The organism is Dyella flagellata, assembly GCF_030160275.1.
GTDB lineage: Bacteria > Pseudomonadota > Gammaproteobacteria > Xanthomonadales > Rhodanobacteraceae > Dyella_B > Dyella_B flagellata.
This window is the reverse complement of the sequence record NZ_BSOA01000020.1, coordinates 56,706-114,376: the sequence shown is the minus strand read 5'-3', so window position 1 is coordinate 114,376 and position 57,671 is coordinate 56,706. Positions and strand designations below refer to the sequence as shown.

The 57,671-nt window shown below is 59.7% G+C and carries 39 protein-coding genes (2 of these 39 cut by a window edge); 16 read left to right on the top strand and 23 right to left on the bottom strand.

Features of this window, described 5'->3' with window-relative positions; genetic code table 11:
- The 6 genes from QQJ96_RS11855 to QQJ96_RS11830 form a co-directional block, all read right to left on the bottom strand.
- On the bottom strand, window positions 1–2,307 hold the 5' portion of the coding sequence (locus QQJ96_RS11855) for a glycoside hydrolase family 2 protein (RefSeq protein ID WP_284332212.1). 396 nt of this gene lie to the left of the window's left edge; the window shows 2,307 of its 2,703 coding nt (coding positions 1–2,307); its start codon is at window positions 2,305–2,307; the stop codon falls past the left edge of the window.
- Between the two features lie 4 nt (window positions 2,308–2,311).
- Entirely contained in the window at window positions 2,312–3,700 is a 1,389-nt protein-coding gene (locus QQJ96_RS11850) for an APC family permease (RefSeq protein ID WP_284332211.1), read from the bottom strand.
- Window positions 3,701–3,816: 116 nt separating this feature from the next.
- Window positions 3,817–7,032 carry a TonB-dependent receptor gene (locus tag QQJ96_RS11845; protein WP_284332210.1) on the bottom strand — a complete coding sequence of 1,072 codons (3,216 nt, stop codon included), beginning with the start codon at window positions 7,030–7,032 and terminating at the stop codon, window positions 3,817–3,819.
- Window positions 7,033–7,214: 182 nt separating this feature from the next.
- Window positions 7,215–9,548 (bottom strand): beta-N-acetylhexosaminidase, encoded by a 2,334-nt coding sequence (locus QQJ96_RS11840; protein ID WP_284332209.1) that lies wholly within the window; start codon window positions 9,546–9,548, stop codon window positions 7,215–7,217.
- Entirely contained in the window at window positions 9,545–10,612 is a 1,068-nt protein-coding gene (locus tag QQJ96_RS11835; RefSeq protein WP_284332208.1) for a glucokinase, read from the bottom strand. Before QQJ96_RS11835 ends, QQJ96_RS11840 begins: the two co-directional genes overlap by 4 nt.
- 137 nt (window positions 10,613–10,749) lie before the next feature.
- Window positions 10,750–12,072, bottom strand: coding sequence for a sensor histidine kinase (locus QQJ96_RS11830; protein WP_284332254.1), 1,323 nt, complete (start codon window positions 12,070–12,072; stop codon window positions 10,750–10,752).
- Window positions 12,073–13,313: 1,241 nt separating this feature from the next.
- Between QQJ96_RS11830 and QQJ96_RS11825 the strand changes: the two genes are divergently transcribed.
- From QQJ96_RS11825 to QQJ96_RS11810, 4 genes are all read left to right on the top strand, one after another.
- Window positions 13,314–13,871, top strand: a complete 558-nt coding sequence (locus QQJ96_RS11825; RefSeq protein ID WP_284332207.1) for a YybH family protein — start codon at window positions 13,314–13,316, stop codon at window positions 13,869–13,871.
- Window positions 13,872–14,061: 190 nt separating this feature from the next.
- Window positions 14,062–14,748: a DUF4386 domain-containing protein gene (locus QQJ96_RS11820; protein ID WP_284332206.1), complete on the top strand. Its 687-nt coding sequence runs from the start codon at window positions 14,062–14,064 to the stop codon at window positions 14,746–14,748.
- Between the two features lie 534 nt (window positions 14,749–15,282).
- Window positions 15,283–15,537 carry a hypothetical protein gene (locus QQJ96_RS11815; protein ID WP_284332205.1) on the top strand — a complete coding sequence of 85 codons (255 nt, stop codon included), beginning with the start codon at window positions 15,283–15,285 and terminating at the stop codon, window positions 15,535–15,537.
- 59 nt (window positions 15,538–15,596) lie between these two features.
- Window positions 15,597–15,824: a hypothetical protein gene (locus QQJ96_RS11810; protein ID WP_284332204.1), complete on the top strand. Its 228-nt coding sequence runs from the start codon at window positions 15,597–15,599 to the stop codon at window positions 15,822–15,824.
- 67 nt (window positions 15,825–15,891) lie between these two features.
- On the opposite strand, the gene QQJ96_RS11805 is transcribed toward QQJ96_RS11810, so the two are convergent.
- The 8 genes from QQJ96_RS11805 to QQJ96_RS11770 all read right to left on the bottom strand — a co-directional run bounded on the left by QQJ96_RS11805 (window position 15,892) and on the right by QQJ96_RS11770 (window position 25,746).
- Window positions 15,892–17,124 (bottom strand): ABC transporter permease, encoded by a 1,233-nt coding sequence (locus QQJ96_RS11805; RefSeq protein WP_284332203.1) that lies wholly within the window; start codon window positions 17,122–17,124, stop codon window positions 15,892–15,894.
- A gap of 10 nt (window positions 17,125–17,134) precedes the next feature.
- Complete coding sequence (locus QQJ96_RS11800; RefSeq protein WP_284332202.1) at window positions 17,135–18,442, bottom strand: ABC transporter permease; 1,308 nt, start codon at window positions 18,440–18,442, stop codon at window positions 17,135–17,137.
- Window positions 18,443–18,629: 187 nt separating this feature from the next.
- Window positions 18,630–19,358: a LytR/AlgR family response regulator transcription factor gene (locus tag QQJ96_RS11795; protein WP_284332201.1), complete on the bottom strand. Its 729-nt coding sequence runs from the start codon at window positions 19,356–19,358 to the stop codon at window positions 18,630–18,632.
- 8 nt (window positions 19,359–19,366) lie between these two features.
- Window positions 19,367–20,482 (bottom strand): sensor histidine kinase, encoded by a 1,116-nt coding sequence (locus QQJ96_RS11790; RefSeq protein ID WP_284332200.1) that lies wholly within the window; start codon window positions 20,480–20,482, stop codon window positions 19,367–19,369.
- 294 nt (window positions 20,483–20,776) lie between these two features.
- On the bottom strand, window positions 20,777–21,172 hold the full coding sequence (locus QQJ96_RS11785) for a carboxypeptidase-like regulatory domain-containing protein (protein ID WP_284332199.1): 396 nt from the start codon (window positions 21,170–21,172) through the stop codon (window positions 20,777–20,779).
- A 425-nt stretch (window positions 21,173–21,597) separates the two neighbouring features.
- A complete protein-coding gene (locus QQJ96_RS11780) occupies window positions 21,598–21,849 on the bottom strand; it encodes a hypothetical protein (RefSeq protein WP_284332198.1) in 252 nt (83 codons plus the stop codon).
- A gap of 89 nt (window positions 21,850–21,938) precedes the next feature.
- Window positions 21,939–23,894, bottom strand: coding sequence for a S9 family peptidase (locus QQJ96_RS11775; protein ID WP_284332197.1), 1,956 nt, complete (start codon window positions 23,892–23,894; stop codon window positions 21,939–21,941).
- 280 nt (window positions 23,895–24,174) lie between these two features.
- On the bottom strand, window positions 24,175–25,746 hold the full coding sequence (locus QQJ96_RS11770; protein WP_284332196.1) for a tyrosinase family protein: 1,572 nt from the start codon (window positions 25,744–25,746) through the stop codon (window positions 24,175–24,177).
- Window positions 25,747–26,330: 584 nt separating this feature from the next.
- Here QQJ96_RS11770 and QQJ96_RS11765 point away from each other — a divergent pair.
- From QQJ96_RS11765 to QQJ96_RS11755, 3 genes are read left to right on the top strand one after another with little or no spacing between them, the layout of a single operon-like run.
- Complete coding sequence (locus tag QQJ96_RS11765; RefSeq protein ID WP_284332195.1) at window positions 26,331–26,699, top strand: PadR family transcriptional regulator; 369 nt, start codon at window positions 26,331–26,333, stop codon at window positions 26,697–26,699.
- Window positions 26,696–27,637: a sensor domain-containing protein gene (locus QQJ96_RS11760; protein ID WP_284332194.1), complete on the top strand. Its 942-nt coding sequence runs from the start codon at window positions 26,696–26,698 to the stop codon at window positions 27,635–27,637. The genes QQJ96_RS11765 and QQJ96_RS11760 overlap by 4 nt, the downstream gene beginning before the upstream one ends.
- 6 nt (window positions 27,638–27,643) lie before the next feature.
- Entirely contained in the window at window positions 27,644–28,114 is a 471-nt protein-coding gene (locus tag QQJ96_RS11755; protein ID WP_284332193.1) for a DUF1579 domain-containing protein, read from the top strand.
- A gap of 94 nt (window positions 28,115–28,208) precedes the next feature.
- On the opposite strand, the gene QQJ96_RS11750 is transcribed toward QQJ96_RS11755, so the two are convergent.
- The 3 genes from QQJ96_RS11750 to QQJ96_RS11740 form a co-directional block, all read right to left on the bottom strand.
- Window positions 28,209–29,723 carry a DUF1800 domain-containing protein gene (locus tag QQJ96_RS11750; RefSeq protein ID WP_284332192.1) on the bottom strand — a complete coding sequence of 505 codons (1,515 nt, stop codon included), beginning with the start codon at window positions 29,721–29,723 and terminating at the stop codon, window positions 28,209–28,211.
- 103 nt (window positions 29,724–29,826) lie between these two features.
- A complete protein-coding gene (locus tag QQJ96_RS11745) occupies window positions 29,827–31,026 on the bottom strand; it encodes a DUF1501 domain-containing protein (protein ID WP_284332191.1) in 1,200 nt (399 codons plus the stop codon).
- Between the two features lie 17 nt (window positions 31,027–31,043).
- A complete protein-coding gene (locus QQJ96_RS11740; RefSeq protein ID WP_284332190.1) occupies window positions 31,044–32,597 on the bottom strand; it encodes a DUF1800 domain-containing protein in 1,554 nt (517 codons plus the stop codon).
- Between the two features lie 162 nt (window positions 32,598–32,759).
- Here QQJ96_RS11740 and QQJ96_RS11735 point away from each other — a divergent pair, with 162 nt between their 5' ends.
- On the top strand, window positions 32,760–33,359 hold the full coding sequence (locus QQJ96_RS11735; protein ID WP_284332189.1) for a methyltransferase: 600 nt from the start codon (window positions 32,760–32,762) through the stop codon (window positions 33,357–33,359).
- Between the two features lie 24 nt (window positions 33,360–33,383).
- Here QQJ96_RS11735 and agaR read toward each other — a convergent pair whose 3' ends face one another.
- From agaR to QQJ96_RS11720, 3 genes are all read right to left on the bottom strand, one after another.
- Window positions 33,384–34,190 (bottom strand): transcriptional repressor AgaR, encoded by an 807-nt coding sequence (gene agaR, locus QQJ96_RS11730; protein WP_284332188.1) that lies wholly within the window; start codon window positions 34,188–34,190, stop codon window positions 33,384–33,386.
- On the bottom strand, window positions 34,187–35,443 hold the full coding sequence (locus QQJ96_RS11725) for an amidohydrolase family protein (RefSeq protein WP_284332187.1): 1,257 nt from the start codon (window positions 35,441–35,443) through the stop codon (window positions 34,187–34,189). The genes agaR and QQJ96_RS11725 overlap by 4 nt, the downstream gene beginning before the upstream one ends.
- Before the next feature lie 87 nt (window positions 35,444–35,530).
- On the bottom strand, window positions 35,531–36,448 hold the full coding sequence (locus tag QQJ96_RS11720; protein ID WP_284332186.1) for a class I fructose-bisphosphate aldolase: 918 nt from the start codon (window positions 36,446–36,448) through the stop codon (window positions 35,531–35,533).
- 942 nt (window positions 36,449–37,390) lie between these two features.
- Between QQJ96_RS11720 and QQJ96_RS11715 the strand changes: the two genes are divergently transcribed.
- The 8 genes from QQJ96_RS11715 to QQJ96_RS11680 all read left to right on the top strand — a co-directional run bounded on the left by QQJ96_RS11715 (window position 37,391) and on the right by QQJ96_RS11680 (window position 53,637).
- A complete protein-coding gene (locus QQJ96_RS11715) occupies window positions 37,391–40,141 on the top strand; it encodes a TonB-dependent receptor (protein ID WP_284332185.1) in 2,751 nt (916 codons plus the stop codon).
- A gap of 110 nt (window positions 40,142–40,251) precedes the next feature.
- Entirely contained in the window at window positions 40,252–42,627 is a 2,376-nt protein-coding gene (locus tag QQJ96_RS11710; protein ID WP_284332184.1) for an RICIN domain-containing protein, read from the top strand.
- A 729-nt stretch (window positions 42,628–43,356) separates the two neighbouring features.
- Window positions 43,357–44,547, top strand: a complete 1,191-nt coding sequence (locus tag QQJ96_RS11705) for an SIS domain-containing protein (RefSeq protein WP_284332183.1) — start codon at window positions 43,357–43,359, stop codon at window positions 44,545–44,547.
- On the top strand, window positions 44,547–45,479 hold the full coding sequence (locus QQJ96_RS11700) for a carbohydrate kinase family protein (protein ID WP_284332182.1): 933 nt from the start codon (window positions 44,547–44,549) through the stop codon (window positions 45,477–45,479). The genes QQJ96_RS11705 and QQJ96_RS11700 overlap by 1 nt, the downstream gene beginning before the upstream one ends.
- Window positions 45,476–46,402 carry a 1-phosphofructokinase family hexose kinase gene (locus tag QQJ96_RS11695; protein WP_284332181.1) on the top strand — a complete coding sequence of 309 codons (927 nt, stop codon included), beginning with the start codon at window positions 45,476–45,478 and terminating at the stop codon, window positions 46,400–46,402. Before QQJ96_RS11700 ends, QQJ96_RS11695 begins: the two co-directional genes overlap by 4 nt.
- Window positions 46,403–46,560: 158 nt before the next feature.
- Entirely contained in the window at window positions 46,561–49,578 is a 3,018-nt protein-coding gene (locus tag QQJ96_RS11690) for a TonB-dependent receptor plug domain-containing protein (protein WP_284332180.1), read from the top strand.
- Window positions 49,579–49,647: 69 nt separating this feature from the next.
- Window positions 49,648–51,654, top strand: coding sequence for an enterotoxin (locus tag QQJ96_RS11685; RefSeq protein WP_284332179.1), 2,007 nt, complete (start codon window positions 49,648–49,650; stop codon window positions 51,652–51,654).
- A gap of 105 nt (window positions 51,655–51,759) precedes the next feature.
- A complete protein-coding gene (locus QQJ96_RS11680; RefSeq protein WP_284332178.1) occupies window positions 51,760–53,637 on the top strand; it encodes a beta-galactosidase in 1,878 nt (625 codons plus the stop codon).
- On the opposite strand, the gene QQJ96_RS11675 is transcribed toward QQJ96_RS11680, so the two are convergent.
- The 3 genes from QQJ96_RS11675 to typA form a co-directional block, all read right to left on the bottom strand.
- Window positions 53,548–55,872: a hypothetical protein gene (locus QQJ96_RS11675; protein WP_284332177.1), complete on the bottom strand. Its 2,325-nt coding sequence runs from the start codon at window positions 55,870–55,872 to the stop codon at window positions 53,548–53,550. The genes QQJ96_RS11680 and QQJ96_RS11675 overlap by 90 nt on opposite strands.
- Before the next feature lie 86 nt (window positions 55,873–55,958).
- The gene (locus tag QQJ96_RS11670; RefSeq protein ID WP_284332176.1) at window positions 55,959–57,269 is read right to left on the bottom strand and encodes a carbohydrate porin; all 1,311 of its coding nucleotides are present in this window, start codon (window positions 57,267–57,269) and stop codon (window positions 55,959–55,961) included.
- 236 nt (window positions 57,270–57,505) lie between these two features.
- Window positions 57,506–57,671: the final stretch of a translational GTPase TypA gene (gene typA / locus QQJ96_RS11665; protein ID WP_284332175.1), read on the bottom strand. 1,667 nt of this gene lie beyond the right edge of the window; only the last 166 of its 1,833 coding nucleotides appear in the window; its start codon lies off the right edge, out of view — the gene reads right to left on this strand; its stop codon occupies window positions 57,506–57,508.

Below are 57,671 nucleotides of genomic sequence, written 5' to 3'. Positions count from 1 at the left end.
CGTATCCGGTCGAGTGGACAGCCAGTAGACGTTCCGGCTGATCGGCGTACCGTCGGCGGAAGCGAGGTCGAGTTCGATGAAGTACGCAGCTGACAGGCCGGCGATGGTCGGCAGTGTTGCCAACGACCGGGTGTGGTTTCCAGCTAGGTCGATGCCCCGCAGGTGTTTCTCGTACCGCACGCTGCCGTCCAGATTGCGTACGCGAATGCTTGCTTGTACGCCATGGATGTCGTCAAGCGCGTGGTTAACCAACACTATGCTCTTGGAGTCGTACGAATACTGGATGTGCACCAGCTCGTTGGCTTTCTTGGCACCGAAATAGGCCCCGGCGGGATTCATGAAGTAGTCGTAGAGATGCCAGTGCAACGAAGGCCAGGCGTTATTGAGCATCCAGTAGATGACGCCTGTCGCGGGCTTGGCCGCATCCATGCGTGCGTTGAAAGCCTCGAACTGAGCGCGCACGTTGTCGTAGTTGTCGAGCTGGGCCTTGGCGACATAATCGGCAAGACTCACGGGTGCGCCATAGCGATGGGCCAGTGCCTTGTCGAAGGGAGTCAGTACGGCGAATGGCGACCAGTCCGCGGATGCGTGGTATTGCCGCGCATTCGGATATTTCCACAGCGCCTCCTGCTCCTGCGGTGACAGCATGCGCACCAGGTCTTCCACTCGCGGGATGTCGGCGCCCGCGCTGACCTCGGAGTCAAAGCCGAATGCACCACCCAGCTTGTCGGCGTACCAATAAGCTGGCGGTATCCAGTCGTACGGCCCGGCCATCTTCATGCCGGAAGAGCCGGTTTCCGCGGTCGCCTGGTCGCTGGCCGCAGAGATGACGGGTAGGGACCAATCCGCAGCGCGTAGCGCATCGACATACAGCTTCGCGATGGGCGGCGGTGGCGCATTGTCGCTACCGATCAGGAAGCCGATCACCGATGGATGGTTGCGAAGCAGGCGTGCTTCGCTGGCCATGGAGTTTTCCGCCACCTTTTCGTCGGCGGCACTCCAAGGTTCGCCGCCGGTCTTGGCGGCCGACTCCCATTTGTCGCAGCATTCCCAGCCCGCCAGTACCAAAATGCCGTTGCGGTCGGCAAGATCGTAGAAGTGCTGGTTCTCCAGCTTGCCTTCGCTGCGGATGGTGTTGAGGCCAAGGTTGACGACGTAGTTGAACTCGGCTTCCATGCGAGCGGGGTTGTTACGCAGGAACATGTCCGGTGCCCAGCCCGCGCCGCGAATCAGCAATGGTTTCCCATTGATGACGAACTGGCGGTAGCCCTGCTTGGTCAGGCTCGAACTGACGCTGCGTATGCCGAACGTCGCCGTGGCCCGGTCGGATGTTGCGCCATCGACCGCAGCGGTGATCTCCACTTGATACAGCGGATGCTCGCCCATACCGATCGGCCACCAGATCTTCGGGTGATCCAGCGCGAGGCCGGACGTAGTCTTGGGCGAGAACGAAACGACTTGAGTTTGTCCGGGCGCGAGGTGGATGGTCTGCTGCAAAGAAACGCCGGCCACGGTACCGTTGATCGTCGCGTCATGCGCCACCGTGTCCAGATTCTTTGCGCTCACCTTTACGGTCAACGAGGCGCGCGAGAGGTCGGGCAGCGAAAGTGCTGAGAGCACCTGGGGAAAGCTCAGTTCGACAGGGCCGGTCTGCACGATGTCGACGCCGCGCCATGGGCCCATATTGTTGTCCGGCGGGGTAGGGTTCCAGTCCACCCAGCCTATCGACAGGCTCTTTCTTGGATCGGCCGGGTGCACTTGCATGGCGAGGATGTTGGCGCCGGTTTGAACCCAGTTCGTGACGTCGAGCTCGTGCACGGGATAGGCGCCAGCGACAGTGGCATGGTCGGCGACCCGATGCCCGTTTACCCACACGTCGGCGCTCGCGATCATGCCGTTGGTGCGCAGCAGTGTATGCTTCCCCGCCCGGTTCTTCGGTAGCGTGAATTCGCTGCGGTACCACCAAGGCGTCACAAACAGGTTGCCGCTGGCGTCCGGCACCTGCACCGCACGCAGGTTGTCGCTGTAGAACACGTCGTTCTTGTAGGCGCCGTTTTCCATCAGCCCGGCCATGACGGTCGCTCGGCCGCTCACCGGGTACCAGCCCTCGGTGGAGTAGCCGAAAGAAGCGATTTCAGCGCCGCTTTGTTGCGCCTTCGCGCTGTCTTGAATTTGCCAATGCGCAATGGCAGTGGTGGAGCCGGCGTCGGCGCTTACCTGAGTAGGGGCGTAGCTTGTTTGGGCGTGTGCGGCGGATGCCAGCATCGCGGCCATCATCCAAAGCGCATGCTTGACTGGAGTTTGCATGGCGTCACGGTTCCCCAACATAGATTTCGCGTATTTCAACAGGCGCGAACGGCCACGACTGGTTGATCTTGGCCCAGGCCGCGAACACCACGAGGCCGGCGACGATCCAGATGCCGGACAGGATCAGCGACAACGTGGAGGCAGACACGTATACGTAGACCCACCCCGCTAGCGCAATCGCGCATGGCACCGGGTAAAGCCATTGCTTGTACGGGCGCGCTAGATTCGGCTGGCGTTTGCGCAGCACGACCAGCGCGGCAATTTGCGCGATGGACTGCACGATGATGGTTGTGGCCAGCAGCATGTTGATCACTTCGGTGAGGTCAAAGAATGTGCCGATGGCCGTCACCACACCCATCGTGAGCAGCGCCACATGCGGAAAGCCGTGCTTGGCGTGCAGGCGCGCGAACACCGATAAAAATACCTTGTCCTGCGCTGCCTGGAATGGCACGCGCGAGCCGCCCAGCAGACCGGTGAACACCGAGGCGAACGCCGTCACAATGATGAGGACAGTCATGACCGCGGCGGCCGGGTGCCCCCAACTACGTTCCACCACCAGCGAAGCCACCGACTTGGATTGGGCGATGTCTTGCCAAGGCGCCACGCCGAGCACGCTGATGTTGAGCAACAGGTAGACAACCATCATTGCGATCACCGAGACGATGATGGAGCCGGGCATGGTTCGGCCTGGGTTGCGCAACTCGTCGCCGATGTAAGCCGTGGTGTTGTAGCCGAGATAGTCGTAAATGCCGATGATCAGCCCGGCACCAAGCCCTACGAAGAAGTGGCTGCTAAAAGTGCCGGCTGGGTAGCTAAAGGCGAAACCCGGATGGAAGTGCGAGAAGCCAGCCGACGCCACGCCGACTACGGAGACCAGCATGATGACCCACAGCCCGATGGTGATCGAGCGAACCGATTCGATACGGCGATACAGCAGCCAGGTGACGATGGCAATCGCCGCAAGGCCGATCAGATGCAACGGCCACCAGCCAAGTTTCGGGAAAAAGAATTCCAGGTATTCCACCATGCCGATGATGCCGGTGGACATCAGCAGAGGAATGGCCAGCAGCATTGTCCAGATGAACAGGAACGGCATTAGCTTGCCGGTGCGGTATTGGAATGCTTCGCGCAGGTAGACATAGGTGCCGCCGGACCCTGGCATGGCCGCCCCGAGTTCGGCCCACACCAGGCCATCGGCCATGGCCAGGATGGCGCCGGCGATCCAGCCAATGACCGCCTGTGGACCGCCCATCGCGGCGACCATGATGGGGATGGTGATGAACGGCCCAATGCCGCACATCTGGGTCATGTTGATCGCCGTTCCCGAGAACAGGCCGATGGAACGATGGAAGGCGTTGTCGCGAACGGGCGGGGGCGCGCTGGAATCGAGCATGCTTGCCTTGTGGTGGTGGGTTGCGATTGGCCTTTCTCGCTCGTCATTCCGGCCTTCGCCGGAATGACGAGCGAGACATCAGGCATAGGTTTAACAAGCGATCTTTTCTACTCCGGTTACCACTGGCCGCGGATGCCCAACATGAACATGCGCTCGGAAAAAGTCGAGTGCGCAGGCTGGTCGGGCCACACCAGATAGTAATGCTGGTACTCGTTGGTAAGATTGGTACCGTCCAGGAACACCTCGGCATATTTGTTGAACTTGTAGGAAATCGACGCATCGAGGTACTTCTGCGGCGCTTCGTACATCTCCATGCCGGTGATGCCGCCCACGCTATCCATCACCGCTCGCCGCGAACGGTAGTTGTAGGCGAGGCGAGCCTGGAAGTGGCCGTCCTGATACCACAGGATAAAGTTGCCGGACTTGGTGGAGTTGTCCTGAAAGGGAATCTTTTGGCCGGAGAGGTCTCTTTCGCCCGAGTTGCTCGGTGCATAGGTGGCGTTCACTTCCATGCCCGTCTTGGACAAAATGCCCGGCAGGAAGGTGAAGCCCTGGCGGTAATCGAACTCAGCACCCTGGATGCTGTTGCCGGTGCCTTGCACCGGTTCGGTAATCACGATGCAATGATTGCGGACCACGCCGTCTTCGTCCGGCAGGGTGCAGTTGGTGACGCTACCGTTCTTGATGAAACTTTCCACGTTGATGCGGAACAGGGCGAGGCTGAGCATGCTGGTGGGATTGATGTAGTACTCCAGCGATGCGCCATAGTTGGTGGAGCGCCACGGGTTGAGGTTCGGGTTGCCGGTCGATGTGCCATTGGAGACGCGGAAGATCGGCCCCTGCGGCGTCTCTGCGAGCGAGTAGTTCAACTGCAGACCGCCCGCCCAGGTGCTCAGATCCAGCGGCATCATGTTCTTGGAATAGGCCAGTCGGAACTTCAGACTGTCGGTCAGGTCCAGCGAGAAATTGAGCGACGGCAGCACGTCGTTGTAACTGCGCTTGGTGACCGAGGTGCCCGCGTCGGCAGGTTCGTCGCCATACGAACCCGGTGCGCCGCTCAGGTGCTGGCTAACGTCCAGATTGGTGTGGATCATGCGCACGCCGACGTTGCCGCTGTACGACATGTCGCCGAGGTTGCCATTGAAATCGGCCTGCAGATAACCCGATAGCTCCTTCAGCCCCACGCCCCAGGTCGTTCCCGGCTCACCCACCTCGACGGTGTTGGGGTAGAGCGACTTCCAGTACGAAACGGGATTGACCAAGGCGTTGGGATCGACCGCCCAGAAATTGATGCCCGAGCCAAGCAGGTTGGTGTACTGTTTGAAATTGCCCGCCAGCGGCGCGGCGGTATTGGGCATCGATATCGCAGACAGCGGTCCTGCGCGGTAATAGCCCAGCGCGTTGCCCGCCGTGCAGGCGCCGCTATCCATCACCACGTCGGCACCGACATAGCGCACCAGGCATCCGTTTGGATCGGTTGCGCCGATGCCGGCGTAGACGGGTGTTTCCAGCGTCCAGCCGACGTTGTCGGCGCTGCGGTTGCTGTTGCGCAGGCCGAATTCGAGCTTGATGCCATCCTGGAAATCGTATTGCCCGTCGAAGCGCAATGCGTTCAGCGCTACCTTGCGGTTGTAGTCGCCGGAGGACTCCAGCGTCTTCATGGTCCAGCCGTTGGGGTTGGCGAAATCAGCCGCCAGCGACGCTGGCATGCTGACCTTGATATAGCGGCCACCGAAGTCCGCGATGATCGGAATCGTGTTTTGGGGAACACCATTGGCGTTGAACACGCGGTTGCCGCCCAATTGCGCTGGGTAGACGAAGGTACCCGGCGGCACGGCGTTGGCAGGCACGCCAGGCATCAGCACGTTGGGCCATAGGGCGCCGTCGGAATCGGAAATGTTGATGTCGGTTTCGACGTTCGACTGTGACGCCGTGTCATGGATGCCACGCACGCTTGCCGTGAAAGGTCCGCCGTCGTCGTAATCCAGCTGGAGGTTGAGGTTCTTCGCTACCGAACTCTTCTGGATGATCTGCGAGTACGACTCCACGTCGCCCGGCCACTTCTCGTACACCTGCGTGGTGAAGATCTGTGAGCCTTCCCAGCCCGGCTGTGGCGTGCCATAGGAGCCGAGGGCGGGGCTGCCGGTATCGCGCGATTGCAGCGGCACGTAGGTCGCGCCCTGCCAGTTGGTGGAGTTGAACTGGATGCCGAAATTGCGATCGAATTCGCGCTGTTGCGAGTAGAAGTAGTCGCTGGTCAAGCTCAAGCCGTGGCCAAGATCCATCTGGAACGAGGCATTGCCGGACTTGCGCTTGCGTTGGGTGGTGATGTGATTGAGGCCGATGTCCTGGCTGCCCATGAAGACGCCATTGGACTTGCCGTCGCCATTGACGTCCACGCTGCCATCAGCGTTTTGAACGATCTGCGACGGGATCGGCGCGCCGTTCCACGGGGTCAGGAAGCCGTTGTAGCCACCCGCGCTGACGGCATTCTCGCCATTGAACACTACACCGTACTGATCCAGGCCCTCGGTCGAGTTCATCCGCGTGGTGTTGGAGAAATCGGCGGAAACCAGCAGGCCCCAATGACCACTGTCGTTGTACGAAATCAGGCCGTTGCCCTCAGGCCCCCAATGGCTGGTACTGCTACCGCGCTCACCATTAGCCGAATAGCTGTAGGTGAATCCGCTGGGGAGATCCCAGGGGCGCAGGGTATGCAGGTCGATGGCGCCGCTGATGCCGCCGTCGGTCTCGTTGGCGGTGGATGATTTGACCACGTCCACGCCGTGGAACAGCGTGGAAGGCAACATGGTGAAGTCGGGCTGCTGCGAGTCGATCTGGTCTGCAGTGATGAACACTTCGCCGTTCAACATGGTGCCGACTTGGGGCAGGCCGCGCACGTCCACCGAAGTACCTACGCCGGCATCGCGGTTGATCTGTACGCCAGTGACGCGCTGCAGCGAGTCGGTGATGGTGGTGTCGGGCAGCGCGCCGATATTTTCCGCCGTGATGCTGTCCTGAATGTTCGGAGCCTCGCGCTTGAGGTCGATTGCGCGCATCTGCGAAGCACGCACACCGGAGACAGCCACAGTAGCCAACGTGATCGCATTCTTGTCCTCGGTGTTGCCGTCGGACTTGGGGCCAGCTTTCTTTGTGTCGGCTTTCTTGGCTTCGGGCGACGTCGGCGCGCTTTGCGCCGCGGTGGCCTGCGTTGCTTGCCCGCCTGCCTGGGCATCGGCGGATGTCGATGCGGCAGCCGACGTCGACACGACGGCGAACAGCGACAAGGTGATGGCAAATGACAATGGACGTTGGCGAAGTGCGGTGGACATGGGCTCTAACCTCGTTGGTGTTGCCTGTCGAATTTCAGATGCTCCGTGGTATTGCAAAAAACGCGTGTAGCCCGGCGCTGCCTGCGGATTCGCACGCCGAAGGTGATGCTATTTCTCGGTTGTTCCCGACCGAGGCCTGGTGAGCCAAGGTCACTACGCGGAGCGAATGCCCCACGTTTCCCTTATTTCGAAAATGTCATCCGCGCCAACGCCCACTGGCCATCGCGTGGATCGCCGGTAGCGAAGACGCACAGATCGCGAACGCCGGCCCCCACCGGCATGGCAAACTTTGCATCAAGATGCGATGGCCCCTCTACTTGCGCCGCGCTCTCTAGCGGCAAGCGGGCAAGCAGTGGTCCCGTGCAGGAATCGACATGGATCTCGAACTCGCCGGTCGGGCTGGCGCTACGGCGCACTACAGCGTCCTTGGCCTCATCGCCAAAGCGCCATGTAATGCGCTCGACCGTCATGGCGACATGCTTGATGCCATCCAACTGCACCTGTGGCCACAGCCAGCACGCGTTGCCGATGTCCACCGAATAGACTGGCCTTGGCCCCTTCGCTGGCCTGCTGCCTTGCAAGCGCGAAGCCGGCTGTTTGGAGCATGCCGTCAGTGCGCTGCTGTCCCTGCTCAGCAGGGTCGTTTCATCCAGCACCTGCGTGCGCGGCGCGGCAAGTTCGAAGCCATCCTGTGCAAAGGTCGCGGCGCGCAAGGTCGTGTTGACCGCTAGCATGAGCGGCTGGGCATACGGGGTAGATTGCTTGGTCGGGTTGGAGCCATCCGTCGTGTAACGGATCGTCCCGAATCCCGCCTGGTTGGATAGCTCGATCCGGAATGCGCGATCGGCTGTTGCAGTTGCGCGAAAGCTTGGTGCGAATGCGGTATCTGAATAGCCGATACCGAGTGCTCGATAACGCGCCAGTTCTGCCGGCATGCGTTGCAGGAAGCCGTTCCAGTCGTGTGCGCTCGAAGGTGACCAGCCAAGCTCCGATAGCGCGGCGACGCGCGGGAACACCGCATGCTGGTCATGCGCAAAGCTGGGCATCTGCTCGGTCCACAGGCCGGCCTGCACGCCGATGATGCGGCGAGCTTCGGCGGCACTCGCACCGTTCGGGATGACGATCGTGTCGTAGGCTTGCCGTAACGTCGCTGCGGGTGGTGGTCCCGGCCATTCGTCGGGCAGGTCGGACTGATAGTGATCGAAGTACAGCGATTCCTGCGGTGTCATGACCACGTCGTGGCCTTGCTTGATGGCCGTCAGCGCCACGCGCTCGTTGTCGTCGCCGTGCCACGACATCACCACTTCCGAAGCCGGCAGTTGCGCACCGGCAACCAGCTCGTCATCCCAGCCCACCGGGGTGCGCCCGTGCTCGATGAGATGCTTGGCGACCTGAAGCGTGAACCAGCCCTGCAGCTGATCCATGCTCGCCAGGCCAAGCTTGTGCATCTGCGCCTGCACTTCCGGCGAGGCATTCCACTGCTGCTTGTCCGCCTCGTCGCCGCCGATCGAAATGTAGCGTGAAGGGAACAGACGCAGCACTTCATCGAGTACGTCGTCGACGAAATGCAAGGTCCTTTCATCGGGCTTGAGCAGCCACGGGCTGACGCCCCAGTCGGTCCATACGTCGGGACGCTTGCCGGTGACGCCGAGCCACGGATAGGCGGCGATGGCTGCTTGAGAATGGCCGGGCAGATCGATTTCCGGCACCACGTCCACATAGCGCTCAGCGGCATAACGCACGATGTCGCGCGCCTGGGCCTCGGTATAAAAGCCGCAATAGGGTAGGCCGGCAGAGCCGGTCAGTTCGCTATCGAAGCCCGCCGCCTTGCGGCATGCGCCGACCTTCGTGAGCTGGGGATATTGGGGGATTTCCAGGCGCCAGCCTTGGTCTTCGGTCAGATGCCAGAGCAGCACGTTCAACTTGTTGAGCGACATCCAGTCGATCAGCTGTTTGATCTCGGCCACGCTCTGGTAGTGCCGCCCGGAATCAAGCAGCAACGCGCGCCACGCGAAGCGCGGATGATCGTCGATGACACCATGGGCAACCTCGATCGGCGCACCACGAACCCACCCGGGTGGTGTCAGCAATTGCCATAGCGTGACGCCTCCGTAGAACGCGCCGCGCGGCGTACGTGCCGTGACCAGGATGCCACTGTCGTCCACCGTGATGCGATAACCTGCCTCGTCCGCGACAGGGGCAGCGGGGTTCACGTTGAACGTGATCGCAGTACGCGCAGTGCTCGTGGTTGCCACACGCAGGTGCAGGTCGTTCGTATCGGACACATGTTGCACGAACCGCTCTGCTATGGAGCGCACTTGCTGACGATCCACGCCCTGCACCGAGACTACTGCGCCATTGGCGATTTCGGTCGCGCCCGTTGTGGTGCTGGCGTTTGCTGGCCGCGGCAGCAACGACCACTGGGGCATGACGGGCTCTGCAACGACAGCGCTCGTAGCCGCCAGCCACGCGATGGCCAGGCCATGGAAAAATCGGGAGAGAGCGATGTGGCTCATGCGCTCAGGCCACCTGCCACGGCATGCCGCAACGCCCTAGCTTCGGGCACGCCATGCCTGAGGTACCACTGGGCCGCACCCTGTACGCCGTGATGGCCGTGCTCGGTTACCCACACCGGAACTTGCGACAGCAGCGCGCGTGCGCTGCGTCCGTGCAGGAATCTTTCCTCAAAGGCGCTGTGCTTGAGCTGCTCGAAGAGGGAAGAGAGAAAACCGCCGGCCAGATACACACCGCCTGTGGCCATGAAGGCCATCGCGAGATTGCCGGTAAAGCTTCCCAGCGAGGCACAGAAAATTTCAACGGCTTCCACGGCTTGCACGTCGCTGTAGGCAGCGGCTGCTGCGCTGACGGCCTCGGGTGTTGCCAGCTTCGGTGTTTGCTCGTTGAGCGTGCACAGGATCGCGTAGATGGTCAGCAGACCGGGACCCGACACGAGGTGTTCAAACGCCACATAGCCGCCGTTCGGAGCGAGGTGCGCGAGAATTTCGCGCTCGCGCACCGAGTTCGGCGCGAAATCCATCTGGCCGGCCTCCGTCGGCAGCACGAAGCCGCCGGCAGGGGCGGGAACGTACACCGCCGCGCCAAGGCCAGTACCTGGTCCGATCACCAAGGTCGGGCCGGCGGAGCCCGAGTCGGGTCCGCACAGGTGGCGACCGCCGTCAGCGAGAGGGCCATTGAGTGCGTAGGCCAGCGCCTCGAAATCGTTGAGTACGGCGACCTCGTCCAAGCCCAGCGCGTGACGCAACTGCGTCAGCTGGATGGGCCAGGCGAGATTATCGTTCACGACCTCCTCGCCCATGATCTGGCCTGCGCAAGCGAGCACGCAGCGCTTCACCGGGGTTTGCACGTGGTCGTCGACAAAGGCTTGCAACAGATCCGACAGCGCAGGGAATTGCGCGCATGGGAATACGCGATAGGCGAGCGTTTCGACCCCGCGGTCCCCCTCGTGCGAGGCGCGCATTAGCGCAACACGCCCGTGCGTGCCGCCAATATCGGCCGCCAGAAACGGCGTCGCCGATATCCCCGACAGTCGGTCCGTATGGTCGATAGCCACGCCCAGCATGCCCCCCGGCATTGGAACTGTATATCAGCCTGCGGCCGAATTGACACCGGTGTCAAGCCGTGGCGCAACATGCCCGAAATGGCTCCGGGGAAGCCAGCCTGGGCAAGCCCCAGATGGTGCAAAGCCAGCGTGTGTCGCTACACGATCAGGTTCTGTGGAGGCACGGAGACCCGCTCAAATATGAGCCTGGCGATCGCTCCATTGGTGTCAGTACGTGGATGCATGGACACAGTCCAGCCATAGAGATCACACAATCGACGCACGATGGCGAGACCTAGGCCGGCTCCACTACCACCAACACCTTCACCCCGCACGCCGCGTTGAAATAGACGTTGAGCATCTTCAGGTTTAATTCCCGGCCCCGTGTCGATTACCTCTACGCTCCTATCACCCACATCTATTTGAACCGTTCCTGCAAGGGTGTACTTAATTGCGTTGCCGATCAAATTGGTCAATGCAACCGAAACGACCACCGCTGGTGCGTTGACAGTGAGCACTTTTCTACCAGTGATCCGCAACTCGACTTCAATTGGCTTGCCACGCAACTGGGGGCGTTGACTTTCGATGACGTCCGCCGCCACTTTGGCGACTTCAGAAATTTCGCCTCTAGTCGGGCCTCGACGTTCAGCACGCACAAGAAGAAGGAGTGCTTCAATCAACTCAGTGGCTTGACGCGACGCCCTTTCGATACGCTTGACCCGCTCCCGAATCTTTTCCGTCATATCGGGTGAGTCAAGGAGCAGTTCTGTGGTACTGGCTATCACGGCCAAAGGTGTACGTAACTCGTGGCTCACATCCGAATTGAATTCGCGCTCGCGTTCCGCCATGACGCCGAGCTGCGCAGCATACTCATCCAGAGCCATTGCCAATGCGCCAACTTCATCATCTGAATAATGCGTTGCCAGTGGCTCGCTTTTGCCATTTTTACGGGAATCGCTAAGGCGTACGGCCAATTGACTCAATGGCTTTAGAACCTTGCGCGATAGCCATACTCCAAGCGCCAACGAAAGCAATGTAAAAAGAACGACGGTAACGATTAACGCAAAGGTCAATTGCTGATCGCCTAGGTCCTCACGCGACACATCGTAGCGAAGGAAGCCTATGACATTCTTCTTGCGTTGAACTGCCAGTTTGTAGTGTCGTAATTTACCGTCATCCCCAATTTCGGTAATGTCGTGAATGCCGGGTTCCAAGTTTTGCCATGCCATCGGCATCTTATAGAGGGTTTGATTACTCTTAATCCACGCCTCCATTAGCTGCGAGTGCGCTGGCTCGTCCGGATGATCGATGGCGTGTTCTACGGCCTGGTTTACATCCTGTTGCAACGAAGACGAGACCAATTGGTCTTCCACCCGAGAACGAATATCAAACGACGCTATGGCAAAAAGCGTCGTCAGGCCAAAACCAAATAGAGCAAAGCTTAGAACGAGGCGAAAACGTAACTTACGTCGGGGATGGATTGGCTTCATGCCACACTGCCACCTATAAATACTGCCTGTCGAAGATGCATTAAAATGACAATGCCTTAGTGCATGTAGGCTCCGAATGCCGGGATAATGTCATTGGGCACAAATTTAACCCGGGCGATACTGTTTTGCTTTCTATCGATGCTTTCAACTAAATGGAAGACTTTCACGTTGCGACGGCTCATTAAGTTCTCCAAGGTCATTATCGATGGTTTGTCGAGTAGGCTTGAAAATTCACTGGGCACGTTGCCCTTGTTGAGGACAGAAGCGATCCGCTCAATCACCAGGAAAGGCGGCATAGGAGTAGGGATGTCGAGTTCTGACTAAGGGCGCCCGACGTTTCGAACTTTAGGTGGTCGCGCGCGACGTTGCTATCGGCGTAGGCCGACAGGAAAGTAGGAAGGAGTGCTGATTTCCATGTGGCTTTATGCTGACACACCGGTCCTAAGGTCCGCCCTTGAGTTGTCGTTGCTTGACGCTATTGGGTGCCAGAACATACGGAAGAATACGTTCTCTATGGACATTTGAAGTTGTGATGGCCTACGCTGAAGGCTGCTAGTGCGTAAGAAAAGTCCGCTAAGCGTTGCATCTCGCGAAAAGATTTCGCTGATGAAAACGACTCGAATCGACCAATCAGGACGGCTTTCTCATCCACTATCTGCGGGAGGCTTACCTGGACCGGTATCCGCTGGTACCCGAGGGGACTTGTTCGCCTAATGTGCATGCGAGGAATTGTCAGCGCGGGCGGAGAGTTTTCAGACGAAGAGTTCTTGCGAATACTGTCAACTCCTTCAACGCGGATAAAAAGGGGAATTGACCGTTTTGGTAAGAAGTGGCGCGGTCCCGTTCGATTTGAACCGTCTGATGACAACGCTTAGGTCGGAAGCGGCTACATCAATCACCAGGGGCCAATTGAGGGGGGCTCCGTGAGCTGAATCACTGGGATCAGATCGCTATGGTTCTCAGTATTCATCCACGGGAGCAACTCGAGCTTCTTTGGTTCGTAACGGTTTTGGGCGACTGGGTTGCTGACAGCAATCGCTATTCCCCACTAGGGCCAGCACGTCGGTCCAGTCTTCTAGAGCTACTGGAACGGCGCCGCAGCGAAATGGATGATGCGGCCTATCGCGAAATTGAGCGGGCGATAGTCCGGCATTGATGGATGCAGGTATCAACGTTTCTAAGGTACCTTTCGTTCGGGTAGCTTGGTTCTTGTTCACAGGTGTCGGAGGATCATGATGGCATTGCAACTGAAGTGGATGGGTGGAATTGCGCTTGTCTTTGTCGCTGGCATGCTTGCCGGGCATTTGCTCGACAGCTTCACGCACGCGATGTTGCCGACGGCGTCGTCGATGGATAACACGGACGCCAATGGCAATGCAGATCTTTCCGGGATCGATGAACTGCACAAGTTGGACGTGCGCGTTACGCTCATGAACAGCGCGAAGGCACTCCAGCAAGAGTGGGCGGACGGCGCCGTTCGAATCCTGCAGGATGCCCGGGTCGATGTGGGAAAGCCGGCGATCTATGCAAGCGATGTCCAATCCATTGCCGCGGAGCCTGGATCGGCCATCGTGAGCTATGAACCGGATATCCGTGACGTTCGTGTCGCCGGGGACTGGGCGTTCGAGTGGGGCTACTTTGATGCTGGCTTCCGGCAGGGAAAAGACAAGCCGATTTCATCGATGCATGGCAAGCTGCTTCGTGTGCTGCGACGAGAGAATGGCCAGTGGAAATTCTTTCGGGTGATGGTTATGTGGAAAGAGGACGGTAAGGCCGAGGCGCCGCAGTGATGAGTGCCTCAAGCCTATTTCTGCTGGAGTCAATAGCGTATCCATGGCTTAGGTCTGCACACATGGCCTTGACAGAAAAAGCGCTTACCAACCCATGTGCCAAAAGTAACTAGGCAGATGTTCACTTTTAACCCAAGCAGGCATAATTGATCCTATTTTCCACAAGTGCTGCGGGGAAGGGGGCGATCCAATGAACGGGAAACAGGCGCGCCGTCTTGCCGCAATCGCTGGGGTACTGATTACGATTTCGATTTTTGCTGGCGGCTTTGCTGAGGTCTACGTTCCTGGCAAATTGCTGGTCGCTTCCGATCCGATGGCAACCGCCAGGAATGTTGCCGCTTCAGCCCAACTTTTTCGGCTCAGCTTCCTGGTTTACTTGATCGAGGCCTTGTGTGATGTAACGCTGACCTTGATTTTCTATATGCTTTTGCGTCCGGTGAGCCAGGCGCTGTCCCTGCTGGCGGCATTCTTTGGCCTGGTTTCTACCGCTACATTCGCCACCAGCGAACTTTTTTACTTCATGGCCTCGGTCCCCGTCCTCGACCAGGCGGTTCAAAGGCAGCTTAGCTCCGACGAAAGCGCTCTGTTCATTTATTCCGCGCTGACTTTGTACGGCTATGGCGGAACCATTTTCATGGTGTTCTACGGCGTCGCGATGGCTATCAAAGGACATCTGTTCTACCGGTCGGCATACTTCCCAAAGTGGCTTGGAGCTTTGCTCCTGCTGGCGGGAGCAAGTTTTATCGTCAAAAACGTTATTGCCGTAGCGTTGCCACAATACGATTCCGATTTGTTACTCGCACCCACGTTCGTGACGATGATTGCCCTTGCTGTTGTTCTGTTGTTCAAGAGCGACTATTCGCGGTGGAACCAGTGACCTGGTAATGGACATGCTTACTTTGCTCGTTGCTGAAGTTGGTGCCATTCACGAACTTGCACGGCCGCTCCATGGACGGTTCAAAACCTTTTGCAAAGGATTCTTCTGACAGCCGTTGGGGTGCATGTGCACGTAAGGAAAACATGGGGACGCCTCAGTCTAGGGTTCAGGTTCATGTTTTTTATAAATCAACATGGTTCCGTTTTTTTAGATATGTAAGAGACACCTCTTAAGCACATATTGACGTATGATTTACATCGAAATTGATATTCTTTAACGACTTGGGTATGTCGCTAGCTCTATTTGAACCGGCCATGCTTTTGTGGCGGCTGCTAGCATCGCCACCTTGTGGCTGACGCAATTCGTGCGTCCTCCTAATTAGCGTCACAGCTTCGACTTTAGATTTTGCGTTGCAAAACGTAGGTCGGCTTCACCGTAGCATCAGCACTGTCGCTCGAAAACGAGCGCAGCGGATCATGGGCGTGTTCGTGAATTGGACGCGGTTTCCGCGTAGCCAAGAGGGAGGTATTTGACATGTCATCCATCACGCTTGGAAACATTTTCATCGCAAACGGCCAGTCACAGGGCTGGATCACCACGTGGAATAACTCCGGCTGGCAAGGGGACACGTTTATTCAGCCCCAGCCACTGAATACCGGGGCTTCTTTGCTGTATGCCGGATCAGAGTCGGTAAGCCTGAACAATCATGGCCAGTATTCGTTTGGCTACACGGTCAAGAATAACGGCCCCAATTCCACCTTTTACAACCTGCAAATTGGGAGCAATTAGCCGCCGGATGTTAGTGCAGGCGGCAAGAAACTACCCTCCAACGACACAAGGGGCAGATCATGAAGCTCGCAGTCAGCTATGACACGGACGGAACCATTCTCACCATGTTCGACCCGGAAAAATTGCGTGGTGCTGATTTTACGGTGCATTACGTCCCCTCGAAAGGTGAGAAGCATGAAGTCCTTGAGGTGCCAAAGGACCTTGCGTCTGTGCCGTTTACAGACCTCCACAAGGTGGCACGGGTGAATGCCCAGAATGGAAGCGCAAGGTTGGAGCGCCATCAGTAGGGATTGTAAGACCGGGTTATCGAGAGTTTCTTCAGCGACCTGACACCTGACGGTGTCAGGTTTCGCTTCATGCGCTTCGCGTCGCCACCACGGGTGGCACGTGCGAAGCGCGTAGCGCGGGGCCTAGCACGGCGAGTTGGCCGATGGCCCATAGCGCTAGTGCGCCTGCCGGAAGATAGAGGCCAGGTAACCGCGGTAGTTCGTAATGCGCCATCAGGAACACGTTGATGCCGTAAGCCAGCATCATGCCCAGCACGATGCCCAAGCTCACGAGCAGGAAGTTTTCGGTCTGGAAGTAGCGAAGGATATCGCCACGGGTAGCGCCCAGCGCGCGGCGCACGCCGATGGTGCGACGGCGTTGCGCTACCCAGAAGCTGGCCAGGCCAACGATGCCCAGCGCGGTCACGGTGAGTAGCGCCGCGATCACGCCGGCCAGGATGCCGGCCATGGCACGGTCGTCGGCGAAAAATTTCTCGCGCAGCTCGTCGTAGGTCTGCTGCTTGGTCACCACTCGCTTCGGGTCGGCCTTCTTCAGCGCCGCCACCGCAGCCTTGAGCACGATTTCCCGTTCCTGCGGACGGGTGCGGATGACGTAGCTCCAATCCTTGCCCGCGCCCATGAAGATCGGCAGGATGAACGAGTAATGCGCAGTCGCGTCGTCGTAGGGGGTGCCGCGCGCCAGGTCAGCCAGCACGCCGACTACCCGCACACCCAACTGGTCGGTGACGTAGATCGTCTTGCCCAGCGGGTTCTGCCCCGGCCACAAGCGATCGGCCAGCGCCTGCGTGATCACCGTAACCGCGGGCAAGCCCTTCGTATCGCCGTTGGCCAATCCCTTGACCACCACGTCTGCATTCATGAATTCTTCCGGGGCCAGATAGCGCCCGGCCACCAGCCGCGCGCCCATGGTTTGCGGAAGGTCCTCGCCGAAGTAGCTGGTGGCGGTGAGCGTGCGCTCGTGCTGCGCCGGATCGAGCTTGAGGTTGGAATTTGCCGAGCGGCCTTCCATTGGCAATTGGTTGGTCAGCGCTACGGCTTGCACGCCTGGTACCTGCCGTAACACGGCAAGGTCTTCGCGCGCCCGCGCGTAGATGTCGGGCGTGGGCGCGATCTCGGCCAGCTGGATCTGCACCAGCGAGTGCTCGTCGATACCGCTGGTCATGTGCATGTGTTGCAGCCGGTGGCCGATCATGAACACCGCGTTGCATACGATCGCGCAGGTCAGCGCGATCTCAAGGATCAGTAGCCATGAGGTGGTTTTGTGGCGTCGCAGCGTGGATAGTATCGGTCGCACTTCCATCGTCGTACCTTCAATGGCTCTTGAGCTGGAGCGCGGGTGCCACCTGGCAGGCACGCCAGGCCGGTAGTAGGCCGGCGAGCAGGCTTGCTCCCAGGGCCAGCAGGAAGGTTGTCATTAGCATGGCGGGATCGAGATGCGCCAGCGACGCATAGTCGGAAGGACGATGCCGCACTATCCACAAACCAGTCAGAGCCAGCAGCAATCCACCCACACCGCCCGCCAGGCCCACCACGCCCGATTCGATCAGCAACTGCGCAAACAGTGCTCGCCGCGAGGCCCCCAGCGCGCGCCGCACGCTGAATTCGGTGCCGCGACGCAAGAATTTCGCCAGCATCAGGCCCACCGTATTGACCAGGCAGACCAGCAGAAAGCCGAACGCCAGCCCGGTCTGCAGGCGTACGTCATCGGGCACCACTTGCTGGTAGGCCAGCCATTGCATCACGTTGCGCAGGCGCACGTTCGGCGCCTTCACGAAACGACCCAATGCCTGCTGCTGCGCTGAGTAGTGGATCAGGAACTCCTGGTAATCGGCTGCCTTGGCCGGCGTGTCCAAGCGCACCCAGAACTGCAGCCACACGCAACTCGGCGAGGGATAGATGCGTCCCACGCCGCCGGTTCCATTGCCCCAGCAGTCGCTGGAACCCTCGTGCTGCAGATGCAGGTCCAGCGCCGACTGCAACGGGATGAACACCTGCTCGGCATGGCCGTAGTAGCCGGTGTCGAGATCGTAGAAATGCGGATTGGGCGCCCAGTTGCCGAGTACGCCCACCACGCGAAACAGACTATCGGCCATGCGCAGGGTGCGCCCCACGCTGTTGGCCCCGCCGAACAGTCGAGCGTTAAGATCGCTGCTGATCACCACATCGCGCGCTTTCGCTTCGTCGTCGGCCGCATCCCAGCCACGGCCGTAACGGAACGACGCCGCGAACATCGGGAAGAAATCCGCCGTGGTATAGCGCGCTTCCACGTAGAACGGATCGATGGCGGCGAAGTCTGGTTGCACCGGTACCGTGCCGCCGGTCATCAATGCCTGGCGGTCTGCCCGCTTGGCATGCAGCAGATTGAAACCGTCGATCAGGGTAAGCTGTTCCGGCGGCTCCTTGCCCGGCATGGCGCCGCTGTTGTCTCGCGGATCGATCTGCGGGTAATACAGTGTGCCACTGCGTCCAGGCAGCGGATCGCGCGTCAGTACGTGCAATACGGTAAGCGTGGTCATCGATGTGCCAATGCCTAGCGCGATCGCCAGCACCATCAGCGCGGTGAGCGCCTTGTTGCGCCGGAGCATGCGCAAAGCAAGCTCGAAGTAGTAGCCAAACATTCCGTTTCTCCCCATGCACTTTCGCTTCTGCAAGGAGCTTGATCCAGCGGCGATCTGCCGACAGCAGATTTGGGGTGAACGGAGACGCGGCGTGGCGAGAGGGGCGTTAGCGGTAATTAAAGCTCGCCGTAATGACGACTCGCTTTGATATGACCTCGACGCGGATTTTCAGTTCGCGGCATTTGCCTTACAGGCCCATGCGGGCAAATAAGGCCTCACGATACCGCCGGCTGAGTCGGAGAATGCGACCATTGTGCAGGTGGATTTCGTAGTCGCCCTTGAAGAGGGGTGTGAGCGATCCGATAGAACCGAGGTTTACCGCTGTCGACTTATGGATACGCACGAAGCGCTGATCGCCCAGTTGGGACAGCAGATCCTGCAGCGTCCTGCGCAAAAGGTAGGTACGTGCAATGGTGTGCACGTGAACATAGTTATCGTCGGCTTCGAGCCATTCGATGGATGCTGCGTCGATCAGTTGTAGCCGCTCGCGATCCGGCACGAGCAAGCGCTCGCAAGAAGGTGTCCGTGCTCGCCCCATCGCTACTGCTGTAGCGCCGGACTCATGGGCGTGCAGCCGTTCCCGAACGCGTTGCACCGTGCGCGCGAATCGTTCCTGGTCATAAGGCTTGAGCAAATAGTCGATTGCATTGAGATCGAATGCCTTCACCGCATGCTCGTCAAAAGCAGTTACGAAGACGATCAGCGGTGCGCTGGATGGCTCAAGCTGCGCGGCCACCTGGAGTCCTGACAAGGCCGGCATCTGGACATCGAGAAAGGCCACTTGCGGACGAAGCAGTTCGATGCACTGCGCCGCTGACAATCCATCCTCGGCCGACCCGACCACAGCCATATCCGCTTGCTCGGCTATCCAGCGTTCGAGTTTCTCGCGGGCCGGTGCCTCGTCGTCGGCGATCACGGCGCGGATCATTGTAGGGTGCCAGTGAGTGGTATCAAAACACGCGCGGCAACGCCGTCGCCCTCGTTGCGGACCAACAGGGATGCCGCATTGCCGTAGATGATGCTCAGCCGCTCCCGGCAGTTGCGAAATCCCACACCATTGCCACGTTCCTGTGCCAGCTTGGAACCCGAGTTGCTTATGCAGATTTCCAGCGAACTCTTTTCGCGCTGGACACGGATGTGGATGCGTACAGGCGTCACCGCAGGCTCGACACCGTGTTTAAACACATTCTCCAGCAAGGGCTGAAGCAATAGTGCAGGAACGGGGGTATCCAGGAGCGTCCGGTCGGTCTGCCAGTTCAGCGTCACGCGATCCCGGAACCGCTCGCGCATGATATCCGCGTATAGCTCAAGCGTGCGGAGTTCTTCGGCAAGCGTGGTCATCTCGCTCTCAGCGGATCGCAGACTGATGCGCAGCAGGTCTCCGAGCGCGGTAACCAAACGGTCGGCTCGCGCCACGTCTGTATGCATCAGGGCGGATACGGTGTTGAGTGCGTTGAACAGGAAATGCGGCCTAAGTTGACCCTGAAGTTGCGCAAGCTGTGCCTCGGCCAGCGCCTTCTGCGTTTGCAATAAACGGTGCCGCTGGACTTGCCACTGCCCATAGGAATCGATACCAAACAGGACCCCGAGCCACAGTCCCGTAAATATCGTCAATTTGGCGCTCTCGTACACAAAGACGAAGCTCCAGCTTGAGTGCTCATAGGTGCGGCCAATTGCGGCGTAGACGCCAATTCGTATCGCGTATACGGCTGCAATGAAGGTGACGGCGACCAACGGCAACCATCGCAGGTAGCCACCAAACCAGACCAAGGGCCTTTCCAGATACGGCGCATAGCGTCCGCGAACCCGGACGGCTAGCAACATCCACACCGTCAAGACCAGTGTGGAACTTCCCTCCCACAGGACCGGTTCCCACCAGCGGGTGAGCGGATTACGAAGCGCGTCCTCGATGGCAACGCTGATCATGAGCAACCAGAATACCGCCCATAGCGCCCAGAACGTGGACAAGGTCTTCGGAGGAAGCGCCACTCCGTAGTCGGTGTGGATGCCAGCCGGCGATTGGCGAGATAACACGTTCATGGTGACTCAGTGTAGCCGCACCTGCAGCGACGGGAGTCGTCCATGTGGCAAGCGGGACCTGTGCGGGGTAAAGCGGATGTTTGCCAGGCATCAAAAGCCGCCTTGCCAGCGTTTTGATGGCGCTGCCTCGTTTCGCCCTTTCCAGCCTCGGTGTGCGTCCGGCCCTGATTCCCATGGCGGGTAAGAGCGAGATCGGGCGCTTAACTAAACTGCCGATTCGCTGTAAATGGCCCGTGGCCGGGTGCCCAAATGTCGGGTGTCATGCCCAAGGGCATGACACCCAGGCCCACGCGATCAGCGACCAAACGTTCCCGTGCACTGGTCGTTGTCGCAAACAAAATCCACTTGGGATGCTCGGCTAGCAAAGAGCGGGACACCCTGTACCTTGGCGAGCGTCTGGCCATTCCTTTCCAGCGAGACGATGTAGGTTCCGGGTATCAGCGAAGAGAAACTGTAGCGGCCTTTGTTGTTTGGGCTCCCGTGCCGGGTCGCGCCGTTGTCGCTGTGCACCGTGATGGTGCTGTCAGCGGGCGCCCTGCCAAAAATGCTGGAGCTGGTTGACTGTGCGTGGGCAGCGTTGAGAGCGATGGCGCCCACGGCGCTCAGGGCTATGGCCGTGATGAGCTTGAGCGGGCGACGGCGAATTTGATCCTGTTGCCCCAAGGCTAGGGGTTTTTGACTGGCTTTCATGTGGGGACTCCTGGGTTTGGCGCGCGACAAACCGTTCAACCGCTTGCGCAGTAGCCGGCTTGCGATCGATGTCGATGGCATCGCGGCAGTGGGGTGGCTGCCGAGGTACTTAGCTTCCTTGTTTGATTCACTCCTGATCGTCTGAATCGGTCTGTTGGATGATCCAGGGCGAGGGTGGGTTTAAATTAACCGAAAGAGCGTACGTGGGGCATGTGAAGGTCGTAATGCATTTTTTTTCACCACGGGCTCAATCCCCGTGGTTTCCTTGGGGGCCGCACTGTATGCGCGTCTGGCGGAGCGTAGGCTGGGATGACAATCCCAGCATCGGGATGCCGTGTGGAAAGCTGGGATTGGCATCCCAGCCTACTCGCTGCGAGGCGCGCATGCGGTGCGGTGACGGGCGCGTGGAATAGATCAGAGCATGCCTAGATCTGGTTGTCCCGGGTGGCTTTACGGTAGCGGTGTTCCTGCACGAGCCACGTCACTACACCATAGAGCGCGCCAGCAGAAAGCCATACGGCTGCCGACTGCGCAATAGACAATCTTGAGTGATGGAAAAGAAAGGTCATCACCACGAACATCGGCAGGCCGTATGCGACCACGCCAGTAAGAAGGACATAGGACAGCATGCCTTTCTCCCGGGCCTTTGACCAGCGATCTTTCTCTTTCGGATCCATTAAAACTCATTCTTGTCTGTACGCAATCAACCGATAGCTTTCCGTTGCGGGCGCGTGGCTTCGCCACTGAACATGGTAGCGAAGCAAGTCTAGTTCGTTCGCACGCCAGGCCCGATATTCTTTTCGAGAAAGCTCTGCACGTGGTTGTACATGTCCACGAGATCTTTTTCCTTGTAAAAACCATGTCCTTCGTCTGATTTTGTCAGCCATTCGTAGGGCTTGTGCGCGGCATCCAACGCGGCGCGCATCGCCTTGGCTTGTGCAAAGGGTGCGCGTTCGTCAGCCTCGCCGTGAATCAACAGCACCGGCACGTCGATCTTGTCGGCGAGTTTGTCGGGTGAGTTGGCCGCCAGTTGGGCAGGGTCCTTGCCGATGGCTTGCTCCAGGTAATTTTTCCCGAACTCGCCTTCCTTGATATCGCCCTTGGTGAACATCATGGCAAGATCGTAGATGCCGGCATAGCCGATCGCGCATTTGAACAGGCCGGGCGCGCGAATGACCGTCATCATTGCCGAATAGCCCCCAAAGCTGCCGCCAAAGACGCATACCCGCTTGGGGTCGCCATAGTGTCTCGCTTCGGCCCACTTCACGCCGTCGATCAGATCCTGCTGGATGCGCGTTCCCCAATTACCGTAGCCGGCATCGACGAAGCCAGGGCCGCGACCACCCGATCCGCGGTAATTGATTTGCAGGACAAGATAGCCACGACTTGCAAGAAACTGCGCGTCGGTGTCGAAAAACCAGGTGTCGCTGATGCCGAACGGGCCACCGTGCGGCAACAGCACCATGGGCAGGTTGTTCATGCTGGCACCCTTGGGCACCGTAAGAATCGCTTCCAGTGGCGTGCCGTCGCTGGCTGTGAAACGCATGGGCACGCGCGAACTCATCTTGTCGGGATCGATACTTGCGTTTTCCGAGAACAACTTATCAACTTTCCCGGCTTTCAAGTCCAATAAGTAGTACGTGCCTGGCTCGCGATCGCTACTGACCTTGAAAACAAGTTTGGTTCCGTCTTCGCTGAAACTGGAGAAACTGACAAACTCGTTTGGAAATTTGCTGAGCAACACCTGATAAATCTGGGCCAACGGTCTATCACCGTTGATAACGGTCGATGTGGGTATGCCGGTGGACGGAGCCGCGGCGATGGGTTCGTCTTGCGGTGTCCACTGCACATAGCCGATGCTGCCGAAGTCGTCCTTGGCCAGCAGTTGCGATTGGGTGCCGTCCGCATCCGTTTGCACCAGCGAAAACGGGCCGCCTTTGACGCTAGTTTGTGCATACAGATGCTGTTTGTCTTGCGAGAAGCCGATTGGCTCGAAGCGCGGGTTGTGTTCGTCGTCGGCGAGGCGCTGCCATTGGCCGTTACGCATGCGATAGACGACATACTTGTTGGATACGTTCAAACCTTGTGCGTAACGCGCATTGCCATCCGGGTCCATGGTGAAATCCATGTCGCCTACGTTGATCTCTCCGATCTGGTGGCGAACGCCGGTGCTGGCATCGACGTCATACAGCCTGCTATAGGTTTCGTCATCCGACATGTACGTCTGCATGTAGAAGTGACCGTTGGCTTTCGATGGGAGGCTCGCAATGGTGGCAAAGCCGTGGTCGGCGATGTACTGCTTCCCGCCGCGACCGCTCTGGCCCTGTTCGCGGATGAACATGGGCTGGGCCCGCTCGTCGCCCAAGTCGGTGGCGATAATTTCACCCATACGTTCCGGAAAATCGAGCGAGCCGAGGAATTTCGCCAGTTCGACTACGAGGCGACCGGAGTCCGTCCATGCGATATTGTATGGAACTTGACGACGGGGTAACCGCTTGGTTTTTGGATGGCGCATGTCATCCAGAGGAAAAATCAGCACGGAATGGTCTTCGCCCTGCTCAAGGGCTGCCGCCAGATACTTTCCGTCCGGTGACAGCCTCGGCATCGAAAAACCGCCGCTATGCACAAAGGCCCCTACCGGCACTTGGTCGCCGGCTGCTGCAAAGACAGGCATCAACATACACAGCACGGCCACGAAGGCGTGCGCACGTCCCTTTCTCATGTTTGTCCCCAGTTTGCTAACGATATGTCACACGGCCCGGCCCGCCTGTTCCCCCGGGGCTGCGCTCGTGGATTCCAGTGTAGCCAAATTATGGGAGATTGACATGTCGCCTCCGCCGTTGTCCTAGCGGCGGAGCTGGCGTTGGAAGCGTGTGCGGCGGGCGTAAATCGCTAGCACCGCGGTTATCCCAGAATCTCAGGGAGCGGCTTTGCTCAAGCGCTGGGCGACATGCAGGTTATCGCCGCTGGCCAGAACGTATCCCGCCCCGGTCAAGGAGCAACTACTGCCGAAGTTCGACAGCACCGATGGTCAATTCCGCATCGGGCCGAAGAGTGGCCTGAGGCGTTATGATCGGTTCGCTTGATGCGGCCTGGCTCTTGCCAGTAGGTACTAGTCCTGAGCTCGCCTCGAATTGAATTGTCAGATCTTTTGTGTTTGGAAACCCAAGCGTTTGCAGCTGCTGGGTTACATCGTATTCGAATGTGCGGGCTATTGGCCCGGTACGTTCCATGTGGCCCATGCTGGCCATATGATCGAAGACGCCGAACCAATTGATGGTAGCAACGTAAATTCTTCTTGGTGATCCACCTTTTCCAGCGACATATACATCCACAAGTGCGCCTGGTGCGAAGCGTGAGCTCACATCGCGTAGCACGAGTTCCGTGCGATAGAGCTGGGTATTCGGGTAGATCGTCACATTGACGGAAGTAATGGTCGAGTTTAGAGGGAACGGTGTGCTCGAAAACAAAATGTTCGGGAAGGCTTGTTCGACGTTGGATGGTGGTGAGATCTGCATTGCCGCCACCGTGGGCGTTGATACGCGCGTGCATTGGCTATCGTTGTCGTAAACATAGCCTAGCGCTTTCGTGTCAAGAAAGTCCTTGACGGGTCGAGTCACCTCGGCGCCGGTTTCATCCACGAAGGTGAAGCTCTGGTTTTCCCACGTGCCGGGTTGCTCGTTGGGGTGAAGATACTGCCAGCAGGCCCACATGCGGTCGATGTTCGTGTGGTGCATATAAAAGATTGGATCGTTGGCTGCCACGCCTACCAATCCCATCAGCGCTACCGGGCAGGTGTGCACCATGGCGCAATGCACGTTGCCATGCACACCGGATTCAATGTCCTTTTCATACTGGAGAAAGGTCGTGTCCGTGGTCAAAGGGCCGTCGATATTGGTTATGTTCGGGTTCAACGCGAGTAGCCCTTGGTTCACTGCTGGGGATCGACGCCAATCGTAGAGTGGAGAGGTAGTGTCCCGGAACTCAGCCGGAAGCGCCGTTTCGGCAGGATTGGTGTAATCCCAATATGGAAGAGTTAATGTGGGATCGCCCGCAGCCCAGCGCATCACACGTTCCAAATAGTAAAGATACATGCGATGCCAACCGAAGAAGTTCACCTCGGTCCCCGGCGGTGAATGCTGGCACGTTGCCCAGATGGCCTTCGCAATCGCATCTGGCGGTGTCTGGTCTACAATTCCTGGCTTGCCCGTGGTACCGACCAGATATGGCAGGTACTGCGCCAGGCCATCATTTGTCAATTGTTGGCTCCGTTCGGCAAGCGTCCCGAACGAGCTGTTAGGCCCAAGGTAGCCGTGAATATTCGCCCAATATTTCCAGCTCCGCCGGAAGTCGGCTGAACCTGGCGGGCTGTTATCGAGCGATCTCATCTTAGCGACAGCTCTCTGGAAGCTGGCAAGCCGCTTTGCGCCATCAACACCACTGACAAAATCCTGCCACTTCATGCGAACTTGCGGAGGGGGTGAGGTGGTCTGCGCGGCCGCAGCGTGGAAATTCAGGCTCGCGACCGCAAAGCAAAGTACCGTCACAAACAACGAAGGGCGCAGGGATTTCATGGCTCCTCCCTTTTCAACAGACATGTACAGGAAAAAATTTAGAAGCGTGACACTGTCTGCGATGCGCGAAAAAAGACCTAATGAAAAGTCCCTGTCGCATTTCTCGGCGAGGACATAAATAGGCCTGCACGGCGAAGTTTGTGCTGAGAAACGCTCGGCGAAAAAAATTTGTCGCCGATAGCACTCAGATTGAGGAACGAGTTCCTGTATCTCCCTACGGAAGTAGGCGAAAGATGCCAGGATGCACAATTAGTACGAGTGATAAGAGCGTGATAGCCTTTCCATTCGACGTTCACACTCGGCCCTGGCTGCCGTTCTCAATGCGATCCGTTGCCGTGAGAACCATTAGTTGCTTGGGAAAGGAAGGACTGCATACCGTGCGGGCAAAGTACAAATCGTAGCGGCTGGCTGCTGCGCGCCCGTCGCTATTGATCAACACAGGCACGGTGTTCAGGCCGGCCGGTATCGAGCGCTGGTGGTGTCAGCAAGGGTCGGGCTCTTCGTCGCCATGACTTCATACCCATGTACTAGTACGAAGTTCATACTACTGTTCTCTCCAGCATAAGCGGAAGGGCAGGGCAGCCGTGGACGACATTGCGGCCCAAATCAAGAAGTTTCAGAAAGAGCTGTCGGCGGGCACGGTTTCGCTGGTGTTGTTGGCCGTGCTAGGGCAGTCGCGGCAGCCGTTGTATGGCTATCAGATTGCCAAGCGCCTGGAGGAATTGGGGGAAGAAGGCGTGTTGGCGGGCAAGCAGAGCGCCCTTTACCCGGTGCTGCGCAATCTGGAAGGGAGCGGACTGCTGGCCAGCGAGGTGGAGCCCTCGGTGAGTGGACCGCCCAGGCGTTATTACCGCATCACCAAATTCGGACGTGAAGTGCTGCGAGAGTGGGTCGCGGCGTGGGGGGCCACGCGTGATTCCGTCGACAAGGTTTTGCAAGGAGACTGGCGATGAATGCGGATGCACCCAAGATGCCAAGGACGATAGCCCAATACCTGGAGCAACTGCGGGCCGCGCTGCGTGGCGCGGACCCGGCCTTGATCCAGGATGCGTTGTATGACGCCGAGGAACATCTGCGCGCCGAACTGGCCGAACAGCCGGGACGTAGTGAGGTGGAGATGTTGGCGAAAGTGGTGAGCAGCTACGGCGCACCGGAAGAAGTCGCGGAAATTTATCGCGATCAGGAAATCAAGATCCAGCGAGCGCTGCGGCCACCACGGCCAGCGAAGCAGGCTTCACTGGTAGGACGGTTCTTCGGTGTGGCAGCGGACCCGCACACCTACGGTGCACTGTTTTATATGGTGTTGTCATTGGCCACAGGCATCTTCTATTTCACTTGGGCGACCACGGGCATTTCGTTGTCATTCGGCCTGATGGTGCTGATTGTTGGCATTCCCTTTGCGTTGTTGTTTCTGGGGTCCGTACGAGTGCTGTCGCTGGTGGAGGGACGCATCGTGGAAAGTATGCTCGGCGTGCGCATGCCGCGGCGGCCCGCGTTTTCTACCAGCGGCATGACGTTCTGGCAGCGCATTGGCGTGATGTTCAAGGATCCGCGCACCTGGAGCACGGTGTTCTATATGTTCCTGATGCTGCCGCTTGGCATTGCGTATTTCACGCTTGCGGTGACCCTGCTTGCCACTTCATTGGCGCTGGCGCTGGCGCCGATCGCCAAAGTGGTGCTGGAGTCGATGGGGATTCCTTATTCCACCTGCGACGGGCCGTCCTGGCTGTGCGATTGGGTGTCTTGGTGGGGAGGTTGGCCGGGTACGATCTTCGCGTCCCTGATCGGCATCGTCATGTTGTTCACCACGCTGCATATCGTGCGCGCATTGGGTCACCTGCATGGCCAGATTGCGAAGCATCTGTTGGTGGCTGGTAACGCAAAGGAGTAATTCGGCATGGACGTTCTGGCAGCTAATGTGCTGGTCGCGCTAGCAGGGGAGTGGGTTGGCGATGAAACGATTGCGACAACCCGATGGGGACAAGGTGGTCCCGCGGTTGGGCGGGTGAGCGCGTGTTTCGATCTCGGCGGCAAGGTTCTGTTGTTGGATTACCGCGAGGAGCGCGATGGCAAGCCGGCCTTGCAGGCGCATGCTGTGTTCGTGGCAGGGCAGGAGCCTGGCGAGTACGCCTTGTACTGGTTCGACAGTTATGGGTTTACGCCTACGCAACCGGCAATGGGACATTGGGATGGCAAGCGGTTAGTGTTTCTGCGCAGCTCACAGCGGGGGCAGACGCGGCACATCTACGAGTGGCCGGTGGACGGGGTCTATCGGCTGGTGCTGGAGAGTTCGTTTGATGGTGGGGTGAATTGGGAGAGGGTGATGGACGGGGAGTATCGGCGCATGGATGACGTTTCACCCCTGTAGCCCTGTAGGCTGGGATGACAATCCCGGCATCGGGATGCCCAAAAGCAGCTGGGATTATCATCCCAGCCTGCGATTGTCCCCGCCTGCGTAATCGCTAGCGGTAATTGAGGTCGGGCGAGGAGAGCAGGAAGGTGTTCCACTCCTGCTGCGAAGTTGCCTTGGCCAGCGCATCGCGGGTGGCCTGCGATAGATACGGATCGATGGCGTCGTAATACAGGCGCGTGGTGAGCATCGGAAAACCCGCTATGCGTGCGGTGCTGCCGGCGGGCGTGAAGAGCTGGTTGTTGCCGGTGCCAATGGCATGGGCGATGTCGAAGCGCTTGGCCATCTGGCCGGAGCTGGACCAGGCTTCTCCGTCGAGTGGCCAGCCATCCGGGGTGATTCGGCCGAACAGCGGCTGATCCAGTTGGTTGAGCCAGCTCACCAGCGGTTGTGCATTGACGATGGGAGATCCGTCGTAGGCCAAGCGCACGGATGAGACAACGAATTGCGCGGGATCTTTGAATTTCTTGCCGGCGCCGGAAAGCAGCTCGGGCGATTGGAACATCACGCGCAGCACCTGAGCGATATCGCCATCGCTGCGCTGGAAGGTATGCGCCATCTTGGCGACCAGTGCGGGCGAAGGATTGTCGGCGATGAAGTATTGCGCCAGTTTGCGCGAAATGAACTGGGCGCAGGCCGGTTGCTTTACGATCAGGTCGACGGCTTGCTGCACTTCGGCGTAGCCGCTGCCCTTGATGGTTTTGCCCAATAGCCGCTTGTCGCTGAAGTCATGCCGCTGCGGGTTGAACTCGAACATGCCGTTGCGTACCACCAGCGGCACCATTTTCGGGTTGAGGTTTTCCGGCTTGCCATCCGCCGGTGCGATGCCGACACCGGTCAGTATCAAAGCCAGTTGCTGCACGTCCTGCTGGGTGTAGCCGGAGTTGACGCCCAGCGTATGCAGCTCCATCAGCTCGCGGGCGTAGTTTTCGTTGACGTGGCCTTTGGCGTTCTGCGCGTTGTCGAGAAACTCAAGCATGGCCGGACTTTGCAGCGTGGCCATCACCAGGTCGCGGAATTTGCCAAGGGAGTGGGTACGGACAGCGTCTTCGTAATCGGCTAGTTCCCAGCGCACGCGGCCCTTGGCGGCATAGATGCTGAAGTGATTGAGCCAGAACCAGGCCACCTGTTCCTTGAGCTGGTTGGGGCCGTAGATGGCGTGCAACACCTCGGCTTGCTGCGCCTGCAGGCCGACCTGATTGCCGTGTTCCTGGATGGCTTTGTTGGCGGCTTGTTTTTCCGGGCCGTCAGGCAGGTAGCGGAGCTGCTGCTGCTCTTGTTGTAGCGAAACCAACAGCTGATCGAGCGGGGTGTGGAAGGCTTCGTAGGATTCGATTTGCGCGGCGATGGGCGCGGGTAAGGTATCGCCGAGCTGGTCATTGAGCTGCTTGTTCAATAGAGCGTTGCGCCCGAGCGATCGATATTGCGCCACGGTGGCGGAGTTCAGCCCGAAGCTGTCGCGGTGCAGCCAGGCGATGTCGTTGGGGCTGAGGCCGGTGGCGGCCTGGGTGAGAGTGGGGGCGAGTAGCAGGCTTAGCGATAGAGTGGCTAGGGCGATAGGGCGCATGCGGCAGATCTCGGGGAATGTCCTTGTTGCCGTAGGCTGGGATGGCAATCCCAGCATCCGTGTGTGCGGGAAAGCTGGGATTGCCATCCCAGCCTACAAAAGGCTACACCAGTTGCAGATCGCGGGGCTTGGCCTGGGGGAAGATGTCCTGCAATTGATTCCCACGTAGGCCCCAGATCCTGGCCAACAATCCGCTGTACACATCGCGATAATTGTTGAGCACCTGGTAATCGCGGTTCTGCAACAGATTCTGCTGCGCCACCGCCACCTGCTCGCCGGCGATACGGCCGCCGTTGACCTTGCCGCCCAGCACCCAATGCACGGTGCCATGGCCGTGATCGGTGCCGCGATCGCCGTTTTCGCGGAACGTGCGGCCGAATTCGGATACTACTACGACCACGGTATTGTTCCACTCGTTGCCGAGCGCTGCGGCATAGGCTGCCAGGCCCTGGCCAAGGTTGCGCAGGTTGTTGGCCAGGCCACCGGTGATGCTGCCCTGGTTCACGTGCGTATCCCAGCCGCCGACGTCAACGAAGCCGAGGCGGTATTGATCGCGCATCAGGGTGGCAATGCGCTGGGTTTCCTGTGCGAAACCGGATGCATTGGGGGCGCCGCGGCTGGCGGCGACCATTTCGTTTTGCAGATCCATCGATACCGTGGTGCGCAGGCTCAGGCCATCGGCCGCGGCGGAGGCGAGCGGGGTGTTCTTGTACATGCCGGCCAGGATGGACGACTGGCGCTGGTCGAAATTCGCCTTGGTGTTGCCGCGCAGCGAGATATTGGGAATGTCCTTGCCCGCGCCCTGGAAGCTCAGCGGCAGGCTGTTGGTGAAGGCGATGGCCGGCACGCCGCTGAGCTGGCTGGACAAGCGCGCCAGGAAGCCGGAGCGGTAATTGCCGCTGGCATTCATGGGCTCGCCACGCTCGATGTTGTCCTGCGTTTCGAAGTGGCTGCGGGACAGGTCATCGGTGCCGGCGAACGGAATGAAGGCAACCTGCTTCTTCTGCCACAGCGGGTAGATCGAATCGCGCAGCACCGGGTTCATGCCCCAGTTTGCATCGAGCGGCAGCGCGGAGTTCGGGTTGTTGCGGTCAGGCTTGGCGATGGCGATGGTCGGGCGCGATTCGTAGTAGAAGTCGCTGCTATACGGCACCAGGAAGTTGTTGCAGTCGTAGCCGCCGCGCAGGAACACGAACAGGAAGCGCGGCGAGTTGGCGGGTGCTGCGAACAGGCGGCCGGAGAAAGACAGCGCGGGAAGTGCGGCGGCGCTGGCCGCGGCGAGCAGGAATTCACGGCGGTTCATGAGGTTGCCTCGTTGGCTCAGCGGTAATTGAATTCGGGTGAGGACAGCAGGAAGGTGTTCCATTCCACGGCGGAGTTCGCTTTGGCGAGCGCGTCGCGCGTGGCTGTGGATAGTGTGGACGCCAGTGTCTGTTGAAACAGTGGGGAGTTCAGTACCGGTGGATCGGCGCGGGTCGCTTCGCCATCGGCATTGGCATTGGCAAACAGGCGGTTGTGACCGCTGCCGATGGCGCGCGCCACGTCGAAGCGCTTCGCCATCTGGCCGGAACTGGACCAGCTGGCGCTGTCGCTGGCGAAACCATCCGGCGTGATGTGGCCATACATCGGCTCTGCCAGCTGGTTCAGCCAGTTCACCAGCGGGTCGGCGTTGCTGATCGGCTTGCCGTCATAGCTCAGGCGCATCGCGGAGACCACGAATTGGGTGGGGTCCTTGAACTTCTTGCCGGAGCCGGTGGTGACGTAAGGGGACAGGAACATGGTGCGCAACACAGCCGCGATATCGCCGTCGGTACGTTGAAAGGTTTCCGCCATGGCATTCACCAGCGCCGGCGGCGGATCGTCGGCGACGAAATAGGCCGCGAGTTTGCGTGAGATGAACTGGGCGCAGGCCGGCTGGTGCACGATCAGATCCACTGCCTGCTCGATCTCGTCGAAGCCGCTGCCTTTGATGGTGTGCCCAAGGAATTGCTTGGTGGAGTAGTCGTGCCGGCCGGGCAGGAACACGAACAAGCCGTTGCGTATCACGCCGGGACGCGGATTGAGGAAACTGCTGTCGACACCATCGATCACGTCACGACCGCGCTGCGGAACGATGCCGGCGCCGGTGAGGATCAAGGATAACTGCTGCACATCCTGCTGGGTGTAGCCGGAGTTGACGCCCAGCGTGTGCAGTTCCATCAACTCGCGCGCATAGTTCTCGTTGGTTTTGCCGCGTACGTTGCGCGCGTTGTCCAGGTACAGCTGCATGGCCGGGCTTTCCAGCGTGGCCATCACCAGGTCCTTGAACTTGCCCAGCGCGTGCGGCCGAATGGTGTTTTCTTCGTAGTCGGTGGCAAACAGGCCGACGGCGGCCTTGGGTGCATAGATGTTGAAGTGGTTGAGCCAGAACCACACCATTTGCTCCTTCAGCTGGTTGCGGCCGTAGATCGCGCGCAGCAGCTCCACCTCCGCGCTCTGCTTGTAGAGATCGCGGCGGTACATCCGGAAATCTTTCTTGGCCATCTCCTTGGCGTTGGCATCGGCCGCATCGACGTCTTTCGCTTTTTTGGCTTCGTCGCGGTAGTCGGCGACCAGTTTCGCAGGCGAGGTGTTGTAGACCTCGAAGCTGTTGATCAGTGGCGCGACGGCGGGCGGCAGCGGGTCGTCGCCACCGGCGAGTTGTTCGTCGAGGAAGCGCGTGCGGCCCAATTCCTGGTAACGCTCGACGGTGGCACTGTCCAGGCCAAAGCTGGCGCGGCGCAGCCAGGAGATGTCGTCTGCGCTAAGTGGCGGATTGCCGGCTGCCTGCAGCGCACCCAGCGGCGCGACCGCAAGCAACAGCAGGGCCAGGTATTTCAGGCATGGCTTGGACATGGTTGGTGGCTCCCCCTGTGGCACTTAGGCTCTCAACGCCCGGCAGCCGCTTGCGCTGACCGGGCCAGTCTCGGGCCAAAGGAAATATTCGGCTGTGATTCACGAATTTGCGCCAGGCTCGTTAAAGCGCGGTTACCATGCGCCCTCCCAGGGAGCCCATGCATGCGCAAGACTTACGACCAGGCCTATTTCGACAAGTGGTATCGCGACCCGCAGCACGCCGTGCGGTCGACGGCGGCGTTGAAGCGCAAGGCGGCGATGGTGGTGGCGCAGGCGGAGTACTACCTGGGCCGTCCGATCCGCAATGTCCTGGACGTGGGTTGCGGGGAGGGAGTCTGGCGCGCGCCTTTGCTGGCTTTGCGGCCTGGGCTGGCGTATCGCGGGCTGGATGCCAGCGAATATGTGGTGCGCCGCTATGGGCGCAGCCGGAACATCGGCCTGGCGCGTTTTGGCCAGCTGGCACAGCTGCGTTTCGATACGCGTTTCGACGTGATTGTTTGTACGGATGTGCTGCACTACCTCAAGCCGGCGGAAATCCGGGCGGGCCTGGTCGGTATTGGCGAAATGCTGGAGGGGATCGCGTTCCTGGAGGCGTTCACCAATCGCGACGATCTGGAGGGCGACCGGCACGAGCTGCGGCTGCGCTCACCAGCGTGGTATTTGCGGGAGTTTGGCGAGGTGGGGCTGTTGCCATGCGGCTCGCATTGTTACCTGGGACCGCGGTTGGAGCGTCAGGTGGCGGCGTTGGAACGGGCTTGGTGACGTAGACTGGGATGACATTCCAGCCTACACCAGCATCACGTTTACCCCGGCCTCCCGCAGCGCCTCCACCATCTCCTCCGGTGCGCTGTTGTCGGTAATCACGGTATTCAAGGTCTGCACCGGGGTGATTACGGAGAGGCTGCGTTGGCCCAGCTTGCTGGCATCGAACACTGCGACGGTTTCGCGGGAGACGCGGATCATCAAGGCATTGAGTGAAGCTTCCAGCGGGTCGGGCGTGGTGACGCCCACCAGGGGATCGATGCCGTCCACGCCCAGGAACAGCTTGTCGGCCGAGATGCGCGACAGCGCCTGCTCCGCATCCGGCCCCACCAGCGAATAGGCGGTGGGGCGCAACAGGCCGCCTAGCATCATCACGCGGATGTTGGGCAGGCCGGAAAGCTCCAGGGCGATGTTGAGGGCGTTGGTGACCACGGTCAGCGAGTCGAACTTGATCTGCCGGATCTGGCGCGCGATTTCCGCGGTGGTGGAGCCGGAGTCGAGGATGACGGTGTCGCCGTCCTTGATCAGCTTGGCGGCCGCCAGGCCGATGCGTTGTTTTTGCGGATGCGAGCGCGTTTCCTTGATGTTCAAGGGCACGTCGTTGGTGAAGGTTTGCGTGGCGGGGAGCGCGCCGCCGTGCGAGCGGGCAATGGCGCCGACGCGGGCGAGGGACTCCAGGTCGTTGCGGATGGTGACGGTGGAGGTGCCGAAGCGGGCGGCAAGTTCCTCGACGGTGGCGCGGCCGTTGGCTTCGATGTATTCGACGATCAGGCGTCGGCGCTCCTCGACCAGCAGGCGTTGCGTGGGGGCGGCGGCGCGAGATTCGTTCATGACGGCGGGAGCTTCAAAAGTCGGGCAACGTTGTCATGGTATATCTTGCGCAGCACGCTGTCTTTGAGGGCCAGTCCATAGATGGACCAACGGCCTTGCGGCGGGGTCTCGGCGGGGGCGTAGTCGAAGTACTCATCGTCGGTTTCGAGGAAGCGGTAGTAGATTTCGTAGAGTTCGTCGCAGAACAGCTGCTGTGGCACGTCGTCGCCATAGGGGGAAGGCACCGCGTCGGTGCCGAACAGGATGCGGTCCTGGTATCGGTCGAAAAAGCGCTGGGCGGTACGCGGCTGGCGCCCCAGTTCGCCGATGCGCGCGCTGATGTCCACCAGGGTGTTGGGAAAGCGGTCCAGGCAGTCCGCTACGGCCTGTAGGTTCTCGGCCCAATTACCTACGTGCATCAGAGCAAAGGTGGTCTTGGGGTGACGCGCGATCACGCGGTCGCGGGCAGCGAGCAATTCCTCATTGCTGGGAAATTCGGGGCCGTAGAACGACCAGTCCGGATGCTTGCTCAGTTCTTCGTAGCGCTCGTTGCATTCGTCGGTAGGCAGGAAAAACGCTTCCGGGTCTGAAACATGCAGGAACACCGGCATGTCGTACGCGGCACAGGCCTCCCACATCGGGTCGAAGCGGCGATCGTCGACGGCCACCAGCGGGCCGCTATCGAGTTGCTCGCGTAGATACAGTCCCAGCGTTTTCAGCAGCTTCAAGCCGCGGGCACCGACGCGCTGGGCGTGCTCGATCGCATCGGCCTGCAACTGCGGGTAATCCGCCTGCGGAAAATGTTCGAACGAGGGCTCCGTGAGCGTGATGAAACGCCCCGGTGCAGCCTGGTCGAACAGCGCGATGCTTTGCTCCAGTCCCTTGCCGACGCCGCCGGTGAGATTGACCAGGGTACGCACGCCTTTGCGATCCATCACCGGCAGCAGGTCTTCCGGTTTGGCGAACACGGTAATGGCTTCACCCACCGATACGCCGTTGCGTACCTGGCTGGACCAGGTCAGATGCGTGTGCGCGTCGATCACCGGAAAGCGTGGCTGCTCGATGCGGGTTTTTGGCACCCGCAGCATGCTGCGCGGCTTGAAATCCTTCAGGCGCAGCTCGCTCTTGCTGTGATCGGGTGCGGTTTGCAGCGGATTCTTGCCGCCGGCCTGGATGGTGCCGGCGCCGCGGGGTGGGGCGCAGCAGAAGCAGCCGGCGCGGGTTTGGCTGCGGAACGACCAGGATGAAGCTGGTTTGCGCTGGCTGTTTGACATGGCTGGTCGGGAATGGGGCTGGGTGACGGTCGTAGGCTGGCATTGGCATTCCAGCCTACGCGGTTGCGCCGGGGGAGGGAGGGGTGCTCAGCGCGGATGTTTCGCCATGATCTGGTGAACCTGCCGCACCAGGGCGATCGCCTGGTCCAGCGGACGCAGCCACATGTTCCGGCCGAACATCACGCCAGTGGCGCCGGAGGCCATATAGAACTCCACCTTGCGCAGCACGGCAGCATCGTCGTCGTTCTTTTCGCCGCCGGAGAACAGCACCATGGTGCGGCCGGCCGAACGCACGACCCGCTGTGTGCGTGTGGAAGCATCTTCCTGCAGCGTGTCGTAGGGCTTGGGCACGTTGGTTCTGTTGTCATCGGGCTCGTGCAGCTTCACGATGTCCGCGCCCAGTTCCAGCGCCACGCGCGCGGCGTAGTCCTGCGCATACAGGCTGCCCTTGCCGCCCTTCGCGTCGATCGCGGCGCCACGCGGGTAGGACCACAGCACCAGCGGCATGCCGAAGCGCTCGCAATCCTGGCGCACTTTTTCGAACTGGCGGAACTCATCGTGCTGGCGCGGCGAACCTACATACATGGTGTAGCCGACCGCATCCGCGCCCAGGCGCACAGCATCTTCCACTGAGGCAAACAGCGGAGAGGTGGCATCGGCGTCGCTGGGGATGTTGGTCTTGCCGTTGAGCTTGAGGATCAGCGGGATCCGCCCGCACCACTCGCCCATGTACTTTTCCGCCAGGCCCACGCCCAGGGCGATGGCGGAGAAATTGCCCTCCACCGCAAGGCGGAACTGGTAATCCGGATCGATCGCCGGCGGGTTGGGAAAGAAATCGGTGGGGCCGTGTTCCAGGCCCTGGTCCAGCGGCAGCACCAGCAGGCTGCCATTGCCCGGGCCGTGGCCGTACATCAGGCGCCACAGGCGGGTACGTTTGCCGTGGGAAAGAGCAAGCCGAGAGAATTTTTCGGAAGCTATTGAAGCATATGGCAAAGTTGAATTCATTTCGGGTAGGCCCTGGCGGCGATGAGCGGCTTCACATTCTAGCGATTTCCAGAAAAAGTCAAGTATTCAAAAGAAAACGAAAGCAAATAACATGAAATGACCGGGGCCATCCTGCGGCCGCCTTTCATCATCGTTTGAAACCGGCTCACTCTGAGCCTGCTGCAAGGCCTGAGTCTACGGGTTGGCTCTTGGCTTCTGTCCCAGGCCTTACAACGGCTTCCCGCCGTGACGGCGGCATTTCCCCGAGCAGCAGGAGGCCCGCGCAGAGGGGCTGGTCGCCTGCGAGCCGATGGTTTTGCCTCTCCCCCGTTGCAACGCCTGACGCGAGGCCGCGTTCGGTACCCCGCTCGGAGGGGTGTGCGAAACCTTTCGAAGGCACTTGAAAGTTTCATTTATCGTATTTTACGATTATTCCGCCAAGATGGGGGCGGCGAGTGCATGTTTATTTTCAAATGCAAGCATCTTCTTTCGGTTTCGCGCCGCCGACGAGGAGCGTCGGCCCGCCGTGGTGACGGCTGGGGACTCCCGCTTTGGCGGTTTGCAAGGACGCATTGCACGGGATGTTGCCGCCGCCAAAGGCAGAGCCCGACGGGGCAGGGCTGTCCCGCAGCCTGGCCTGCTTTTTCTCACATCGCTTCCGGTTGGAAAGCGATGCGTACGCCGACGTGCGGCGGAACAAAAACGATGACGCATTCCCAATGCGGCACATGAAGCGGAGGACATGAGGGCACACCAAGCGACATGCCGGCTGACGGGGAGGAAGGGTCAAGCAGGCAAGTCTTAAGCGCAATAAATCAATAGATCCGGCTGAAGGGGAGTAAGGTCATGCAAGCAGGTCTGAACTTTCGTGCAGGTCGAAAGGATGTCCTTCCATGTCTCTACGGAAAGGGCTCCGCATTACCGCGTACAGCATTGTGGATCGCGTTGGGCATAAGCCTTTGGATGCCGTTCGAAGCCGTCTTGGCGCAAACGAGCCAGGCTACGGACAACAAGCCCGAAACATCCCAGGCGCCCGCCACGGGCAAGAAAAAAACGGCAGATGGCAAAGCCAAGCCCACCGAACTGAGCGTGGTGACCGTTACGGGCATTCTCGGCAGCATCGACCGAACCATCGATGCCAAGCGTTATGAAACCGCGGTCGTCGACACGATCTCGGCCGAAGACGTCGGCAAGTTTCCCGACACCAATCTCGCCGATTCCTTGCAGCATGTAACGAGTGTCGAAATTACGCGCGACAACAACGGCGAAGGGCAGTACGTTACCGTGCGTGGTCTGCCTACGGATTTCACCTTGGCAACCTTCAATGGCTTGTCCGCGACCAGCGTCGATCTGGGCGTGCGCACGTTTGACTATAACCTCGTGTCGCCGGACTTTGTTTCGACGCTCAAGGTTTACAAGACATCTCGTGCCGATCTCGATGAAGGCGGCATCGGCGCCAATGTTGACATGGAAACCATCACGCCGTTCGGCATCGGAAAGGAACGCACCGTTATCACCGCCAAGGGGCAAGGGTCGCCGGGCGAAGCGGATACTCGCTATTACCCCGATCTCACCGGGCTTTTCAGCGATGTGTTCGATGACGGCAAGTTCGGGGCAACGATCGGTTTTGACTGGAACAAGCGCGCCTTTTTGAATCAATCGTCGGACCCGTCGCCTTTTTATGGAGTCACCATCAATGGCAAGGGCCCTTACTACGCGTATTCCGAAACCGGCTACAGCAACATGGAGTCGAAAGTCGATACGAGGACGGTATACACCGCGCTGCAGTGGAGGCCGCTCAAATCCACCACCGCGACGTTGACCGGCTTCTACGCGCATAGAGACAGCTTCTACGTAACGGCGGACAACGGTGTGGTTCCGCTGGAACCGTTCGGCGCGCCGTCCTACAACGGCCCTGGCGCCGATTATTCGGTCGATCAGAACGGAGTGTTCAACCGACTATCCGTGCCCGTCGTTGCCTACACGTTCTACAACACGTATTCCGACGACCGCGCAACCATGAAGAATCTCAGGTTGAACGTGGACACCAATGTAGGGAATTGGGAATTCAGCGAAACGGCGCAATACAGCAAATCTTCCGACACGCTGGAATGGATGCGCCCGCTGTTGATCAACTCCTCGGTTGGCGGCCAGACCCCGACCCCCAACACTCCGGTCTATGGGGGTTACCAGATCTATCCCGGGGCGCCGATCCAGGGTTACATCTTGGATCCATCGTTCAACATTTCCGATCCTTCCCAGTGGGCCGATCAGCAATTCAAGAATGTGACTGAAACCGGCAACGACACGATCAAATCGCTGCAACTGGATGTAACTCGCTACTTCGATGACGGCATTCTCGAATCGGTCAAGTTCGGAGCCAAGGCTTATGACCGCCCAAGGGTCTATGACTACCACTACTGGACGTTCGCCTTTCAGCCGGGCCAGACGACCTATCCGTTCGCTTCTGCCGTGCAGTATCCATCCTGGGCCACGAGTGTCCTGAACGGCTACGGCGGGCCGGGTGCAAGGCCGTCCGGGCTGTTTTTCATCAACCCGAACCTCTGGCTCAATCAATATTTTGGCGGTTCGCTAAGCAACTTCAGAAGTAACCCGCAGACGGTTTATTACAGCAATCCCGGCAACAACTGGAACATGATCGAGCGCGGCCGTGACGCCTATGTCATGGCAAATTTCAAGTTCGACGGCAAAGTTCCCATTTCGGGAAATATAGGCTTGCGCTACGTCAACACCTTCGAGGAGTTTCTCTACGACTCTTACAATATTGCCGACATCACTTTCCCGCCTTGTCATATCGGAACAGCCGGTTGCGAGGGGGCCATCTTTCCGCCTATCAGCCGGCAAGACACGCGTGGTGCAAGCCATGTACTGCTGCCGAGCCTGAATGCAGCCGCCAACCTGACCGACAACATGGTCCTGCGTTTGGGCGCCAGCAAGACGATTTCCCTCCCCACCATCGACAGCATGGTTCCTGTGCCTGCCATTTCCGTCGATTCTTTCCAGATCGCCGAGGGCAATGCCAATCTCAAGCCGTTCTCGTCGATCAATTACGACTTGTCGTGGGAGTGGTATTTCCGGCCGTCTTCGGTGCTCTCCGTGGCCGGCTATGACAAGCAAATTCACGGTTTCATCCAGCAAGGTTCGACAACCCAGAACATCGGCGGTTACACGTTCCATGTCACCTATCCGGTGAATGCCAGCAACGGGTTCGTGCGCGGGCTGGAAGCCGACTACAAGCAGTCGCTGGATTTCTTGCCGTCGTTCTGGTCCGGGTTCGGGTTTGAAATCAACGGAACCTTTTCCGACGGCCAAACGGATGCTGCCCCCCAGTACAACGTCGTCAGGACGCAGTTTCCTGGCTTGAGCAAAAAAATATTCAACGCCACGCTGTTCTACGAAAAATACGGATTCAGCGGAATGATGACCTTGAATCACCGCGGCCGGTACGTATTCGATCCCAATGTATGGGGCTACAACACCACCGAGCAGGTCGCCAACGGGCGCAATCAGGTGGATATGCACCTGCAATACGGCTTTACCCCGAACCTGACGGTATTTGCCGATTGTAAGAATTTGTTCAATACCCCGATTGTGTACAGCGAAAAACTCAGAAACGGACCTTCTACCGAGTATCCAGGGGAGTGGCTGCTCAACGGCCGCACCGTGATGTTGGGAGCCACGCTGAAGTTCTGACCTTGTGTTCCGAGGTCGTTGGCCGACCAGGGCCAAGGGTGCCGGTTGAAGCGATTTGCAGCTCCGGCATCCGGCCACGGTCGATTCATCAACGTAACTGGAGTACGCAAATGAAGACGCATTGCAGGCATGTCATGGCGTCGCTCTATTGGCGAACGCTGCTGGTTTTTCTCGTCGTACTGCTTGTCGGCAACGGGTGGGTGGACGCGAAGGGCACCTCCGTGTCAGTACCCCAAGCCGTCGCGCCAAGTTGTACGGCTCAGCCCATCACACCCTATATCTGGACCTCAGCGGGCGGGTGGCAAAACCTATCCATGATCGTGGTATCGGCGGGTACGGCTGTCGATCTTGGTCCGCAACCCATGGGAGGGACGTGGAGCTGGACAGGTCCTAGCGGTTATACATCCTCGGCCAGGGAAATCGACAATATTCCGCTGGGCAATGGGGCCAATTACTACTACGCCACGTACACCGACTCCAACGGCTGCAGCAGCACGCAAACCTTCGAGATAGCGGCTACCAAAAATTGTACCGCCCCGATTACCCCGTACGTCTGGACGCAAGCCCACGGCTGGCAGAACATCTCAAGTGTGGTCGTATCCTCAGGTGCAGTCGTCGATCTTGGCCCACAGCCCCATGGCGGCACCTGGATCTGGAGTGGCCCCAATGGCTTTTCGTCGAACGCGCGCGAAATCGACAATATTCCGCTGACGATCGGGCCGAATGTCTATACGGCGACCTACATTGATGCGTCGGGGTGCGCTGGCACGCAAGAATTCGTGGCCACCATAAACACGCCTACGTCGGCAAGCATGAACTTTACGAGGGCGGCAAGCGCGGTGGCTTCATCGCCTTCCAATGACACGCCGAACTCCCTGTTCATCGATTCGAGCGGAACGTTCTTTCTTCAAAACGCCTACAGTCAATACGATCAGGCCCCTGCAGACCATGTCTGGGACTTCTATACCGGAGCCAATGCGCAAGCGTCGCTGAAGTTGTCGACGGCGAACTCCCAATACAACACCCAGACCCTGTGTACCAGTCAAAATCCTGTGTACACGCAGTTTTATCAGGGCACGAGAGACAGCCCTGGGCCGGGAGGCTACGCAGACGGCAATTTCTGCGATGTGATCGGGATCTGGGTCGATCCGGATACCGGGTACTGGTACGGGATCGTCCACAATGAAATTTATCCGAACAACCCACGCATCGATGCCCTTTCGTATGCCATATCCACCGACAAAGGCAATACGTGGTCGCTGCAACAGCCCTTGTTCACCTCACCTTACGGCGTCGGCGACAACAACGAGTACTACTACTATTACGGTGATGGCGATCCTCGGCTGATCGTCGATACCGCGTCCGGCTATTTCTACATCTACTACTTCAGCCGCATCATGACCCCCGATGGGGGCGGATTTGGCAGCCATACCTGGACCCATGTGGCCCGCGCGCCGATCAGCCAGAAGATGGCGCCAGGATCCTGGCAGAAGTACTACAGCGGAGGCTGGAGCCAAACACCTGGGATCGACTGGACATGCGACCCAGTCACCCAGGCTTGCGGCCAAGGCGATGTAGCTGCGTCGATGGAGAGCAATGTTGGGGCCGATAACGATCCGGTTGCCCATGAAAGCATGGTTTGGCCGGTTTCTGCGCAATCGCCCAACGATCTGGCGGGCTATGGCAGCAGCAATATTGGTGGCTCGGTTGCGTGGAACGTCTATTTGCAGAAGTACCTGATTCAAGCCGTCACCCCGAACAGGATCGTGTTCTATGCATCCGACGATCTGGCCGGTCAGCAATGGACCTACGCGGGAAACGTGCCTTTTGCCAATAGCGGAGTTTGGTATACCTGGACCGTGGACGGCGGGAGCTTGACGTCGCCGAGCAATCTGGGGCGTTCCTTCCCGTTCTATTGCCACGTCGGTTGCAGTACTTACGACGCGGAGTATGTGTCGATCACTACCAGCTTCAATCCTGGGGTCGCATTGCCGACTTACTACATCGGCGTGAATGGTACGAGGAGTCCGACCAATACCTATATCGTCGAGCACTCGAAGGGTGCGCCTGTTTCCGGTGCCGCCAGCAACAAGTGGACGTTCGTCCCTGTAGGCGACGGGTTCTTCTACGTCTCCCAAGGGAAGAGCTACTTGCAGGTTGACGGAGGCAATGGAGGGCGCGCCTGGGGTGCGAAGGTCAGTCTGGCCGCGCCGATGCCATCGTCGACCGCATCCAGCGAACAGGCGCGCCAGCAGTGGCGCTTCGAGCTAATCACCGCGATAGGTGGCGTGGTGCCATCCACGCCGGAATATCGTCTGGTCAATCGCTACAGCGGACTGGCGCTGAGCTTTGCGTCAAACGCGTTCGATTCCTCGCAACTGAGCAATGTGGTGACTGCTCCCATTAGGGATTGGGATGCCAGCACAAACGGTCCCGTACCGGTTTGGCCGACGGCTGATCAAATAGTGGTTTTTGCGCCGCAATGAAGCGAGTCCTCACTTGCTGAGCATTTGTGGTGTTCCCTGTGATTTGTGAAAAGGCAGCTCCTCTCCCGGCGAATGCCGGGAGGGGCGGCTTGGTGGCCCGGGCTTGATATCTCGTCGATTTTCAGGCCAAGGAAAAGCAATCTCAGCGCTGCCTGGATGATCCGGCCTACATCGCGGCGAACGGCACCCCCAAGAGATTTGGGATTGCAACGGCGGCGCCAATCAGCAGTGGAGGACGTTGCCTTGATCGTTCGAGACACAAGGCACAGGGCGCGAATCCCGGTGGCTGTGACGGCCAGGGCAAGGTGTAGCTATGCCGGGCGGACGCCTCGCTGCTGTTAAATTCAGGCCAGGCGAACATCATCATGGATATATAGAGATATTAGGTGGCGCTGCATGGTTCCGGCGCGGGGGATTTTACCCGCAGTGCATGTCCTTAGGATGAGAGGTCGGAAAACAATCGGAAGCTATCGAAAGCTCTTGTAAGTCCACTTTCATTTCGAATACGATGAGGCCACATCGTAGGGCCGCCCTGGACAATTCATGTCATGAGATGACTCATTTCCCCCTTCCCACGCTTGCCGGAATGGCGAAAAACGGCTTCTTTACCAGGAGAAAGGACGGCGAGGATGACCCGGCCGCGCGCGGTCGCAATCAATGGATCACGTGCGCCAGCTTGATGGTTTTCAGCGCTCGCTAGCCTGGATGACAGACATGGGTAATCAGGAAATGGCAGATTTTCAAAGGAAAACGAAAGACAACGATGCGCTTACGGCGCTGACGGCAAAGCCGGCCGAGGTGCAACGGGCGGAAGGGTATGCCGATACGTTGCGCGAGATACTGCAACAGCCCGCCACCTGGCGGGACAGCTTTCGGCTGACGCACGGCGCAGCCCCCCAATCGTTACTGGCCAAAGCACTCGATCCACGCCCCGCGCACATCGTGCTGACCGGTTCGGGCAGTTCGATCTACATCGGCGAGTGTCTGGCGCCGCTGCTGCAAGCAGGTTTGGGGTTGCCGGTGCAGGCGATCCCTGCAGGCACCTTGTTGACACATTGGCGCAGCGTATTGCCGCCGGGGCCGGGTTTATTGATGTCGCTGGCGCGTTCGGGCGATAGCCCGGAAAGCACCGCGGTAGTCAACACCCTGTTGACCGAAGCGCCGGCATGGCGGCATCTGGTGATTACTTGCAATGCAGCAGGCAAGCTGGCTACGCAGTACCGGGATGAGCCCCGTGTGAGCGCGCTCGTGCTGGATGAGCGCACCAATGACCGCAGCCTGGTGATGACCAGCAGCTTCACCAATCTTTTGCTGGGCGGCTTGGGCTTGTTGTGCGATGCATTGTCTGCTGACGCTATCGAGCAGGCTGCAGTGAATGCACAAGCCATCTTCGATACCCATGCCGATGCTATCGCTGCGCTGGCCCGGCGCGATATGCGTTCGGCGGTCTATCTGGGTAGTGGTGCCGCTTTCGGTGCTGCGCGCGAAGGCGCCTTGAAGATGCTGGAGATGACCGGCGGCAAGGTGGTCACGTTGGCGGAAACCTTTCTCGGCCTGCGCCATGGGCCGATGTCCTTCGTGCATCCGCATACGCTGGTGGTAGCAATGTTGTCGGCCGATCCCACCGTGCGCCATTACGAATGCGATCTGCTGCGTGAGCTGTCGCGCAAGCGGCTCGGCATGGCCAAGCTGGTGGTGGGGCACGAAATTCCTGCCGATCTGCTCTGTGCCGGCGATGTGGCCATCAAGACGTCGGCAAGTGAGTCCAACCCGGATTTGCCGCCTTTGCTGGCAGCTGTGGTTGCCGCGCAATGGTTGGCATTCTTCCGCTGCCTGGAGCTGGGCGGCAAGCCCGATACTCCCTCCGAAGGTGTGCTGACGCGCGTGGTCCAGGATTTTGCGCTGCATGGTGCGGCGTAATGAGCTCGCCTGCGCGCATACTGTTGGTCGGTGAAATCAACGTCGACTTCGTGTTCAAAGGGTGCCGCACCTTTCCTGAGCCCGGCCACGAGGTGCTGGCCGACGATTTCGTGATGACGCCGGGCAGCTCGTCGATGATCTGCGCGATGGGCCTGGCGCGCCTTGGCAATCAGGTGGCGTTCCATGGCTGCCTGGGGGCGGACGCGTCGGGCGAGTTCTGTTTCAACGCGCTGCGTGACGCAGGCATCGATGTGTCATCGCTGCGCCCCGATCCGGCATTGCGCACGGGCGTAACGGCATCCTTGTCCACCCCGCAGGATCGAGCGCTGGTGACCTTTCCTGGGGCGATGTCGGAGCTGCAGGCTGAAGACATCGCCGATGCATGGCTGCAGAGCGCCAGCCATCTGCATGTCTCTTCGTATTACCTGCAGAAAGGCTTGCGCACGGGCTGCCGTCAGCTGTTTGCACGCGCGAAGTCGGCGGGGCTCAGTACGTCACTCGACCCGGGCTTCGATCCTGCCCAGCAATGGGGCGGCGATCTGCTCGAGACCTTGAACGAGGTCGACATCTTCCTGCCCAACGAAAAGGAATTGCTGGCCATCACCGGTTGCAGCGATCTGCATGCGGCCCTGCGTTTCGTGCAGAACGGGTGCACCCGCACCGTGGTCAAGCGCGGGCGCCAGGGCTGCACCAGCCTGCATGACGAGCAATGGTTGAGCGTGCCGGCTTATCCCATCCATGCCATCGACACGACCGGCGCCGGTGATTCCTTCGACGCAGGTTTCCTGCATGCCTGGCTGCGTGACGTGCCCTGGATCGACTGCATGCGCTGGGGCAGCGCGTGCGGCAGCCTGTCCACGCGTGGCATCGGCGGCACCACACGGCAGGCTACCGCGGACGAAGCGCAGGTTTTGCTCAGAGACGCAGCATGATCACCGTCGCCGGCTTCAATACTGCCATCGATCGCTTCATCCAGATCGACGCCTTGAAGCCTGGCCAAGTGCATCGTGTGCGCAAAGAAAAGACCTATCCCGGCGGCAAAGGCGTGCACGTGGCGCAGACCATTGCCGCGCTGGGCGAACCGGTGCGTTTGGTCGGCCTGGTGGATGCTGCGCACGAGCAGTTCATCGCCCGCCAGATGAGCGCGCGCGGCGTGCAGCTTCGCGGAGTAGAGATCAACGGCCCCTTGCGCCAATGCCTGGCACTGCAGGAATCGGGCGGCAGCATTACCGAGATCCTGGGGCAGGGGCCGCAACTCAGTCAGGTCGAGCAGGACGATTTGCTGCGCGAGTTCGGCCGCAGTGTCGAAAACAGCAGTCTGGTGATTCTTTCCGGCAGTTTGCCGCGCGGTTTTGCCGACGCGCTGTATGCCGGTTTGGCCGAGTACGTGCATGGTCTCGGCAAGCGCTGCCTGGTCGACGCCAGCGGCGAAGTGTTGCGAAAGGCCGTAGGCGCGAAGCCGTTTTTGGTGAAGCCGAACCGTGACGAAGTCAGTGAGTTGGTCGGCCATCCGGTGATCAATATCGAAGCAGCGCACATGGCGGTGAAGGTGCTGCGCGAGCGCGGCATTGCGATGCCGGTGGTGACGATGGGCGACCTGGGCGCCGTCGCCGCGAACGAAACGGGTATATGGCATGCGCAGCTCGCGCCGACGCGCCTGCGCAATGCAGTTGGTTCCGGTGATTGCTTTCTCGCCGGCTTGGCGGTGGCGATCAAGCGGGATATGCCGCTCGATGAGGCGCTGCGACTGGCCGTGGCCTGCGGCGTAGCCAATGCGGAATCCGAAGAAACCGGTTTTGCGGAGCGCAGCAGCGTGGAAGCGCTGCTGCCCAAAGTGACCGTGCATCGGCTTTAGCCGTTCCGGTACTGATGAAACGCAACGCCATCCAAACAGGAGTCTGAAGTACCCACAACAAGTCCGAGCGCAAGGGGAGCTTTCGCCCGGACATATACGCGCGCACGCACGGTCTCACTCCGCGCGATGCGGCATCACAACACGGGAGGGTAGTTTTGATGTTTGCAAACAACATGGGATGCCGCGAAGCGACACGCGGCACAACGGCCCCGGCTTGCCGTAAGAAATACCTGGCGCTGCAGCTCACGATGGTGCTGGCCGGCTTGCCTTTCATGGGCTATGCCAATGCACAAAGCACATCTGCCTCCAGCAGTGACGCCGACCAAACCACCGCCAAGAAGCCGGTCAGCCTGCAGGCGGTGACGGTAACCGGCTCCAACATCCGCAGCGTGGATGTGGAAAACGCGCAGCCGGTGGTGACGATCAGCTCGCAGGAGATCCAGAAGCAGGGCTTCGCCACCGTAGGTCAATTGTTGCAGAACGTCTCCTCGATGTCGCCGCCGGATCTTAGCCGTTCGGCGCCGGGTGACCTTGGCCCGAACCAGGGCGGTGCGTTCATCGACCTGCGTGGCTTGGGAGCGATGCGTACCCTGGTACTGGTGGATGGACAACGCATCGGCGCGGCGCATGGCGGTTACACCAACATCAACGTGATTCCCACCGCCGTGGTCGATCACATCGACATTCTTGCCACCGGCGCCTCGGCGGTCTATGGCTCCGATGCGATTGCCGGCGTGGTGAACATCATCACCAAGAAAAACTTCAACGGCATACAGCTGGATACGTATAACGGCGAATACATGCCGCACAGCGATGGGCGCCAGACGCAAAGCAGCGTCACCCTGGGCAAGAGCACCGACAAGTTCGGTGTCGTGCTCAGCCTGTCGTATCAGAACCAGAGCCCGGTGTGGGCGAACGATCGGCCCTTCTCCGCTTATCCGTATACCTCGCAGCACCCCTATTATGGGCTCAGCTCATACGATTCTCAGCCACAGATCCGCAATGCTCCAGCTTCGTTTGCCGGTGGCGGCCGACTGGTGCTCAATCCCGGCGGCGATCCGATGAATCCCGCCGATTACCATCCTTTCACGCTGGCTACGCATGGACCGGATGGCGACGTGGTCAATCCAAACGACCAGACTTACAACCCCGACGCGGACCGCCGCAACATGGTGCTGACCGCGGACAAAACCAAGAACCTGTACCTGGATACGCACTACAAGATCACCGACAACATCACCTTCAAGTTCAACTACGGCTACAACGCGGACTACGAGTACGCCAAATCCAATACACCGCTGTTCTATTCGGGCATGGGCGCCAACGGCAATTTTCCGTCGCTGCTTTCCCAGTACAGTTATTACAATCCAGTCTACGGCGTGAAGGACCTATCGATCGCCCAGCGCATAACCCAAGACAGCTATCGCAGCTACAACAATCCCAAGAACCATCGCTACGGCTTCGGCGTGGACGGCTTGTTCAGCCTTGGCTCGCACGAGTTCAACTGGGACGTGTACATGTACGACAGCAAGATCAGTGGTGTGAATGTACGCACGGGCTACTTCAACCTGATCAACGTAGCCAATGGGCTGGGGCCGTCCTTTCTGCAGAACGGTACGGTGGTGTGCGGTACGCCGGACAATGTGGTTGCCGGTTGCGTGCCGATCAACCCGCTGGCGACGCTTACGCCGCAGATGCTCAACTACATCGGTATTAACAGCGTTGAACATTACGGCAGTGAGGAGCGCGCCTGGGCGGCGGACTTCGGTGGCGATCTGCTGGAGCTGCCGGGAGGCGAGCTGACCTTCTCCACCGGCGTCCAGCACCGGGATGAATCCGGTTACGACAGTCCCGACTCGTTTGCCTATGCCGGCTATTCCACCGACGGCGGCGTCGGCCCCAACCGAGGCGGCTATGACCTCAACGAGGCCTATGCGGAAATCAACGCACCTCTGCTGAAGGACCTGCCCGGTGCACAAAGCCTCAGCCTGGACGTGTCCACTCGCTATTCGCATTACAGCAACTTCGGCAGCACCACCAACAGTTCGTTCAAGCTGACCTGGAAGCCGATCAACGATGTGCTGGTGCGCGCCAGCTATGGCACGGGTTTCCGCGCGCCGACGGTGAACGATCTGTACCAGGGACGCTATCCTGCCGGCACCTTCACCGACCCCTGTGATGCCGTGTACGGTCCATCCGCTTACGGACAAAGTACCTTGGTAGCGCAGCGCTGCCTTAGCGGCTACGGCGGCATTCCAGGCGTGCCAGCCAATTTCCGCCAGACCGACAACAATGGCGCTCCCATCACCGGGCCTAGCGGATCGGGCTATATGCCGAGCACGAACTGGACCGGCGGCAATCCCAAGCTGCGGCCGGAAACCTCGTACAACGGCGATCTTGGACTGGTCTACAGCCCGTCATGGTTGCCCGGCTTCGATGCCACCGTCGACTGGTGGACGTACAACATCCGTAACCTGATCACCGGTATCAGCAACGACCAGCTGATCGCCGATTGCTACCAGTACAGCATTACATCCGCCTGTGGCCAGTTTCAGCGCGACGCAGCCACTGGGCAGATCATCAATATGCTGAACCTGGAAACCAATGCCGGCTGGATGAAGGAGAGCGGCTACGATTTCTCCGCCCACTACCGTTTTCCGGAGACTCGCTTCGGCAATTTCAAGCTTGGCATGAATGGCACCTATCTCACCGCGTTCAACATGCTGCCGACAGTAGGTTCCAATATCGTCTATATGGCCGGCAATACGCAGAATTTCTATAGCGCGTGGCGTTTGCGGGGTAATGTGAGCTTGGATTGGAGCTGGCATGACTTCGGCGCCAGCTGGACGGCACGCTATTTCTCGCCGTACAAGGCGAACTGCGCGTTCGATCCCTCGCTGGGCGTTACCGCGTTTCCATGTACGCTGCCGAACTACTACGCGCCGGGCGTGGGTGTGATGCCGCAGACACAGATTCCGTCGGTGACCTTCAACGACGTGCAGGTGTACTGGAATGCGCCGTGGAATGCGACCATCTCGCTGGGTGCGAACGACATCTTCAATCGAGTTAGCCCGAACGTCTATGGCGGTTACTCCAGCGGAGATACGCCGTTTGACTTCAACTCGTCGTATGACCTGGGGAGGTTTGTATATATGCGTTATCAGCAGCGATTCTGATGCCGCTTCAATCCTCCCCTGCGAGCGGGGGAGGATTTGCCCACTAACCTCGGATCAATGAGACCTTGCATGTATCGAACACACTACAAGAAAGCGCTTGCTGCAAGCCTGTTGTGCGCATGGATGGGGCAGGCGCATGCCAACGACGCCGTCATTCTCAACGCCGGCGCACCTGCTTATGCCGCCGCCGGGGGGCAGGCAAGTTTCGGCAATACAGCCATCGAGGCCCATTGGATCGTAGGCGACGGGAAGCTGTCCGGCATCACGATCACCGATCGTGACAATGGTCAGGTGCTGAAGGTAGATGATCTCTTCGCGCTGGTCTTGCCAAATAAGCAAACGATCAAGGCCGGCGACATGCGTTTGCTGTCAGCGCCGGCCGAGCAGTCGCTGCCGCTCGACTCCAAAGCCTCACGGCTGGCGGATCGCCTGCCTGGAAAGGCGGTGAGGGCGGTGTTCGGTGACGCGGACCATCGCTTCCGTATCCAATGGCAACTCGTCCAGCGCGAAGGCTCCCCTTATTTGCGTGAGGTGGTGATCGTCACAGCGCTGAAGCAGGACGAGCCATTGACCAGCATTTCCCTGCTGCCGTCCAGCATCGACCATGCGGAAGTGGATGGCGTGGTAAAGGGCTCGCCGGTAGTGGCCGGCAATATGTACGTGGGGCTGGAAAATCCATTGTCGGACAGCGAGGTGCGCGGCAAGCACGTGAGCTTGTCGATGGCACGCAGCCTGCCGCTGCGCAAAGGGCAATCGATAAGCTATTCAGTCGTAGTAGGCGTGGTGCGCGAAGGCCAGCTTCGCCGCGATTTCGCCACCTATGTGGAGCGCGAGCGGGCCCATCCTTATCGGCCATTCCTGCACTACAACTCCTGGTACGACATCGGCTACTTCACGCCCTATAACGAGGCTGAGGCATTGGATCGCATTCATGCCTTCGGCGAGGAGCTAAGCGTGAAGCGGGGCGTGAAACTGGATTCCTTCCTGTTCGACGATGGCTGGGATGACCGTTCCGGCGGCTGGGGCTTCAGCAAGGATTTCCCGCACGGCTTCGTGCCGTTGCGCCAGGCTGCCGCCAAATACGGCGCAGCGCCCGGCATGTGGCTGTCGCCCTGGGGTGGCTACAGCAAGCCCAAGGAAGAACGGGTGAAGAATGGCAAGGCGGCTGGCTATGAGATTGTCAACGATGGCCTGGCGCTGTCAGGACCGAAGTACTACCAGCGCTTCCACGACGTGGTGATGAAGCTCTTGAACGAGGACGGCATCAACCAGTTCAAGTTCGACGGCACCGGCAATGCGGACAGCGTATTTCCCGGCAGCCGCTTCGACAGCGACTTTGCCGCGGCGATCGAGTTGATCAAGGATATACGTGCCGACAAGCCCGATACCTTCATCAACCTCACCACCGGCACCTGGGCCTCGCCGTTCTGGCTGCGCTACGCCGATTCGATCTGGCGTGGCGGCGAAGACGACTGGCATGCGGGCGTGGGTACGGAGCGCGAGCAGTGGATCACCTATCGTGACCAGCAGACTTACGAGAACATCGTGATCCAGGGACCGCTGTATCCGCTCAACTCGCTGATGCTCCACGGCATCATCTACGCGCAGATGAACAAACGGCTCAACACCGATCCCGGGCATGATTTCGCCAACGAAGTGCGTTCGTACTTCGGCACCGGCACGCAGTTGCAGGAGATGTACATCACGCCGTCGCTGCTGAGCAGCAACGATTGGGATGTACTGGCCGACGCAGCCAAGTGGTCGCGCGCCAATGCGGACGTGCTGCGGGATTCGCACTGGATCGGCGGTGACCCCGGGCGGCTGGACGTGTATGGTTGGGCGGCATGGTCGCCGGGCAAGGCCATCATTACCTTGCGCAACCCGGACGCGCGGCCACAGACTGCAGTGATCGACCTGCAGCGTCAGCTCGAATTGCCGCAAGGCGCGACTCACCAGTTCAGCGTGCGCGATGTGTGGAAGAGTGGCAGGGATGTGCCCAAGCAACTGGATGCCGACCATGTAAGCACGATCACGCTGGCACCGTTTGAAGTATTGACCCTTGAATTGATGCCTTGAGGTAACCTCGGGCGTTCTGTCGATAGCGCCATCGGCTCCATCCCCTGCTTGCAGGGAGGGAGCCAGGCGTCGCGGCACACCGGTAACTCCGTGGACGAGGGATGCATGCAACGACGCGATTTTCTTCGATTCGCCCTGCTGACGCCGCTGGCGGCCAGTCTGTCGATGGCCGAAGCCGAGACCAGCAGCAAGCCTTCCGTCGAGCCATCACCCGACGGCAAGCCTCATCGCTTCGAACTCGGTCGCAAGCAATTCCTGCTCGACGGCGCGCCGTTCCAGATCCGCAGCGGCGAAATGCACCCCGCGCGCATCCCGGCTGAATATTGGCAGCACCGCATCCGCATGGCCAAGGCGATGGGTCTCAATACCATCGCCTTGTGCCTGATGTGGAACTACTACGAAAGCGAACCGGGTGCGTTCGATTTCACCACCGAGCGGCGCGATTTCGTGCGCTTTATCAAGATGTGCCAGCAGGATGGGATGTGGGTGTATCTGCGCCCCGGTCCCTATGTGTGCGCCGAATGGGATCTGGGCGGCTTGCCGCCCTATCTGCTGCGCGATCCTTCCATCCGCGTGCGCAGCAAGGACGATGCGCGCTACATGCAGGCCGTACAGCGCTACATGGACGCCGTCGGGCCAAAGATAGCGCCGCTGATGGCGAGCCAGGGCGGCCCCATCCTGATGACGCAGATCGAGAACGAATACGCATCGTTCGGACACGATCTTGCCTATCTGCAACGCCTGCAGACGATGTGGAAGGCGCTCGGTATCGACGGCCCATTCTCTATTGCCGACGGCCTGGGCCAGTTGCAGAAAGCGGGTACTTACGTGCCGGGCGCCGCACTGGGCCTGGATGGTGATACTGATTTCGCCGCCGCCCAGGCCATGGCCGGCGAAGCGCCGGTGTGGATGAGCGAGGGCTATCCCGGCTGGCTTACGCACTGGGGCGACCTGGCCATGCAACGCGGCAACTATCTGCCGACCTTGCGCAAGCTGATGGATGAAGGCCGCTCTTTCAACCTGTATGTCGTGCATGGCGGCACTAACTTTGGCTTTACCGCAGGCGCCAACGCACGCGACGACTACGCCAATTTCGAGCCGGTGATCACCAGCTACGACTACGGTGCACCGATCAACGAACGCGGCGAGGTCACGCCGGACTACCGTGCCTTTCGCACAGTCATCACTGCGCACCTCTCGCATACCGTCCCGGAGGTGCCGCCGCCACCGCCGCTTGCCCACTTCGCCGAAACCATCGCGCGCCCGTTCGCCTCGATCTGGGACAATCTTCCGCTCCCGTCGCGGCTGGTGCAGAAGCCCGATCCGAATGAAATGCTGTTCGCGCAGGATCAGGGCATGGTGGTCTATCGCAAGACGCTGCTGAGTGGGGGCATGCTCAACATGGAGGGCCTGCGCGACTACGGTACGGTATTCAGCGACGGCAAGTATCTGGATTACGTGTCGCGGGTGAACAAGCCCGGCTTGCACGTGAAGAACTATGTCGATATCCCGCCGCCGGCCAATGGCATCGGCACGACGGTGGACGTCCTGGTGGATAGCTTCGGCCATGTCGGCTACGGCCAGGCAATGTACGACTTCAAAGGGATCGTTGGCGCAGTAACGCTGGATGGCGAAGAACTGCATGGCTGGCAAGCGCATAGCCTCCCGCTGGACGAGACTTATATCGCGGGCCTGCCGCCGATGGACGCGAGTTCACCTTCGCGGCTGCGTCCGGGCCTGTTTTTCAAGGCCGTGGTCACTCTCGACAAAGTGGGCGACTGCTACATCGACATGAGCGATTGGGACAAGGGCTACGTGTGGGTCAATGGCCATTTGCTGGGGCGTTATTGGCGCATTGGGCCGCAGCAGCGCCTGTTTTGCCCGGGACCCTGGCTATGGCGCGGGCGCAATGAGCTGCTGGTGTTCGATATGCATAGGGTGATGCCGACGGCGATTCGCTGCAGCGGTCGGCTGCAGGGATAGCTGGTCCGCTTCGGTGTTCGAATAGGAGCGCAAGACGTCAACCACCATCAGCCAGGGGTGGAACGTCATCACCACATGCGAATCGCCCTTAGGCACGCAAATGGCCTGGAACATGCCGTTGGCGCGGAAGATCGGCAGAGCAGCCTCGTTCGCGCGGGCTCTCCAGCCCGGAGCATCAAGATTGCTGACCACAACCCAGGCTGGTGCCGTGGATGTGACATGCAGGTCCACGGAAATGTTGGTCTGGCTGGCGTCGAGGACGTTCGCGCTCGCCGTGCAGCTTGCAGCCAGTTCGCGTGCTTGCGCCGCTTCCGTTTGCGTGCGCGGCAGCAGCCATGTTTCCGCCAGGAAGTCGGTGGCCGAAAAGGCCGGCGACGGGGGCATTTGAGCAACATCCAGAATCTTCGCCGAGGAGGGTGTCAGGATGCGGGGATAGGTCGCGACCAGCTCATAGATATTGACGTCCTTTCCGGTGAATACCCGCTTTTCGGTACGGGTGTCGTTGCTGCCCTGGTTCTGCTTTACCAGATACCGGACGCCCAACAGCTGGTTGATCTTGCTGGATGGATCGGGGTTGTACGGAGAATTCGGGCGAGGATCGCTGCTGTTGGCGTAGTAGCCCATGTAGCGGTTGTAGATGGCAAGTTGCAGTGGGCCGTAACCTTGGGTTGCCGAAAGATCGAGCAAGACCGTGTTGTTCTTCCAGATCGTGCCGCCGTCGACGCTTTCGAAGCGTTGCGGCAGTCCGTTTTGCTTGAGCATACCGGCCAGAGCCTTCGCCGCGGGCTCCGCAAGAAAGTGTTTGGCATTGTCGTGCCATTGATTGAACTTGCCGTTGAGATTGAAGCAACGATAGTCGGCGACCAGGATGAGGAGGAGCCAGAATGCGCTGCGCGACGCGGAGCTTCTCTTGGTCAAGGAGCATAGGGCGATCGCTGCAATGAGGGCGGCAACAATGGTAGCCACCTGCCAAGTGTGACCCGGTGCAGCCATCATGGCGCTCGATACGGCCAGCCACACCATCGCGCCGGCGACCATGGCCAGAATCGTGCGACGCGAAGCAAGGTCGACGTAGCTGGCTGAAATGCCGACGATCACCGCTGCGCTCAGATTCATGATGAAGGCAGCGTCGGCGGGACGGCGGAATTTGTCGACGCCGGGAATCCAGTGGTAGGCCCATGCATAGAAAGGCGTGTTCGGTCCGAACGAATACAAGGCGGCAAGCAGGGCAGCGAAAGCGAAGAAGCCGATGTGTCGGCGATCAGAGCGGATTTTCAAGGCACTGCCGAGGCCGAACATCAGCAAAGCGGGTATTGCGCCGATGTACAGAAAGCTTTCGATATCGCCTGCGGGTCCGTCGTAGGCACCGCGTAGGCTATGCAGCGCATTCGGCGACAAATACGTCCAGAGGGCGCGTGTATCGAGGGATGTGTCCAGGGCTTGCGACTGTGCCAGTGGTTGGCTCGGACGATTGGAAACAACCATGAACGCCCACGTGAACGCAGCCTGCGGGAGTGCGATTGCGGCAGCAACGACAATGGCGAGCATGGTGCCGGTGATGCAGCGCCGACGCGAACCGGCAAGGAGTCTGCCGCGATTTACCCAGAACAGGCCGGCGGCATAGACGGCAATCAACAGCGCCATCATCAGCGCCACTTGGGACGGCTGCGTGAGCATGGCGCCGGCGCAAAACCCCAGCATCAGCCCGCGCAAGTATCCCGGCCGATCGACGAAATACCTGAGCGCAAGCAGGATTACCGGTGCATACGAATACGCGCAGATGATCGGTACGTGCTGCATGCGGCCCGCAGCCACGCCACCGGCCATGAAGACGGCTGCGCCGATCAAGGGGCCGATGCGGCCTCGCGAATGGGTGAAGCGGGAGAGCAGCAGCTGCATGGCGATGCCGCCCATCAGAAGATGCAGTAGCGCTGCCCATACGAACCAGGTGCTACCGGGGTCGGCGCGCAACAGCATCCATGCCATGAACAGGGGCGAAAAGAGCAGTGCCTGGGGATCGGCGATCTGCGGATACCCGGAGAAGATGTACGGGTTCCACCAGGGCGCAAGGCCTTGATGGATGCTGTGTACGTTGAAGTACACCATCGGATAGAACTCGGATACGGCGTCCCCGGGAAGGACGCGGATGCCGAGCAGCAGCGGTAAGTTGAACGCTGCCCAGATCAGTGTGACGATGCCGATATCGCGCAGCCAGATCCTTGATCGTTGCTCCATGCTTGCCAAATCTCCCTAGCTACCAAGCCGGATCGTCAGTGATTCGGCTGTGCGCATTCTATTGCCTGCGCGCTGCTTGAACAGGGCTAAAATTGAATGTGTGCGCGTAGTCCTGCAAAGCGCGCGGGGCCGCGGTCTCTGTTGTAGCCGGGATTGCGAATGAATTGCAGATCGGGGCTGATGGTGAAGTGATTGATCACCGCGATACTGTAGTATAGCTCGGCGATCTGCTCGGGTCCGTAACGCAGGGCGCCGTCGTTCAGCAAAAAGCCGCTGCCTCCCATCTCCAGGTATTGGGTATGCACGTGCGACAGCCCTTCGACAGCAAGCCCCACGCCAAGCCGATCATCCGAACGGCGCCAATGCGCCCCCGATAGCTGGAAGCCGCCGCTCAGTAGCCGATCCACTTCGGTAAAATTGAATGACTCAGTGTGGCCGTCGTTCCATCCGGCGCGCATGAAGAAACCGGTATCGCCATTGTCCGCTACCGGCAGCTCACCGTTGATGCCGAAGCCGAATTTGTGGCGGCCGGGTTTGTCATCCGCATGGATATCGGGCACTTGTCCGCTCAGCTGGGCGAGGTCGATCGCCTGACTGTAGATGCCCATGTTGCCCTTGTTGCGATAGGCGAGGAAGCGCAGCGCCCAGCCATCGGGTTTTGGCTGCAAGGTCAATTCGATTTGCTGCCCGCTGGATACGCCCAATGATTTCACCAGCGCCTGTCCGTTCGCTTCCACCGGCATGCGGTAGATGCCGTAGCGCAAAGACCAGCCGGGCATGACCCAGCCGAGCACGAGGCCATCGGTATAGCCGCGTGTGTCGGCGGCAAAATCCCAGGCGGTGTTGTTCCACAAGGACCAGTTCATGAACTGCGTGCGCGTGGCGTTGGCGTAGCGGTTCCGGTCGAAATCATCGTTCACCGCCATGAAGCCGATCTTTACTTCGATATGCTTGGTCGCCTCATGGCCGGGCAATTGGTCCTGGCCGCGCTCTACCTCGGCGGTTTCATCGCCCAGCGGCAGCACCCAGCGCAGGTAGTTGCGTGCCACGTAGGGCCGCTTGCCCAGGCTGGCAACGCCGGAGCGGATGATGTCGCCGTTGGTGAGCCCGGCTAGCCCGGTGGCATTGCTTACCCCTTCGCCCTTGAACATCTCCACGTCCCAGTAGTACTGCAGGTGCCAGGGCAGGGCGATGCCGAAATAGGCGCCAAAAGTATGCGAACGGGCGGTGGAACCGTCCGCCTTCAGGCTGAGCGGCCCGGAGTAGGGCGAATGCACGCGCGACTGGTTCTGGTCGACGAAGGTGTATTGCGTGCCGAGCCATTGGGGAATGAACAGCGGTGCGTCATCAGCGTGCGAGGCCAGTGGCAAGGCGGCGAACAGCAGGCACGACAACATCTTGCGCCGATTTGGACGTTTAAACGGGTTGATCATGAGCGGAAAGGGCGGACGTCCCCATCGCAAGTGCGGCGGTGATGCTGCAGGGTGGGTGGCGAGGTGTCAATGGCGAACGATAAGCGAGGTACTAGTGGCAACGTCATTCGGCCAGGAGTGGCTTGCTGGAGTGTTGGGATAGGCCGCAGAAAAAAAGGCCACCTTACGGTGGCCTTTTTGTTTACGCGATCGTGCGGCGATCAACCTGCACTGCGCGAAGCCTTCTTGCGATCGTTTTCCGTCAGATGCTTCTTGCGCAGACGAATTTCCTTCGGCGTGACTTCCACCAGCTCGTCGTCGTCGATGAAGTCCAGCGCCTGTTCCAGCGAGAACTTGGTCGCCGGGGTGAGCTGGATCGCGTCATCC

Bases quoted from the DNA above. Each gene is read 5' to 3' on its own strand.
- QQJ96_RS11670 (WP_284332176.1), bottom strand. From the start codon at position 57,269: ATGTTGTCGTGCCTGCTGTTCGCCGCCTTGCCACTGGCCTCGCACGCT.
- QQJ96_RS11800 (WP_284332202.1), bottom strand. From the start codon at position 18,442: ATGTTTGGCTACTACTTCGAGCTTGCTTTGCGCATGCTCCGGCGCAAC.
- QQJ96_RS11735 (WP_284332189.1), top strand. From the start codon at position 32,760: ATGCGCAAGACTTACGACCAGGCCTATTTCGACAAGTGGTATCGCGAC.
- QQJ96_RS11810 (WP_284332204.1), top strand. From the start codon at position 15,597: ATGAAGCTCGCAGTCAGCTATGACACGGACGGAACCATTCTCACCATG.
- QQJ96_RS11725 (WP_284332187.1), bottom strand. From the start codon at position 35,443: ATGTCAAACAGCCAGCGCAAACCAGCTTCATCCTGGTCGTTCCGCAGC.
- QQJ96_RS11750 (WP_284332192.1), bottom strand. From the start codon at position 29,723: ATGCGCCCTATCGCCCTAGCCACTCTATCGCTAAGCCTGCTACTCGCC.
- QQJ96_RS11785 (WP_284332199.1), bottom strand. From the start codon at position 21,172: ATGAAAGCCAGTCAAAAACCCCTAGCCTTGGGGCAACAGGATCAAATT.
- QQJ96_RS11760 (WP_284332194.1), top strand. From the start codon at position 26,696: ATGAATGCGGATGCACCCAAGATGCCAAGGACGATAGCCCAATACCTG.
- QQJ96_RS11690 (WP_284332180.1), top strand. From the start codon at position 46,561: ATGTTTGCAAACAACATGGGATGCCGCGAAGCGACACGCGGCACAACG.
- QQJ96_RS11840 (WP_284332209.1), bottom strand. From the start codon at position 9,548: ATGAGCCACATCGCTCTCTCCCGATTTTTCCATGGCCTGGCCATCGCG.
- QQJ96_RS11695 (WP_284332181.1), top strand. From the start codon at position 45,476: ATGATCACCGTCGCCGGCTTCAATACTGCCATCGATCGCTTCATCCAG.
- QQJ96_RS11825 (WP_284332207.1), top strand. From the start codon at position 13,314: ATGATGGCATTGCAACTGAAGTGGATGGGTGGAATTGCGCTTGTCTTT.
- QQJ96_RS11740 (WP_284332190.1), bottom strand. From the start codon at position 32,597: ATGTCCAAGCCATGCCTGAAATACCTGGCCCTGCTGTTGCTTGCGGTC.
- QQJ96_RS11790 (WP_284332200.1), bottom strand. From the start codon at position 20,482: ATGAACGTGTTATCTCGCCAATCGCCGGCTGGCATCCACACCGACTAC.
- QQJ96_RS11685 (WP_284332179.1), top strand. From the start codon at position 49,648: ATGTATCGAACACACTACAAGAAAGCGCTTGCTGCAAGCCTGTTGTGC.
- QQJ96_RS11700 (WP_284332182.1), top strand. From the start codon at position 44,547: ATGAGCTCGCCTGCGCGCATACTGTTGGTCGGTGAAATCAACGTCGAC.
- agaR (WP_284332188.1), bottom strand. From the start codon at position 34,190: ATGAACGAATCTCGCGCCGCCGCCCCCACGCAACGCCTGCTGGTCGAG.
- QQJ96_RS11780 (WP_284332198.1), bottom strand. From the start codon at position 21,849: ATGGATCCGAAAGAGAAAGATCGCTGGTCAAAGGCCCGGGAGAAAGGC.
- QQJ96_RS11820 (WP_284332206.1), top strand. From the start codon at position 14,062: ATGAACGGGAAACAGGCGCGCCGTCTTGCCGCAATCGCTGGGGTACTG.
- QQJ96_RS11720 (WP_284332186.1), bottom strand. From the start codon at position 36,448: ATGAATTCAACTTTGCCATATGCTTCAATAGCTTCCGAAAAATTCTCT.
- QQJ96_RS11755 (WP_284332193.1), top strand. From the start codon at position 27,644: ATGGACGTTCTGGCAGCTAATGTGCTGGTCGCGCTAGCAGGGGAGTGG.
- QQJ96_RS11675 (WP_284332177.1), bottom strand. From the start codon at position 55,872: ATGGAGCAACGATCAAGGATCTGGCTGCGCGATATCGGCATCGTCACA.
- QQJ96_RS11815 (WP_284332205.1), top strand. From the start codon at position 15,283: ATGTCATCCATCACGCTTGGAAACATTTTCATCGCAAACGGCCAGTCA.
- QQJ96_RS11805 (WP_284332203.1), bottom strand. From the start codon at position 17,124: ATGGAAGTGCGACCGATACTATCCACGCTGCGACGCCACAAAACCACC.
- QQJ96_RS11845 (WP_284332210.1), bottom strand. From the start codon at position 7,032: ATGTCCACCGCACTTCGCCAACGTCCATTGTCATTTGCCATCACCTTG.
- QQJ96_RS11705 (WP_284332183.1), top strand. From the start codon at position 43,357: ATGGCAGATTTTCAAAGGAAAACGAAAGACAACGATGCGCTTACGGCG.
- QQJ96_RS11850 (WP_284332211.1), bottom strand. From the start codon at position 3,700: ATGCTCGATTCCAGCGCGCCCCCGCCCGTTCGCGACAACGCCTTCCAT.
- QQJ96_RS11745 (WP_284332191.1), bottom strand. From the start codon at position 31,026: ATGAACCGCCGTGAATTCCTGCTCGCCGCGGCCAGCGCCGCCGCACTT.
- QQJ96_RS11715 (WP_284332185.1), top strand. From the start codon at position 37,391: ATGCCGTTCGAAGCCGTCTTGGCGCAAACGAGCCAGGCTACGGACAAC.
- QQJ96_RS11775 (WP_284332197.1), bottom strand. From the start codon at position 23,894: ATGAGAAAGGGACGTGCGCACGCCTTCGTGGCCGTGCTGTGTATGTTG.
- QQJ96_RS11835 (WP_284332208.1), bottom strand. From the start codon at position 10,612: ATGCTGGGCGTGGCTATCGACCATACGGACCGACTGTCGGGGATATCG.
- QQJ96_RS11770 (WP_284332196.1), bottom strand. From the start codon at position 25,746: ATGAAATCCCTGCGCCCTTCGTTGTTTGTGACGGTACTTTGCTTTGCG.
- QQJ96_RS11710 (WP_284332184.1), top strand. From the start codon at position 40,252: ATGAAGACGCATTGCAGGCATGTCATGGCGTCGCTCTATTGGCGAACG.
- QQJ96_RS11680 (WP_284332178.1), top strand. From the start codon at position 51,760: ATGCAACGACGCGATTTTCTTCGATTCGCCCTGCTGACGCCGCTGGCG.